The organism is Vibrio sp. 10N.261.46.A3 (assembly GCF_041472995.1).
GTDB classification, from domain to species: Bacteria; Pseudomonadota; Gammaproteobacteria; order Enterobacterales; family Vibrionaceae; genus Vibrio; species Vibrio coralliirubri.
The window spans coordinates 1-57,671 of sequence record NZ_JBFRRH010000025.1; the positions used below are offsets into that span (position 1 = coordinate 1).

Annotated in this window: 48 protein-coding genes, 1 tRNA gene, 1 other RNA gene and 2 pseudogenes (1 of these 52 running past the window's edge); 34 read left to right on the forward strand and 18 right to left on the reverse strand. The window is 43.3% G+C overall.

All coding sequences use genetic code 11. From position 1 onward, the window contains the following. Nucleotides 1-173: 173 nt before the first annotated feature. A tRNA-Tyr gene (locus AB4484_RS06215) sits at nucleotides 174-258 on the reverse strand. Nucleotides 259-647: 389 nt separating this feature from the next. Between AB4484_RS06215 and AB4484_RS06220 the strand changes: the two genes are divergently transcribed. The 3 genes from AB4484_RS06220 (at nucleotide 648) to AB4484_RS06230 (ending at nucleotide 5,299) form a co-directional block, all read left to right on the forward strand. Beyond that, a complete protein-coding gene (locus AB4484_RS06220; protein ID WP_372077055.1) occupies nucleotides 648-1,724 on the forward strand; it encodes an efflux RND transporter periplasmic adaptor subunit in 1,077 nt (358 codons plus the stop codon). Next, nucleotides 1,724-4,837: a vibriobactin export RND transporter permease subunit VexH gene (vexH, locus tag AB4484_RS06225; protein ID WP_372077057.1), complete on the forward strand. Its 3,114-nt coding sequence runs from the start codon at nucleotides 1,724-1,726 to the stop codon at nucleotides 4,835-4,837. Before AB4484_RS06220 ends, vexH begins: the two co-directional genes overlap by 1 nt. A 141-nt stretch (nucleotides 4,838-4,978) precedes the next feature. Beyond that, on the forward strand, nucleotides 4,979-5,299 hold the full coding sequence (locus AB4484_RS06230; protein ID WP_004736423.1) for a DUF1244 domain-containing protein: 321 nt from the start codon (nucleotides 4,979-4,981) through the stop codon (nucleotides 5,297-5,299). Between the two features lie 93 nt (nucleotides 5,300-5,392). Here AB4484_RS06230 and AB4484_RS06235 read toward each other — a convergent pair whose 3' ends face one another. After that, nucleotides 5,393-6,460: a PLP-dependent cysteine synthase family protein gene (locus AB4484_RS06235; RefSeq protein WP_017064069.1), complete on the reverse strand. Its 1,068-nt coding sequence runs from the start codon at nucleotides 6,458-6,460 to the stop codon at nucleotides 5,393-5,395. 129 nt (nucleotides 6,461-6,589) lie between these two features. On the opposite strand from AB4484_RS06235, the gene AB4484_RS06240 reads away from it, so the two are divergent. Then, nucleotides 6,590-7,063, forward strand: a complete 474-nt coding sequence (locus AB4484_RS06240) for an Lrp/AsnC family transcriptional regulator (protein WP_050634810.1) — start codon at nucleotides 6,590-6,592, stop codon at nucleotides 7,061-7,063. A gap of 89 nt (nucleotides 7,064-7,152) precedes the next feature. After that, on the forward strand, nucleotides 7,153-7,818 hold the full coding sequence (locus AB4484_RS06245) for a hypothetical protein (protein ID WP_372077060.1): 666 nt from the start codon (nucleotides 7,153-7,155) through the stop codon (nucleotides 7,816-7,818). Between the two features lie 133 nt (nucleotides 7,819-7,951). On the opposite strand, the gene tesB is transcribed toward AB4484_RS06245, so the two are convergent. Then, on the reverse strand, nucleotides 7,952-8,812 hold the full coding sequence (gene tesB, locus AB4484_RS06250) for an acyl-CoA thioesterase II (RefSeq protein ID WP_029224039.1): 861 nt from the start codon (nucleotides 8,810-8,812) through the stop codon (nucleotides 7,952-7,954). A gap of 168 nt (nucleotides 8,813-8,980) precedes the next feature. Here tesB and AB4484_RS06255 point away from each other — a divergent pair, with 168 nt between their 5' ends. Further along, nucleotides 8,981-9,421: a YbaY family lipoprotein gene (locus AB4484_RS06255; protein WP_048609270.1), complete on the forward strand. Its 441-nt coding sequence runs from the start codon at nucleotides 8,981-8,983 to the stop codon at nucleotides 9,419-9,421. A 75-nt stretch (nucleotides 9,422-9,496) separates the two neighbouring features. Here the strand turns inward: AB4484_RS06255 and AB4484_RS06260 are convergent, their stop codons facing one another. Then, nucleotides 9,497-9,799: an MGMT family protein gene (locus tag AB4484_RS06260; RefSeq protein WP_050622134.1), complete on the reverse strand. Its 303-nt coding sequence runs from the start codon at nucleotides 9,797-9,799 to the stop codon at nucleotides 9,497-9,499. A gap of 51 nt (nucleotides 9,800-9,850) precedes the next feature. Here AB4484_RS06260 and AB4484_RS06265 point away from each other — a divergent pair, with 51 nt between their 5' ends. The 5 genes from AB4484_RS06265 (at nucleotide 9,851) to AB4484_RS06285 (ending at nucleotide 14,558) form a co-directional block, all read left to right on the forward strand. Next, complete coding sequence (locus AB4484_RS06265; RefSeq protein WP_017058953.1) at nucleotides 9,851-10,594, forward strand: hypothetical protein; 744 nt, start codon at nucleotides 9,851-9,853, stop codon at nucleotides 10,592-10,594. Nucleotides 10,595-10,790: 196 nt separating this feature from the next. Next, an RNA gene (gene ffs, locus AB4484_RS06270) (signal recognition particle sRNA small type) lies at nucleotides 10,791-10,887 on the forward strand. 119 nt (nucleotides 10,888-11,006) lie between these two features. Next, nucleotides 11,007-11,630, forward strand: a complete 624-nt coding sequence (locus AB4484_RS06275; protein ID WP_372077064.1) for a Tn7 transposase TnsA N-terminal domain-containing protein — start codon at nucleotides 11,007-11,009, stop codon at nucleotides 11,628-11,630. 2 nt (nucleotides 11,631-11,632) lie between these two features. Next, entirely contained in the window at nucleotides 11,633-13,495 is a 1,863-nt protein-coding gene (locus AB4484_RS06280; RefSeq protein ID WP_372077199.1) for a Mu transposase C-terminal domain-containing protein, read from the forward strand. Then, on the forward strand, nucleotides 13,446-14,558 hold the full coding sequence (locus AB4484_RS06285; RefSeq protein WP_372077066.1) for a TniB family NTP-binding protein: 1,113 nt from the start codon (nucleotides 13,446-13,448) through the stop codon (nucleotides 14,556-14,558). The genes AB4484_RS06280 and AB4484_RS06285 overlap by 50 nt, the downstream gene beginning before the upstream one ends. A 3-nt stretch (nucleotides 14,559-14,561) precedes the next feature. On the opposite strand, the gene AB4484_RS06290 is transcribed toward AB4484_RS06285, so the two are convergent. Beyond that, nucleotides 14,562-14,870: a helix-turn-helix domain-containing protein gene (locus AB4484_RS06290; protein WP_050634805.1), complete on the reverse strand. Its 309-nt coding sequence runs from the start codon at nucleotides 14,868-14,870 to the stop codon at nucleotides 14,562-14,564. A 100-nt stretch (nucleotides 14,871-14,970) separates the two neighbouring features. On the opposite strand from AB4484_RS06290, the gene AB4484_RS06295 reads away from it, so the two are divergent. From AB4484_RS06295 to AB4484_RS06315, 5 genes and pseudogenes are all read left to right on the forward strand, one after another. After that, nucleotides 14,971-15,516 carry a hypothetical protein gene (locus AB4484_RS06295; RefSeq protein ID WP_372077068.1) on the forward strand — a complete coding sequence of 182 codons (546 nt, stop codon included), beginning with the start codon at nucleotides 14,971-14,973 and terminating at the stop codon, nucleotides 15,514-15,516. Then, the gene (locus AB4484_RS06300) at nucleotides 15,510-16,892 is read left to right on the forward strand and encodes a DEAD/DEAH box helicase (RefSeq protein WP_372077070.1); all 1,383 of its coding nucleotides are present in this window, start codon (nucleotides 15,510-15,512) and stop codon (nucleotides 16,890-16,892) included. Before AB4484_RS06295 ends, AB4484_RS06300 begins: the two co-directional genes overlap by 7 nt. Before the next feature lie 85 nt (nucleotides 16,893-16,977). Beyond that, nucleotides 16,978-19,425, forward strand: a complete 2,448-nt coding sequence (gene hsdR, locus AB4484_RS06305; protein ID WP_372077072.1) for an EcoAI/FtnUII family type I restriction enzme subunit R — start codon at nucleotides 16,978-16,980, stop codon at nucleotides 19,423-19,425. Between the two features lie 238 nt (nucleotides 19,426-19,663). Further along, complete coding sequence (locus AB4484_RS06310) at nucleotides 19,664-20,695, forward strand: Abi family protein (RefSeq protein ID WP_372077074.1); 1,032 nt, start codon at nucleotides 19,664-19,666, stop codon at nucleotides 20,693-20,695. Between the two features lie 94 nt (nucleotides 20,696-20,789). Beyond that, a pseudogene (locus tag AB4484_RS06315) lies at nucleotides 20,790-21,284 on the forward strand (type I restriction-modification system subunit M N-terminal domain-containing protein); the annotation flags it as partial. 75 nt (nucleotides 21,285-21,359) lie between these two features. On the opposite strand, the gene AB4484_RS06320 reads toward AB4484_RS06315, so the two are convergent. From AB4484_RS06320 to AB4484_RS06355, 8 genes are read right to left on the reverse strand one after another with little or no spacing between them, the layout of a single operon-like run. Then, the gene (locus tag AB4484_RS06320; protein ID WP_372077076.1) at nucleotides 21,360-22,019 is read right to left on the reverse strand and encodes a hypothetical protein; all 660 of its coding nucleotides are present in this window, start codon (nucleotides 22,017-22,019) and stop codon (nucleotides 21,360-21,362) included. Nucleotides 22,020-22,028: 9 nt separating this feature from the next. Beyond that, the gene (locus AB4484_RS06325; RefSeq protein ID WP_372077078.1) at nucleotides 22,029-22,202 is read right to left on the reverse strand and encodes a hypothetical protein; all 174 of its coding nucleotides are present in this window, start codon (nucleotides 22,200-22,202) and stop codon (nucleotides 22,029-22,031) included. Between the two features lie 11 nt (nucleotides 22,203-22,213). Further along, entirely contained in the window at nucleotides 22,214-22,990 is a 777-nt protein-coding gene (locus tag AB4484_RS06330) for a M48 family metallopeptidase (protein ID WP_372077080.1), read from the reverse strand. Then, nucleotides 22,990-26,271: a type I restriction endonuclease subunit R gene (locus tag AB4484_RS06335; RefSeq protein ID WP_372077082.1), complete on the reverse strand. Its 3,282-nt coding sequence runs from the start codon at nucleotides 26,269-26,271 to the stop codon at nucleotides 22,990-22,992. The genes AB4484_RS06330 and AB4484_RS06335 overlap by 1 nt, the downstream gene beginning before the upstream one ends. Continuing rightward, nucleotides 26,264-27,499: a DUF6161 domain-containing protein gene (locus tag AB4484_RS06340; RefSeq protein ID WP_372077084.1), complete on the reverse strand. Its 1,236-nt coding sequence runs from the start codon at nucleotides 27,497-27,499 to the stop codon at nucleotides 26,264-26,266. The genes AB4484_RS06335 and AB4484_RS06340 overlap by 8 nt, the downstream gene beginning before the upstream one ends. 6 nt (nucleotides 27,500-27,505) lie before the next feature. Then, complete coding sequence (locus AB4484_RS06345; protein WP_372077085.1) at nucleotides 27,506-28,678, reverse strand: restriction endonuclease subunit S; 1,173 nt, start codon at nucleotides 28,676-28,678, stop codon at nucleotides 27,506-27,508. After that, nucleotides 28,668-30,185, reverse strand: a complete 1,518-nt coding sequence (locus AB4484_RS06350) for a type I restriction-modification system subunit M (protein WP_372077087.1) — start codon at nucleotides 30,183-30,185, stop codon at nucleotides 28,668-28,670. Before AB4484_RS06350 ends, AB4484_RS06345 begins: the two co-directional genes overlap by 11 nt. A 12-nt stretch (nucleotides 30,186-30,197) precedes the next feature. Then, nucleotides 30,198-30,824 carry a restriction endonuclease subunit S gene (locus AB4484_RS06355; protein ID WP_372077089.1) on the reverse strand — a complete coding sequence of 209 codons (627 nt, stop codon included), beginning with the start codon at nucleotides 30,822-30,824 and terminating at the stop codon, nucleotides 30,198-30,200. Nucleotides 30,825-31,043: 219 nt separating this feature from the next. Here AB4484_RS06355 and AB4484_RS06360 point away from each other — a divergent pair, with 219 nt between their 5' ends. The 14 genes and pseudogenes from AB4484_RS06360 (at nucleotide 31,044) to cas6f (ending at nucleotide 49,927) form a co-directional block, all read left to right on the forward strand. Then, complete coding sequence (locus AB4484_RS06360; protein WP_372077090.1) at nucleotides 31,044-32,414, forward strand: tyrosine-type recombinase/integrase; 1,371 nt, start codon at nucleotides 31,044-31,046, stop codon at nucleotides 32,412-32,414. Then, a complete protein-coding gene (locus tag AB4484_RS06365) occupies nucleotides 32,407-34,344 on the forward strand; it encodes a hypothetical protein (RefSeq protein ID WP_372077092.1) in 1,938 nt (645 codons plus the stop codon). The genes AB4484_RS06360 and AB4484_RS06365 overlap by 8 nt, the downstream gene beginning before the upstream one ends. A 10-nt stretch (nucleotides 34,345-34,354) precedes the next feature. Beyond that, nucleotides 34,355-36,343 (forward strand): hypothetical protein, encoded by a 1,989-nt coding sequence (locus AB4484_RS06370; protein WP_372077094.1) that lies wholly within the window; start codon nucleotides 34,355-34,357, stop codon nucleotides 36,341-36,343. Then, entirely contained in the window at nucleotides 36,343-36,735 is a 393-nt protein-coding gene (locus tag AB4484_RS06375; protein ID WP_372077096.1) for a hypothetical protein, read from the forward strand. The genes AB4484_RS06370 and AB4484_RS06375 overlap by 1 nt, the downstream gene beginning before the upstream one ends. A gap of 21 nt (nucleotides 36,736-36,756) precedes the next feature. Next, nucleotides 36,757-37,344: a hypothetical protein gene (locus AB4484_RS06380; RefSeq protein WP_372077098.1), complete on the forward strand. Its 588-nt coding sequence runs from the start codon at nucleotides 36,757-36,759 to the stop codon at nucleotides 37,342-37,344. 213 nt (nucleotides 37,345-37,557) lie between these two features. After that, nucleotides 37,558-38,565, forward strand: a pseudogene (locus AB4484_RS06385) (N-6 DNA methylase); the annotation flags it as partial. Next, nucleotides 38,565-40,232 (forward strand): restriction endonuclease subunit S, encoded by a 1,668-nt coding sequence (locus AB4484_RS06390; protein WP_372077100.1) that lies wholly within the window; start codon nucleotides 38,565-38,567, stop codon nucleotides 40,230-40,232. The pseudogene AB4484_RS06385 and the gene AB4484_RS06390, both read left to right, overlap by 1 nt. Before the next feature lie 2 nt (nucleotides 40,233-40,234). Continuing rightward, the gene (locus tag AB4484_RS06395) at nucleotides 40,235-41,584 is read left to right on the forward strand and encodes a DUF262 domain-containing protein (protein WP_372077102.1); all 1,350 of its coding nucleotides are present in this window, start codon (nucleotides 40,235-40,237) and stop codon (nucleotides 41,582-41,584) included. Then, complete coding sequence (locus tag AB4484_RS06400) at nucleotides 41,577-43,496, forward strand: DUF262 domain-containing protein (protein ID WP_372077104.1); 1,920 nt, start codon at nucleotides 41,577-41,579, stop codon at nucleotides 43,494-43,496. The genes AB4484_RS06395 and AB4484_RS06400 overlap by 8 nt, the downstream gene beginning before the upstream one ends. A 49-nt stretch (nucleotides 43,497-43,545) precedes the next feature. Further along, the gene (locus tag AB4484_RS06405; protein ID WP_372077105.1) at nucleotides 43,546-44,862 is read left to right on the forward strand and encodes a cell envelope integrity protein TolA; all 1,317 of its coding nucleotides are present in this window, start codon (nucleotides 43,546-43,548) and stop codon (nucleotides 44,860-44,862) included. Between the two features lie 98 nt (nucleotides 44,863-44,960). Next, nucleotides 44,961-46,172, forward strand: a complete 1,212-nt coding sequence (locus AB4484_RS06410; RefSeq protein ID WP_372077107.1) for a TniQ family protein — start codon at nucleotides 44,961-44,963, stop codon at nucleotides 46,170-46,172. Nucleotides 46,173-46,174: 2 nt separating this feature from the next. Next, nucleotides 46,175-48,262 carry a type I-F CRISPR-associated protein Csy2 gene (locus AB4484_RS06415; RefSeq protein WP_372077109.1) on the forward strand — a complete coding sequence of 696 codons (2,088 nt, stop codon included), beginning with the start codon at nucleotides 46,175-46,177 and terminating at the stop codon, nucleotides 48,260-48,262. A 6-nt stretch (nucleotides 48,263-48,268) separates the two neighbouring features. After that, complete coding sequence (gene csy3, locus AB4484_RS06420; RefSeq protein ID WP_371977925.1) at nucleotides 48,269-49,300, forward strand: type I-F CRISPR-associated protein Csy3; 1,032 nt, start codon at nucleotides 48,269-48,271, stop codon at nucleotides 49,298-49,300. Between the two features lie 9 nt (nucleotides 49,301-49,309). Beyond that, nucleotides 49,310-49,927, forward strand: a complete 618-nt coding sequence (gene cas6f / locus AB4484_RS06425; RefSeq protein ID WP_372077111.1) for a type I-F CRISPR-associated endoribonuclease Cas6/Csy4 — start codon at nucleotides 49,310-49,312, stop codon at nucleotides 49,925-49,927. 293 nt (nucleotides 49,928-50,220) lie between these two features. Here the strand turns inward: cas6f and AB4484_RS06430 are convergent, their stop codons facing one another. Further along, nucleotides 50,221-50,853, reverse strand: coding sequence for a peptidase M15 (locus AB4484_RS06430; protein WP_372077114.1), 633 nt, complete (start codon nucleotides 50,851-50,853; stop codon nucleotides 50,221-50,223). Nucleotides 50,854-50,882: 29 nt separating this feature from the next. Further along, complete coding sequence (locus AB4484_RS06435) at nucleotides 50,883-51,326, reverse strand: hypothetical protein (RefSeq protein ID WP_372077115.1); 444 nt, start codon at nucleotides 51,324-51,326, stop codon at nucleotides 50,883-50,885. A 330-nt stretch (nucleotides 51,327-51,656) separates the two neighbouring features. Between AB4484_RS06435 and AB4484_RS06440 the strand changes: the two genes are divergently transcribed. Both AB4484_RS06440 and AB4484_RS06445 read left to right on the forward strand, forming a co-directional pair. Next, nucleotides 51,657-52,049, forward strand: a complete 393-nt coding sequence (locus tag AB4484_RS06440; RefSeq protein WP_060468118.1) for a hypothetical protein — start codon at nucleotides 51,657-51,659, stop codon at nucleotides 52,047-52,049. A 182-nt stretch (nucleotides 52,050-52,231) separates the two neighbouring features. Continuing rightward, nucleotides 52,232-52,438: an antitoxin Xre/MbcA/ParS toxin-binding domain-containing protein gene (locus AB4484_RS06445; protein WP_060468117.1), complete on the forward strand. Its 207-nt coding sequence runs from the start codon at nucleotides 52,232-52,234 to the stop codon at nucleotides 52,436-52,438. 381 nt (nucleotides 52,439-52,819) lie between these two features. On the opposite strand, the gene AB4484_RS06450 is transcribed toward AB4484_RS06445, so the two are convergent. The 3 genes from AB4484_RS06450 to AB4484_RS06460 all read right to left on the reverse strand — a co-directional run bounded on the left by AB4484_RS06450 (nucleotide 52,820) and on the right by AB4484_RS06460 (nucleotide 55,415). Then, nucleotides 52,820-53,254: a hypothetical protein gene (locus AB4484_RS06450; RefSeq protein WP_372077118.1), complete on the reverse strand. Its 435-nt coding sequence runs from the start codon at nucleotides 53,252-53,254 to the stop codon at nucleotides 52,820-52,822. A 27-nt stretch (nucleotides 53,255-53,281) separates the two neighbouring features. Continuing rightward, a complete protein-coding gene (locus AB4484_RS06455; protein WP_372077120.1) occupies nucleotides 53,282-53,752 on the reverse strand; it encodes a YHYH domain-containing protein in 471 nt (156 codons plus the stop codon). A gap of 901 nt (nucleotides 53,753-54,653) precedes the next feature. Then, nucleotides 54,654-55,415, reverse strand: coding sequence for a transporter substrate-binding domain-containing protein (locus AB4484_RS06460; RefSeq protein WP_372077121.1), 762 nt, complete (start codon nucleotides 55,413-55,415; stop codon nucleotides 54,654-54,656). Nucleotides 55,416-55,703: 288 nt separating this feature from the next. Here AB4484_RS06460 and AB4484_RS06465 point away from each other — a divergent pair, with 288 nt between their 5' ends. Together AB4484_RS06465 and AB4484_RS06470 are read left to right on the forward strand one after the other, a co-directional pair. After that, entirely contained in the window at nucleotides 55,704-56,753 is a 1,050-nt protein-coding gene (locus AB4484_RS06465; RefSeq protein ID WP_372077123.1) for an HlyD family secretion protein, read from the forward strand. A gap of 69 nt (nucleotides 56,754-56,822) precedes the next feature. Next, nucleotides 56,823-57,671: the 5' portion of a DUF2955 domain-containing protein gene (locus AB4484_RS06470; protein WP_372077125.1), read on the forward strand. Its footprint extends 168 nt past the window's final position; only the first 849 of its 1,017 coding nucleotides appear in the window; it begins with the start codon at nucleotides 56,823-56,825; its stop codon lies off the right edge, out of view.

Consider the following 57,671-nt stretch of genomic DNA (forward strand, 5'->3'; position numbering starts at 1 on the left):
GGATTCGAACCATCGAAGGCAGTGCCGGCAGATTTACAGTCTGCTCCCTTTGGCCACTCGGGAACCCCTCCAGGGTGTGTCTTACTCTTCACAAAGTAAGCCTAAATTGATGTTTTCCCATAAGCCCATCAATCAGGTTGTTCTCTTAACTCTTAAAAGAGGTAAGAAGAATATGGTGGAGGGAGACGGATTCGAACCATCGAAGGCAGTGCCGGCAGATTTACAGTCTGCTCCCTTTGGCCACTCGGGAACCCCTCCAGGGTGTTTTTTCCTAACTCATAATGGATAGGCTAAAGAGATGTTTTTCCCAACGCATCTCTCAAGTGCGGAGCGCATCATAGCAAACACGCTAAACGTGTAAAGGGTTTTTCTTATGGTTTTGTGTTAAATGCTGCCTTTTTGGGCAAAGATGGCGAAAAGTACGCATATTGCTCGTGAAGTGAACATCTGTACTAAGGTTTACGTACTGAGGGGTAACACCTTGAGGTGATTGGCTTTCTGTATTGTGTTCAATGTGTCTAAAGCGTGATGAAACGTAAATGGAATTTAATCTAGATTTACACTTCTTGACGTTACAGTATTCATTAGTTGATAGAATACGGTTAATTTCATTTATAGATAATAAATCTTACTTGCAGACCATTATTATGAAGCATAAATCTGTTTTAACCCTGCTTAGCTTGTCTATTCTTATGGCGTCTCCAGCCGTACTTGCTAAGCGTATGGGCCCTAGCACTGTCACTGTTGTTACTGAGCAGGTTGATACTCACCAAGTTAGCCAATCTCTTTCGTTGGTCGGTAAGTTAGAAGCCGAGCAATCAGTAATGATCACTTCTGAAGTGGCTGGCAGAGTGGACTCTATCAACATTAAAGCCAATCAAGATGTCACTAAAGGGCAGATGTTGGTTCAGCTTGATGACGACAAAGCGAAAGCGGCGGTTGCAGAAGCGCAAGCTTATCTAAAAGACGAGCAACGTAAGTTAGCGGAATTTCAACGCCTAGTGAAACGTAACGCGATCACGCAAACTGAAATTGACGCTCAGAAAACGAACGTAGAGATCGCCAATGCTCGTTTAGCTGCTGCAAATGCCAATCTGAAAGATCTTCACATCAGCGCGCCATTCTCGGGCACTGTTGGTTTTATCGACTTTAGCCGCGGTAAAATGGTTACAGCCGGTACTGAACTCGTGACCCTAGACGACCTATCGGTAATGCAATTAGATTTGCAGATCCCGGAGCGCTACCTTTCTAAACTGTCTAAAGGTATGAAAGTAACGGCTCGCACCAGCGCATGGGGCGACACTCAGTTCACTGGTACTGTAGTAGGCATTGATTCTCGTATTAACGCTGAAACCTTGAACCTTCGAGTTCGAATCCACTTCGATAACAATAATGATTATCTAAAGCCAGGCATGTTGGTGGCAGCGGATATGGACTTCCCACCAGTGGAAGCGCCAATCATTCCAGTTCAAGCGCTTGAGTATTCAGGTACGAAGCGTTTCGTTTATGTTATCGACGAAGATAATAAAGCAACTCGCACTGAAGTTTTCCTTGGGGCTCGTATTGATAACGAAGTCGTGATCGACAAAGGCATCGAAATTGGCCAGAAGATCGTGGTGCAAGGTATCGTGAACATGCGTGACGGCGTCTTGGTTCAAGAGCTTGCCGTTAATCGCCCAGCTGATGCAGCAAGTGATAAAAAAGCACAAGAAGGCGCTAACTAATGTTGTTATCTGATGTTTCTGTAAAGAGACCAGTAGCGGCCGTCGTATTGAGCCTACTATTGGTTGTGTTTGGTATTGTCTCTTTCAATAAGCTCGCGGTTCGTGAGATGCCAGATATTGAAAGCCCGGTAGTATCGATCAGTACTCGTTATGAGGGTGCGTCTGCCACCATCATTGAAAGCCAAATAACCTCCAATCTTGAAGACCAGTTATCCGGCATCAGTGGTATCGATGAGATCGAATCCACAACGCGTAACGGTATGTCGCGTATCACGATTACTTTTGAGCTCGGTTACGACCTCAATACCGGTGTGAGTGATGTTCGTGATGCGGTAGCTCGAGCGCAGCGTTCATTGCCAGATGAAGCCGACGACCCTATTGTTTACAAGAACAATGGTAGTGGTGAAGCTTCGGTTTACATCAACTTAAGTTCTACAGAGATGGACCGAACGCAGTTAACCGACTACACCGAACGTGTGTTGATTGACCGCTTTAGTTTGATTTCTGGCGTGAGCTCAGTGGATATCTCAGGTGGCTTGTACAAAGTAATGTACGTCAAGCTGAAACCTGCGCAGATGGCGGGTCGTGGCGTGACTACCTCGGACATCACATCTGCGTTGAACAGTGAGAACATTGAAAGCCCTGGTGGTGAAGTACGTAACGATGCGATTGTGATGTCGGTTCGTACTGCTCGTTCTTACACTGAAGCGGAAGACTTCGAATACCTAGTCGTTAAACGTGCCTCTGATAACACACCTATCTACTTGAAAGACGTAGCGGATGTTTACATTGGCGCAGAAAACGAGAACTCGACCTTTAAGAGTGACGGCGTTGTTAACGTAAGTATGGGTATTGTGCCTCAGTCAGATGCGAACCCACTTGAGGTGGCTGACTTAGTTCATAAAGAAGTCGAAGCAATTCAAAAGTTCTTGCCAGATGGTACTCGTTTAGCTGTCGATTATGACTCAACAGTCTTTATCGACCGCTCAATCTCAGAGGTATACAGCACACTCTTTATCACGGGTGGCTTGGTTATCCTTGTGCTTTACATCTTTATTGGTCAAGCACGTGCAACACTTATTCCAGCGGTAACCGTACCTGTATCTCTGATCTCGTCGTTTATTGCCGCGTACTACTTCGGTTTCTCTATTAACCTGATTACCTTGATGGCACTTATCCTGTCGATTGGTTTGGTGGTCGATGATGCGATCGTGGTGGTTGAGAACATTTTCCACCATATTGAACGTGGTGAGTCACCGCTGCTTGCTGCCTATAAAGGTACTCGTGAAGTAGGCTTCGCGGTAATCGCAACAACGCTTGTATTGGTAATGGTATTCCTGCCAATCTCGTTCATGGACGGCATGGTTGGTCTGTTGTTTACCGAGTTCTCTGTATTGCTTGCTATGTCGGTGATCTTCTCGTCGTTAGTCGCATTAACGTTAACGCCAGTGTTAAGCAGTAAAATCCTAAAAGCGAACGTTAAACCAAACCGTTTCAATTTGTTTGTCGAGCGCGTATTTGGCAAACTTGAATCTGGATACCGATCGGTATTGCGCCGTGCTCTAAACTGGCGTTGGGCGGCTCCAATCATCATTATCGCGTGTATGGGCGGTAGTTATGGCTTGATGCAACAAGTGCCGTCGCAACTGACGCCACAAGAAGACCGTGGTGTTATCTTTGCGTTTGTTCGTGGTGCCGATGCAACCAGTTACAACCGTATGTCTGCCAACATGGACATCGTTGAAGAGCGCTTAATGCCCTTGCTTGGTCAAGGCTTCTTGAAGTCATTCAGTATTCAATCACCAGCGTTTGGTGGTAATGCGGGCGACCAAACGGGCTTCGTAATCATGATCCTAGAAGATTGGGATGAGCGTGACGTTACCGCACAAGAAGCGTTGAACGAAGTTCGTAAATCGTTGAACGGCATTCCAGATGTGCGTGTATTCCCGTTCATGCCGGGCTTCAAAGGTGGTTCAAGTGAGCCTGTTCAATTCGTACTTGGCGGTTCTGATTACTCTGAACTGCAGAAGTGGGCAGAGATCTTAAAGCAAGCCGCTGAAGACTCTCCAATGATGGAAGGCGCGGACATCGATTACTCTGAGAAGACACCAGAGCTATTGGTAACCGTAGATAAGCAGCGTGCAGCAGAGCTAGGTGTTAGCGTTTCAGACATCTCAGATACGTTAGAAATCATGCTTGGCGGTCGCAGTGAAACGACCTTCGTTGACCGTGGTGAAGAGTACGACGTGTACCTGCGTGGTGATGAAAACAGCTTCAACAACGCGAACGACCTAAGCCAAATCTACATGCGAACCCAGTCTGGTGAGCTGGTTACACTCGATACGCTGACGCACATTGAAGAAGTGGCTTCATCGATTCGTTTGTCGCACTACAACAAGCAGAAATCGGTGACCATCAAGGCGAACCTAATGGAAGGTTACACGCTAGGTGACGCGCTCGATTTCCTTGATGAACAAGCGATTGAACAGCTACCCGGTGATATTTCAGTGAGCTACTCTGGCGAGTCAAAAGACTTCAAAGAGAACCAATCAAGTATCCTAGTGGTATTTGCGCTAGCGATGCTGGTCGCATACTTGGTACTGGCCGCGCAGTTTGAAAGCTTCATTAACCCGCTGGTGGTGATGTTCACCGTACCTATGGGTATCTTTGGTGGCTTCTTAGGCTTGGTGCTGATGAGTCAAGGGCTCAACGTCTACAGCCAGATTGGTATGATCATGTTGATCGGTATGGTAACCAAAAACGGTATCTTGATCGTTGAGTTTGCTAACCAACTTCGTGACCGTGGTATCGAGTTTGAAAAGGCGATCATTGATGCTTCGGCTCGACGCTTACGTCCAATCATGATGACGGCATTCACGACACTAGCCGGTGCAATCCCATTGATTACTTCAACGGGCGCAGGCTATGAAAGCCGAGTGGCTGTGGGTACGGTTATCTTCTTCGGTATGGGCTTTGCGACACTGGTCACTCTGTTCGTTATCCCTGCGATGTACCGACTGATTTCTGGCTCAACACGCTCTCCGGGTCACGTGGAAGCGGAGCTTAATAAAGAGCTTAGCCATGACAACGTGGGAAGAACCAGTCACGGTTAATGAACACGCACGATTAATGAACACGGAATAGTGTAACAATATTGAAAAGCCTGCGTTTGCTCCTAGCGAATTGCAGGCTTTTTTTGTATAACAAACAGAGCTCAACGAATTAATACAATAAATCGAATAAAGGAAAGTAAAGTGGCTGAATTTAAATACAAAGATCTTTCTCAAGAAGAACAAGATAAGCTGGATGCAGCAACCTTTCGTCGCCTGTTAGCACACCTAGATAACAATAAAGATGTGCAGAACATCGACCTTATGATCTTGGCGGGCTTCTGCCGTAACTGTTTCAGCAAGTGGTATAAAGCGGAAGCCGAGCAACAAGGCCTAGACTTGGATATCGATGACGCTCGTGAGCGTGTATACGGCATGACTTACGATGAGTGGAAACAAAACCATCAACCAAAAGCGACGCCTGAACAACTCGCGGCATTTGAAGCGAAGCAGAAGCCAGAGTAATTTGTTCTCGTTAGTGGCTGATTAATAGAATGAATAAACAAAAAGAGCCCATCAAGGGCTCTTTTTTATTTCTAACTACCGGCTTATATGAACTTAAGCCAACTCACCCGTTTGCGAGAAAGCTTCTAGCTTGGCTGCATAAGGTTGTAGGTCACCAATATTCAGATTTACCCACTCGTCATTGAAGTAAGTGTCTAGGTAACGCTCACCGCTGTCACACAGTAAAGTCACGATAGAACCTTTTTCTCCACGTGCTTTCATTTCACTGGCTAGCTGAAGCACACCGTACATGTTAGTACCGGTTGATGCGCCAACCTTACGGCCAAGAATGTCAGATAACCAATGTGTCGTTGCGATACTTGCTGCATCTGGAATTTTACGCATTTCGTCAACCACCCCAGGAATGAAGCTTGGTTCTGCTCGTGGGCGACCAATGCCTTCAATCTTGCTGAATGTACTGCCTTTCACGTTCGCATTGCCGGTTTGGAAGTATTCGTGGAATACGGAGTTCTCTGGGTCGACAACACAAAGCTTGGTTTCATGCTGTTGGTAGCGAATGAAACGGCCAATCGTCGCTGAAGTACCGCCAGTACCTGGACTCATTACTACCCAAGCCGGAACTGGGTGATCTTCCATCTGCATTTGATTGAAAATCGAGTTCGCGATGTTGTTGTTACCACGCCAGTCGGTTGCGCGCTCAGCGTAAGTAAACTGATCCATGTAGTGACCATTCAATTCTTCTGCTAAACGGCGAGACTCATCGTAAATTTCATCTGAGCGGTCAACAAGATGCGCTTGGCCGCCGTAGAATTCAATTTGCTCAATCTTCTTCTTCGCTGTGCATTTTGGCATTACCGCAATAAACGGTAGGCCAAGTAGGCGAGCAAAGTACGCTTCAGATACCGCAGTGCTACCCGATGAAGATTCAATGATTGTTGTTTCTGGACCAACCCAACCGTTACAGATAGCGTATAAGAAGAGAGAACGCGCTAAACGGTGCTTTAAAGAGCCTGTAGGGTGTGTGCTTTCATCTTTAAGGTAAACATCAATGCCTTCGATACTTGGTAGATCGAGCTTGATAAGGTGCGTATCCGCTGAGCGTTGGTAGTCCGCTTCAATTTTACGAATCGCGTTGTTAATCCATTGATGGTCAGTGCACATAAGCGTTCTCCTGATCGAGTGTAGGAATTCTTTGTAATTGGTATGGTTCTAATTTATCTATAATCCGAGAGAAAAACTTTGCCATATTTGCTTTGTTTTGCTTAAATTGTAGAAAATTATTCTCTTTAAATGCGATTTGGTGAAAGTGTGATAGATGCCGTAGATAAAAAAATATTAGGGTTACTGCAAGAAGACAGCACCCTGTCATTGAACGATATTTCTGAAGCGGTCAATCTCACCACAACGCCTTGTTGGAAAAGGCTTAAGCGCCTCGAAGAGAACGGCATTATTGAGAAAAGAGTCGCACTGTTGAACCCAGAAAAACTGGATCTTTCCTTTACTGCGTTCGTTTTAGTGAAAACCAGTAATCATTCTCATGAGTGGTATGGTCGTTTTGTGAATACTGTGTCGGAATTTCCAGAAGTGATGGAGTTCTATCGTATGGCTGGCGAATATGATTATATGATGAAGGTTCAGGTTAAAGACATGAAGTGCTTTGATGATTTCTATAAGCGCTTGGTGAATAGCATTGATGGTATCTCTAATGTGACCTCGACGTTTGCGATGGAACCATTGAAGTACACGACAGCATTGCCGCTTTAAGCTGCGCCTAGTAATAGATTAACTATCGCTTTAGTTTAGATATCTTCTCAGTTTAGATCTCGCCTCTGCGACAAAGAAAAGGATTATTCATGTTTGCAAAAGTATCTACCGCTATCCAGCTGGTATTGGCGGTCGCCATTTTTTACTTGGGTTACACCATCTACTCATTGACTAATAAAGTCGGTGAAATCGTTGATACTTATCCGCAAGTTATCGAAGACATATCGGGCCTCACGAAAGGGCTCAAAGTAGAAGAGCTATTAGCGCTTGCAGAACATGTCAGCGATCTTGCTCCTCAGGTGTTAAACACTGTCGAAGAAGTTAGAAAGACGATCGATGACGTGAATCAAACCATAGCCTCGGTCGACAACAAAATCCCTGCGATTTTAGATGAAGTCAAAAATGTTCGAACGGAAGTCGAGCAGGTAAGAACCGATGTTATTCCTCCAACATTAACGGAATTAAAGAGATACCGCGTAGACGTAATGCCACCAATGCTCGCTGAAAGTAAGTCTTACCGCGAACAGACTATTCCTGTCATCGTCACTGAATCTGAAATGCTACGAGCGGAAGTTCCAGGTATTTTGGCACAAGCTAACTTGTTAGCGGATAAGAGTAAAGAGCTCGCTCAGGGAGCCGCAGAGGGCGCGGTGAAAGGCGTAGTGTTATCGCCATTTAACCTACTGCGTGACGCAGGTGATGGCATTAAAACACGAGTTCAGAGCGAGTTTGAGCCAACATTAGAAGTTGAGTAGGTTTTATTGATTTTTATGTGACGGGTTGTCTTAAGCGTCATTAAAGAAAGAGGCTAGGTATTGAACCTAGCCTCTTTTTGTTTGTGCGTATTTGGGACTTGTAAGAAGCGTTTATTCGCTATTTATTTGAGCGCTACTTAGTAAAACGCATCACACCTTCTTGTACTGCTGTCGCTACCAGCTCACCTTTCTGGTTGAAGATCTCGCCGCGCACTAGGCCGCGAGTGTTCGCCGCCGTTGGGCTTTCAATCGCATAAAGCAGCCATTCATCCATCTTGAATGGGCGGTGGAACCAGATTGAATGGTCAATCGTCGCCACTTGAAAATTTGGCGTCATGATAGAGACTTCATGAGGGTGAAGCGCAGTCACTAAGAATCCCCAATCCGATGCGTAGGCAAGCAGGTATTGGTGGATCAATTGGTTGTCTGGCATCGCACCATTCGCTCTTACCCAGAGATACTGTTTCGCTTCCGTCTTCTTAGGTTTCAGTGGGTTTACCACCGTTACCGGACGCATTTCAATCGGCTTTTCGCCACAGAAGGTTTTGCGCAGTTTCTCTGGTAAGAATTCCGCGATGTGGCTCGCTAATTCAGTTTCTGAGGCAAAGTTCTCTGGTCCAGGAATATCAGGCATTGAAATCTGGTGTTCAAACCCTGGCGCATCGCCATGATAAGAAGCCGTGAGATAGAAAATAGGGCGGCCATTTTGAATCGCTTTCACACGGCGCGTGCTAAAGCTGCGTCCATCTCTTAGGTTCTCAACATCGTAAATGATTGGCTTTTCAGGATCGCCGGGAAACAGAAAATAACTGTGGAACGAGTGAACACTACGGTCGTCTTGAACGGTATAACGAGCGGCGGAAAGCGCTTGTCCCAATACCTGACCGCCGTATACCTGTGGTAGGCCTAGGTTCTCACTTTGCCCACGGAATAAACCTTCTTCCAGTTTTTCTAGCTGAAGTAAACTTAGTAATTCTTGTAAAGGTTGACTCATCGCCAGCATTCCTCTTCGTAAAATGGGTGTCAGATTATGGTGTTAATCATTTAGCTTAGTCAGATATCTGTCAATAAATCATAGGGTTTCAAGACAGAATATGAAAGCTCTCTTATAATTGGTCAGTAGATTTGCCGAGTCCGGCAAACATGTTGAGAGAAATTGAATATGAAAAAGGCTCTAATTCTTATTACGTCTTTAGTATCGTTTGGCCTACTTGTTGGTTGCCAAGCAACATCAGAAACGAACGCTTCTCAAGAAGTGGTTGCAGAGAACACTCAAGTGATTTCAGGAACAGTAAGCTACCGTGAAAGAATTGCATTGCCAGAGAATGCAGTAGTTACCGTTACGCTAGAAGATATCTCACTGGCTGACGCACCATCGACGGTTATCGCAACTCAAGAGTTCACCACAGACGGTAAGCAAGTACCGTTCGCATTCGAGCTAAGCTACGACAACGACAAAATTAAAGCTAACCACCGTTACAACATGCGCGCATCGATTCATGTTGACGGCAAACTGCGTTTCACTACTGATACGATTAAGTCAGTAATTACTGATGTAGAAAATACACAGCAAGCAGACCTGCGTTTGGTTGGTGTTCGTTAATCAGAAATCGATGCCACTGTTAAGGCATATTGATAGGCTTAACTTAGCCAGTTGAATTTACGATTAGTGGCAGCTCTAGGGCTGCCATTTGTATATTCTGAGTTTAACTTTTCCTGCATCACTCACCTCAATCCCTTCTTTAACCAAATGCTGCTTTTGTCGGTCGAACGAATCACCCTTTAAAGATATTTCACCCTTGCTGTTTATCACTCGATACCAAGGCAGTTTGCTACCTTCTGGCAGGTTACCCAGCGCTTTACCAACATGGCGCGCATAGCCCGGAAATCCTGAAAAACGTGCTATGTCTCCATAAGTTGTTACTTTCCCATATGGAATTTGGTGAATCACAGCAAAGATTTGGCTCAAAAATTGGTCCATACTAAATGTTCCTAGTTCATTAATACCACGGATCGGTAGAAGGAGAGGGCTATGGTATTTACAACGTTTCAGTTCTTGATCACCACATTATTAGCGGTTGTTTGCGCGAGAGCAATCAGTTTAAGTGAGGGAGATATCCCGGTGCTTGCAATGGTCATTCCTGCCTTATGGATTTTACCGCAGGGGGGCATAGCAGGATTAGCTTTGCTTGTTTCCATGACCACTTATGGTCTAACCCTTCCTTTGCAGCCCATCACGCTGTCTGTCAGTGCGTGGGTACTATTCCCGCTATTGATGGTGGTCTTCTCAAGACGCAGTAGTTTGTCGGTCGTGATTATTTCCGGCTTGATTGTGACTACTTTGCAGGTCGGGATCATGGTCACGCAATCAGCAGGCAAGCTTGAAGGCGTCCCGTGGGTTACCACACTTCAGACCTTATCTATCATCGTGATTTGGTGGGCGGCAAATCATCTTAAGCCAGCCAGCCGACACAGCTGGTGGTCATTAGGCTTAATACTTCCATTATGGATAGCCGATTTACCTTATGCTGCTTTGGTGGCCTTGTGTATAACGGGCATCATGGCATCGATGGAAACGCTGACGCGCTTGAAAACCTTCCGCTGGAATAAACTACTGTGTTGGACACTGCCAACGGTCGGTTTTGCGGCTCTGGTGATTACTCCAAGCATCGAAGTACCGAGCCCTGTCTTTGTGGTGTGGTTGTGTCTATTAGGTACCGCGTGGATGACAGACTACATCATTCGCACAGAAGATAACGAAGACATCGATATCTAGCACTCCAGCAATCCAAATCTTCCAAATGCGGGTAAATGGTGAATTTACCTGCGATTTTCTAATGGTTTGAATAAAGGATAAGCACTTAGACCGCAATTGTTCAAAAATAGGGTGGAAGGGCTTGCAATGGTTGCTGTGATGCTTAATAATCCAATCACTCTTTGAGGCAAGCCTCTTAGAAAACGAATCTATGGGGGCCTGGTCCTCCCGCAACAATAGCTCGTGAACTCGGTCAGGCCTGGAAGGGAGCAGCCGCAGCGAGTGACTTGTGTGCCGGGATGTGGCTGGGTTCCCACCCCTTATGAAGCCTGCAATATATGTTCGCATAAATTGCAGGCTTTCTTCATATTTGCACCATAAGTCTTCATAGTCTATTTTTTTGTTGTAGGTTTACAACAAAAGTGATTTTGCTATGTTCGACCAAACCAAGAAATCATCTCACGTACACAACATCTGTAAGTTCATGAGCTTGAAGAGTGATGCGGTTGTTCGCACTCTCTCCATTCTGGAGTTCGATTTCTGCTTTCACCTCGAATATAACGCAAACATTAAAAGTTTTACCTCTCAACCTTTCGGCTTCCACTATCAATTCAATAATCGTAAGTGCCGATATACCCCAGACTTTTTAGTAACAGATCACAACGAGCAGTCAACCCTCTTCGAAGTAAAGCACTCTAGTCAGATTCTCAAACCTGATTTCAGGAATAGATTTGAAGAGAAACAAAGAGTTGCGTTGAATGAGTTCAACAGACGCTTAGTTTTGGTTACTGAAAAGCAAATTAGAATGGGAGCAACTTTAGATAACTTTAAGCTGTTACATCGTTACTCCGGATTGCGAACCGTGACTGAGTTTCAAAAGTTAGTGTTGGCGTTTATTCAACGTAAACAAATGGTGAAGTTACAAGAGGTGTCTTTGTATTTCGGTTTATCGGAGCAGGACACACTTATTTCTACTCTACCTTGGATCTCTTCGGGGCAAGTTAAAACAGACCTAAACGGCATTGGCTTTGGTCTCGAAACTTACGTTTGGTGTTAACTATGCCATCGGACTCTAATAACATTTTTGGGTTCTTTGATGAATTTGAAGCTTCAGAAGGAGAACCTCAGCAACTTCCAATAGAGCTAATTCAAGAACCTATTGAAATTTCTTCGACTATTGATTCTCAATCACCGAAGGTACAGCAAGAAGTTATCCGTCGTATCAAAATCATCGCGTTCGTAGAGAAGCGTTTAAAAGGCGGATGGACCGAGAAAAACTTGAACCCTCTCTTAAGTCTCGTGGAATCAGAATTACAGCTCACTCCCCCGAGTTGGAGAACTTTAGCAACTTGGAAAAAATCCTACTTTGAAGCGGGTAGAGAACCATGGGCACTCATACCCAAGCATACGTATAAGGGTAACAGCCGAGGAGAAATGGATTCACAAGCCTTGATTAATGAGGCGATTAAGAACGTATACCTGACTCGCGAACGGCTAAGTGTCGCAGAAGCATACCGATACTATAAGAGTCGAGTGATTCAAATAAATCGAGAGATTGTCGAAGGGAAAATCAAGCCAATTGCCGAACGCTCTTTTTATAATCGAATACATACCCTACCTCCTTATGAAGTCGCGATTGCAAGGTTTGGTAAACGATTTGCAAATCGAAAGTTTCGAGCAGTTGGCCAACAAGTAGCTGCGACAAAACCAATGGAATATGTCGAAATTGACCATACCCCAGTACCAGTTATTCTGATTGATGATGAGTTAGATATTCCTTTGGGACGACCCTATTTGACGATGCTTTATGACCGCTTCAGTAAATGTATCGTTGGGTGCAGTATCAACTTTAGAGAGCCTAGTTTTGACTCTGTCAGGAAGGCGTTATTGAACTCGCTACTAGATAAGAGTTGGGTAAAGCAAAGATATCCATCTATTGATAATGAATGGCCTTGCCACGGTAAGATTGATTGTTTAGTTGTCGACAATGGTGCCGAGTTTTGGAGCCAAAGCTTAGAAGATTCTTTACGACCTCTAGTGTCTGATATCCAATACAGCCAAGCTGCTAAACCTTGGCGAAAGTCAGGGATCGAAAAGCTGTTTGATCAGATGAACAAAGGGTTAGTGAACGCACTGCCTGGAAAAACGTTCACCAATCCTACTCAGCTACAAGATTACAACCCAAAGAAGGATGCGGTGGTTAGAGTTTCCGTGTTTCTTGAGTTGTTTCATAAGTGGATTGTCGACTATTACCATATGGCACCTGATTCAAGAGAGCGTGACATTCCATACCACAAGTGGAATCAATCGGAATGGATTCCCTCATACTACAGTGGTACTGAGAAGGAGCAGTTGAAAGTTGAACTAGGTTTGCTTAGACACCGAACCATTGGAGTGGCAGGGATCAGGCTTCATAACCTACGCTATCAGTCCTCAGAACTTATTGAATACCGTAAATATTGGGCGTCCAACAATGGCAAAAAGCTGTTTGTTAGGACCAAAACAGACCCATCTGATATCAGCTATATCCATGTTTATCTAGAATCGGAAAAGAGGTACATAAAAGTTCCAGCTGTAGACAACAGCGGATATACAAAAGGGCTGTCGCTTTTTGAACACGAGCGCATACAAAAAGTACGCAGGCTTAACACTAAGCAGCTTGCTGATGATGAGGCGCTTGCGGATACATTTCTGTATATGAAAAAACGTATTCAGGAAGAAACCGATAGGTTCCGCAGTGCCAAAAGTAATAAGGCTAGCTTGCCTAAAACGGGCAATACTTCGAAATTAGCAAAGTTTAATGATGTGGGCTCAGACGGACCAGGCTCAATCAATACGACTCCAGTAAAACAAGAAACCACGGTAGTGTTCGATGTCTCAGAGCAATTATCTGATGATTTTGAAGATATTGAGGGGTATTAATTTGAACTTAACGTCTAGTCAGTTTGAGCAGCTAAGATCCTTTGAAACCAGTTTTATCGAGTACCCTGCAATAACTGAAATCTACTCCATTTTCGATCAACTTCGTTTTAATCACTCCCTTGGCGGTGAACCGGAGTCTTTCTTGTTAACTGGTGAGGCCGGAAGTGGAAAGACGGCTTTGATTAACAACTATCTATCACGCTTCCCGCCTAGTTCAACTTGGAGTAAACAACCTGTTCTTAGCACCAGAGTTCCAAGCCGCATAAATGAACAGAACACGCTTACGCAGTTTTTAGTCGATTTAGATGGAAAGTCAGGTGGAAGAGGTACCCGACGACGTAATGAAATTGCTCTTGGTGAGGCTGTTGTAAAGCAACTTAAACGTAAATCTGTTGAGCTAATTATCGTCAATGAAATTCAAGAGCTTGTGGAGTTTTCTACAGCAGAAGAAAGGCAAGCTATTGCTAATACGTTCAAATATATAAGTGAAGAAGCAAAAGTCTCGTTTGTGCTGGTTGGTATGCCATATGCTGATGTAATAGCGACAGAGCCGCAATGGAACTCACGATTAAGTTGGAGACGAAAGATTAACTATTTCAAGCTGTTGAAAGCTAACAGCCATTCGAGTGGAACGGCATCTTATAGTTTTGACTTGGAGCAAAAAAAGCACTTTGCTAAATTTGTCGCTGGTTTGAGTGCGAGAATGGGCTTTGATGAACCGCCGGTGCTTACAAAAAATGAAGTGTTATATCCTTTGTTTATTATGTGTAGAGGGGAGTGCCGAGCGTTAAAGCACTTCTTGAAAGACGCACTACTTATGAGTTTCAGTGAGAACGTTGATACGATAGATAAAGCGATATTGTCACGTACCTTTTCATTTAAGTTCCCCTACTTGGACAACCCTTTTAATTGTTCTATCGAGGAGCTTCGTCTTCATCAAATTGACTCTGGATCGTCTTACAACCTGAATGCCATTGCCGTAGAAGATAAGATACTTGCTCCGCGATTTACGGATGCAATTCCATTGAATATGTTATTGAGCAAAAATGGACTTAAAGCTTAAGTATTACTTTTCGCTCTTTAGGTTCTCCAGTAACACCGCCTTCTCTTCATCACTCATCTTATCAATGGCGCACGCTAACTCAGCGCTCAATTCGCTCCTACAGAAAAAGTAGTTTAGCGGCACATCTAACTCTTCAGCCATACGTTCAAGCGTACCAATATCGGGTACATGTCTGCCTTTCTCGTAATGATTCATACGACCGCTCGCAGAACTTTGCTCCATACCAATTTTCACCCCTAAATCTTTTTGGGTGATCTTGGCTTTTTTACGCGCAGCTTTGAGCCTCGCTGGGATGGGGTTGTCTTTTTGCACTTACACATTTCTTTTCAACCTTTAGATAACTTAGATTGTCTAAGTTTTACTGATTTTTGTATACTTAGCAATCCTAAGTTTTGTTGCCTGTAAGAGTCACATGAAGAAAGTAACCAGAATTAACCCTCACATGTTTAACCTATTGATTGAAAAAGGGATGGACCATTTCTCCGTCACAGAAGCTAGAGATGCTTTGCTAAACAGTACTTCAGCCTTCCCGAAAAAGGACGATGCGCGGAAGTATGTTTATAAGCAAATTCTATCATTTGAGGAGAAAGGCTGGCTTTCTGTTATTGGGACTCGTAGAGACAAGCGCTACCATCAAACTAACGAATTCAAGGCGCTCACAATTGAGCCTAGAGTGGCTAGAAATAGGAAAGCTAAAGTCGATTCAATAGCTGTTCAGACTCCAAAGTGCTCTCTAAATGCATTAGCGCAAGAGAAGATGCAACATGAAGGGGAGTTGGCGATTACTCTAGGCGAGATTGAGGAGTACCAATCATTATTGACGCGTTTCCCAAATAACAAGCAAGATCTGCAACCGCTATTTAATGCAGCAAGAGAACGCTCAGCCAAGCTATTAGGCAGAATTAATGCACTAACCAACTGGATGCAAGTCGCACAAAGCAAGGCCCCTCAATGTTAAGAGCATGGCAAGCCGAGTGTGCAGCTCAAGCTATCGAGAAATTCACGTTAAACAAGCATTCACACTTCTTCTGCCAAGCGACCCCTGGAGCGGGTAAAACCGTTATGGCCGCCGAGGTCGCGAGTCGGTTATTTGAACAAGGCATGATTGACTTAGTGCTGTGTTTCTCTCCTTCACTGACTGTTGCAGAAGGGATGCAAAAGACCTTTTCATGGAAACTGGAATGTCCCTTTAATGGAGGCTTGGGTTCTCTTGGGGGTTCTTATACCTATCAATCCATCCGTTTTTTAGATCAAAACTTCTGGAGCACCGTCAGTAAGTATCGAGTACTAGTGGTATTTGATGAGATCCACCATTGTTCGTTTGATGACGAGGGGCGGTCAAACTCATGGGGGCTAGAAATTGTCTCGAAGATCCAAGGCTTTGCTCATTATACTTTGGCGCTGTCAGGCACTCCTTGGCGCTCTGACCGACTACCGATTGTTATGGCTGAGTATTCCGATCCTGAGGGCAAGGTTGTTTGCGATTACCAATACGGCTTGCAACAGGCCGTTGAAGATAAGGTATGCCGCCGTCCTAAAATCGTTTTAATCGATAATGAACACCTGAGTGTTAAGGCTGGCAGTGAAAATCAACACTTCGCTTCTATTATTGATTGCCTTAAACAATCCGATGTCTCTTATCAAAGCGTCATTCACAACGAAGATGCTATGAACTTCATATTAAATAGTGGGTGCCAAAAGCTAGCGCAGATAAGGCAAGAGTCCCCAAATGCTGGAGGCTTAGTGGTTGCATCTTCTATTAAGCACGCTAAAGACATTCAAAAGCGACTTGTTGAGCACTTTAATCAATCAGCATGCATAGTGACTTATCACCATGATGACCCGTTAAATGAAATTGAGTCTTTTCGTCACTCAAAGGTTCAGTGGATAGTCAGTGTTGGGATGATAAGTGAAGGAACGGATATTCCAAGGCTGCAGGTTTGCTGCCATATGAGTTCGGTAAAAACGGAACTTTACTTTAGGCAAGTGCTCGGGCGAATTTTGAGAGTCAATGACTCACCCAATCAAGAGGCGTGGTTGTATACCTTTGCCGAAGAAAGTTTGATTGGGTTTGCTGAAAGAATTGAGCAGGATATTCCAGAGTCGTGTCTATTTATTAAATCGAATGAACAGACTGATGAATCAGATAAGGCGCAGAGTGTTACCCCTACAGATTTTTCGTACGATAAGATTATGGTATCTGGGGAGTCCTCAACTCAACTAAATTGGTCAAAAATCGATGGGGTTCAAAACGCTTTTTACTCTGATTTCGAAGGTTATGATGAGTTACGTTTAGGTGATTTTAAACAAAGAGTTATCGCAACATTCACTTAATCACACCGTGAATAATGCGCACTCGGATTTATATTGGCTTTACGATATACTGATTAGCTATTGAGTCTCTCTACGAGTAATCCGAATGGTCAGCAGTATTAATAAAGCTAAGTTATCTGAAACCGACATCATTACCAAATTCATACTTCCTGCGATTAAAGAGGCAGGGTGGGATGATATGACTCAGATTCGCCAAGAGGTGAAACTGCGCGATGGTAAGGTGATCGTTCGTGGCCAAGCTGCTGCTCGTCAAAAAGTAAAATCAGCTGATATCGTTCTTTATCATAAGCCTAGTATGCCGCTTGCAGTGATTGAGGCAAAAGCCAATAAGCATGAAGTTGGTAAAGGCATGCAACAAGGCATGGTATACGCTGGCCTGCTAGAGGTGCCATTCGTTTTTGCATCGAATGGTGATGGTTTTATTTTCCGAGACTTAACCAACCCAACTCAACTTGAAACGGAAATTCGCTTAGAGGATTTCCCAACACCTCAGCAGTTGTGGGAAAAGTATTGTGCTTGGAAAGGGTATAAAGAAGAACATCTGCCAATTATCACCCAAGATTACCATGATGATGGCAGCGGTAAATCACCGCGTTACTACCAGCTTCAAGCTATCAACAAAACAGTAGAGGCCGTTGCTGCTGGCCAAGACAGAGCCTTACTAGTCATGGCGACGGGTACAGGTAAAACCTACACCGCATTTCAAATTATCTGGCGACTTTGGAAAGCTAAAGCCAAGAAGCGAATTCTGTTCCTAGCGGATAGAAATATTCTTGTCGATCAAACTAAAACGAATGATTTTCAGCCGTTTGGCACGGCAATGACAAAAATTACAGGTCGCAAAGTCGACCCTGCCTTTGAGGTTCATCTAGCGCTTTATCAAGCGCTTACGGGGCCAGAAGAAGAACAAAAAGCCTACAAGCAAGTCGACCCTAACTTCTTTGACTTAATCATCATTGACGAGTGCCACCGTGGTAGTGCTTCAGAAGACAGCGCTTGGCGTGAAATTCTTGAATACTTTAGCAGTGCGACTCAAGTCGGTTTAACGGCAACACCAAAAGAGACCGATGAAGTATCTAACATCGAGTACTTTGGCGATCCAATTTATACCTACTCTCTTAAAGAAGGTATTGAGGATGGCTTCTTAGCCCCTTATAAGGTCGTTCGTGTCGATATTGATGTGGATGTCCAAGGTTGGCGACCAACCAAAGGGCAAACCGATAAAAATGGCGAAGTGATAGAAGACCGAATCTACAACCAAAAAGATTTTGATCGCACTATGGTTATTGATGAGCGTACAGAGCTTGTTGCACAAACCATTACCAACTATCTGAAACGTACCGACCCAATGGCCAAAACCATCGTGTTCTGTAACGACATCGATCATGCTGATCGCATGCGCCGTGCGTTAGTAAACCTGAATCTAGAACAGGTTAAGAAGAACGATAAATACGTAATGAAAATTACGGGCGATGATGACATTGGCAAAGATCAGCTAGACAATTTTATCAATCCTAAGAAAAAGTATCCTGTTATTGCCACGACTTCAGAGCTAATGACGACGGGAGTTGATGCAAAAACCTGTAAGCTAGTAGTGCTTGATCAAGGTATTCAATCGATGACCAAGTTTAAGCAAATCATTGGTCGTGGTACTCGTATTGATGACCGTTATGGCAAGCTTTGGTTCACTATCTTGGATTTCAAAAAAGCGACAGAATTGTTTGCTGATGAACGCTTCGACGGAACTCCAGAACGCGTGAAGGTCACGACTCCAGAGCAGTTCGAAGATGAAGAAGGTTTAGATGACATTATCGACGGCGTTGATGATGTCGATGCTGAGAACCCATTTGGTGATGAAGACATTGACCTTGGCTCAATTCAAGAGCCAGAGGCTACCTATGGTGAAGGTTTTGGAAACTCCCCTGAAAGTACAGGCGGTGCAGACGATTGGGATGATGATAATCGAGTTCGCAAATTCCATGTGAATGGAGTTCCAGTAAAAGCGCTTGCTGAACGTGTTCAATATTACGATTCAGACGGTAAGCTTGTGACCGAGTCATTTAAAGACTACACCCGTAAAACCATGGTGAAACAGTTCTCTTCTTTAGATGAGTTCACCAAGCGTTGGAACGAGTCTGACCGCAAGCAAGCTATTATCGATGAGCTAGCCGAAGCCGGTATTCTATGGGAAGCGCTAGAAGACGAAGTGGGTAAAGACATGGACCCATTCGATATGATTTGCCATGTCGTTTACGATCAACCCGCTTTAACTCGTAAAGAGCGCGCCGATAACGTGAAAAAGCGTAACTACTTCACTAAATATGGCGATACAGCGCAGCAGGTTCTGAACAACCTTCTTGATAAGTATGCCGATGAAGGTGTGCAAGAGATCGAAAACATTCATGTTCTTAAAGTGAAACCTTTCGATGAAATGGGCAGACCGTTAGAAATCATTAAGAAAGGCTTTGGTGGCAAACCTCAATACCTTGAGGCTGTACACGATTTAGAAATGGCTATTTACCAATTAGCGTAATATACGTCACAATTATTTAAATACCTAAAATACACAATATGTAGCGCCTGAATTTTTATCTATGCAGATATGTGGTGTTTTGTGGGGTGTATTTCTATTTTGATTTTGTTTTCCTGTCATCACTTTTGTTGACTAGGTCGCGATTATCAATAATACTTCATCGCAATAGTGCCCAGTCCCCTGTTTTTGAAGTTATCTTAAGAGATAACTTTGAAATCAAGGCTGGGCGTTCTCGTTTTTGGAAGCTAAGAAGTTAAAGCCCAAGGAACTAAGGATTGTAATGGCTCTCATCCCACCTAAAGAATTTAAACATTATGAAGAACTCGTTGATACATTATCCCAACGAGGGATGATTATCGGTGATGATGAGCGAGCTAAGCGTAAGTTGGCTCAAGTTGGTTACTATCGTTTGAGTGGTTTTTGGTATCCAGCAAGAGAGATAGAGCGAAATGAGCAAGGTACTGTGATTGAATGTCCTCATCTAAAGCGCCCTAAACGTCTTAATGAATTTTTACCAGAGACGAGTTTTGATGATGTATTTAGCCTCTATTTGTTAGATAAAAAACTCCGTATCGCTATGCTCGATGGATTAGAGCGCATTGAAGTTTTTGTACGTAGTGTTATTGCCCATGAGCTTGGCCGTGGCAAGCGCAAAGAGGCAGGAACTGGACTCGACATTCCAGAACCGTTAGCGTGGAAAGACCCTGAATATATCAATGGTAAGTTCTTAAAAAAGCGTGGCCATAAACCAAGTTTGTGGGAAGAGTGGCAAAGTAAGCACAGTAAATTAATAGAACGAAGCCGTGAAGATTGTATTGTGTGGCACAAGCGTAATAATAAAGAAATGCCATTTTGGGTTGTGATTGAAGCATGGGATTTTGGAACCATGTCAAAGTACTACGGTATGTTAAATGATAAATACCGCCAAAGAATCTGTGCTCGTTTAGGGATCTCTGATAAAAGAGAAACGGGTGTATTACAAGCATGGCTAATGGAAATGAACATCCTTCGTAATCGATGTGCCCACCATACTCGAATTTGGAATCAGCAATCGTCAAAAGTGCTCGCTTTACCTTCACATGAAAAATTTGATGATATTCGAGGCAATCACAATACACTGACTCGCTTATATGGGGTTATTCGTGCCATGTGGTTTCTAATTGAGCAGATAGGTCCAAGTTCATGTTGGATGAAAGAAGTTGAATCTCTAATTAACGCCTTACCCACAGTCCCTGGCTGCCATCAATCTTCAATTGGGCTCCCTTCTTAATCCATTCCATTAAATAGACATGATTACCCTGAATATCACGGCGGATTTAAGCTATAATTCGCCACAAATTTCAGTTGTTTAAAAGTAGAAAAACATGTCTATCAGTTCAGTTATCAAATCCATTCAAGACATCATGCGTAAAGATGCGGGTGTCGACGGTGATGCACAGCGCCTTGGTCAAATGTCTTGGTTACTCTTCCTTAAAGTATTTGATGCTCAAGAAGAAGAGTTAGAATTAGAACTGGACGACTACAAATCACCAATCCCAGAACAATATCTATGGCGTAATTGGGCGCAAGATGCCGAAGGCATTACCGGTGAAGCACTGCTTGAGTTCGTAAACGATGACTTGTTCTACAAACTGAAAAACCTAACCGCACCGGTTGACCTCAACCCCCGTGGCTTTGTTGTTAAAGAAGCATTTAGCGATGCGTTTAACTACATGAAAAACGGTACGTTACTGCGCCAAGTGATCAACAAGCTGAATGAAATTGATTTTACTGACTCTTCAGAGCGCCACCTATTTGGTGATATCTACGAGCAAATCTTAAAAGATCTACAAAGCGCAGGTAACGCGGGTGAGTTCTATATAATGCCATCTACAAATTTACGGTCTAAATGCCACCATCATATAGCTGCGTAGAGTGTTACTATTTTTAAAGTTTCACGCTAACTTCTCATTAAGTGCTTGGCCCAAATCAATAATATTGTTCCTCGCTGTAACTCCATCTTCTAACGCTTCTAAAAACCATTTCTCTGGATAAACATTCCCTCTGTATTTAAAGTCTCGTATTAAGACACCAACGTTACCCTCTTGAACTTTTAACATTCGCTGCGTCTTTAACAGGTTTCTATGTTTAATCGTGTTAATAAATGATTCCACGTAAGTATTGCTTTCATTTGAGCATACTTGCTCAGTAAGCACTGTAAGTGGGTCATTTGGTATGTCTGTTTTTAGCCTTTTAACCACACGTGCAATACTACAATCGTGGACTTGGATTTTCGGCTCTAGAATTAGCTCATTAATTAATTGCGCATAGATTTCATACATAGAGCGCACATTGTAAAAAGCTGACTGTAGGTGGGCTTGAAGGATCAGAGTGGAATCATTTAGTGCGGCTCTTTCTTCACCACGAGACAGTATAAATGATATTGCTTCTCTTTGATTTTTTGGTTCGATCTCTTTGAAAAGAGCGTATGCTTCACATTTGTGATAATCAAAGATGTCAATAGACCTATCGAGAGACTCAAGGTAATCAAAGACACTGTGATTACCTTGATAGTTTTGAGATATCGTTTCTTTCAGCGTTTTAATGTCCCACATTGTTACGTCCTAACCATCCACAACTTCAATCGTTACGTGCTGCGCACCAAGGTATGTGCCTTCATCTACTTCATAACGCAGGGTTTCATCGCAATACGGACAATCAAAGGCTTCGTTTGGCTCGATGCACTCATCCTCTAGCCAGTCCCAGCCAATATGCTTTTCACAAGTTGGGCATCTCATTTCAGCAATCCTTATTCATTCAAATACAACTCTGCCATTCCATCTAAACGGGCTTTTACTTCTTTCCAATTAGGCATCACGCTAGTTAGTAAACGCCAAAACTTGTCACTGTGGTTATGCTCGGCGATGTGGCAAAGCTCATGTAGAATCACGTAATCAATACACTCTTTAGGCGCTTTAATCAGGTGAGGGTTGAGCATCAGGTTCCCTTTGGCTGAACAGCTTCCCCATTGCTTTGTCATGGGCAGTACACGAAAACTTGGAATGCCTTTTACCCATGTTGCTTGAGGTAATAACTCAGATAGGCGCTCATGGAAAATACGTTCAGCACGAACCTTGTACCAGTTGCGCACCAAAGCTTTAACCATGGCAGTTTTGTCATCATTGAACCTCGTCAAGGTGACAAGTAACTTACCGCGAGTCATTTTTACTGATGGCAAGGCATCTGAATCTTCTACTACCTTCAGCACATAACGACGACCGAGGTAGAATTGCATCTCACCGCTGACGTAATGTTTAGGCTGGACATACTCCAAATGACCTCGAAACTCTTTCAGGGCATCATAAATCCACTTGGCACGCTTCATTACCGCTTGGTGAATGTCCTCAAGCTCAGCGTCTTCTGGGGTACTAACCGTGACATCACAGTTGGGTTGCACCTTGATGGTAATGCTTCGCTTCTTTCCTTGTTTGATGGGCTTACGCAGCACCTCATAGCTCACAGCCTCATCTCCATAGATGAAGCTGTATTCCTCTTTGTTGCGTTCGTCAGATACTGTTGACGCCATCAATGGTGACCTGCTAAACCTAAGCGAGTGATTTGCACCACTTCTTCGGCAATGACTTGCGCTTTATCGACGCCTAAATCGGCAAACAGTAACGGAAGCACCTCTAGAGTGATCTGGTTTTCAATCTCTGATGGATTGATTGAAAACTCTGCTACCGCTTTGCGCACTTTCTCGTCAATCTCTACTGCATAGTTGAAGCATTGATCTTCAGTAAGACCTTGACCTTCAGCGCCATGTTTTAAGAACAATCCAAAGTAAGCTTGTACATGACGCTTAATTTTGGGGTCTAGCTCTGCGAAGCGATCGGTTGGCATTCCTTCGACTTTGCGCTCCTTCACTTGCTCTTCAAAATCAGCAAATAGGAGATATTGCTTAACAGGCGCATCAAACATCTCTTTTGCTTGCTGAATCGCTTGTTTAAGTAGCTTCGAGAAATACTCTTGAGCGTAAGGGTCGTCGGCAAGGTCTTGCTCAATCATCTTAGTGACACGCCCTGTGATCGCATCTTTCTTATTGCGAGCCTCATCGTCACTTAGCTCTTCTGGTTTTATATCCTTACCCATATTGCCAACCAGATAAGCGCCTTTAGACTCTTGGATCTCAACGCCGCCGATATGCTTATCTAACATAGTGCGAATACTCTCAGCGTACTCGTCGTAATCAATGGTCTCTTCTGCTTGCTCACGGACAACTTTACGCAGCGATGTCATGCTTTTTAGCGTGTCTTTATAAATCTGGCGCTTATCATCAAAGCTCTTGTCTTCAAAGTAGGTGGCTGATTGCAGAGCGACTTTTAAACAATTAGCAAACGCAGTGAGCGTGCTATAAAAATCTTGACGTTTCTTTAGGTTTAAGTCTGTTGGCTGACCATCTACATATTCTATGTTCGGCGCAAATACCCGTGCCATTGCGTGCGGATCTTGGGTGTTTTTTACATCAATAAAGAATGCCCACAGCTCACTGTATAGGCCAGGCAGTTTCTTATATTCGGTGTCCATGCGGCTGTATAAGCCTTTGAGATCGTCAATATCAAAGCCACCTTGGGTTCGCTCTGCCAAGTCTTGGTAGTCAGCGATGGTGGCATCTAGCTCTTTTAAGATGCCTCGGTAGTCGATGAGGTAACCAAACTCTTTCTTTTGGTGCAGACGGTTAACGCGAGCAATGGCTTGGATAAGGTTGTGCTGCTTGAGCGGCTTATCGATGTACAACACGGTATTCTTCGGTTCATCAAAGCCCGTTAAAAGCTTATCGACCACGATCATTAAATCAGGGCCGTCATCTTTACCAAACTCTTCAATGATATGCTTGGTGTAGGCTTTCTCATCTTGACCAAAGTCAGAGTCCAACACGTTCTCTTTCCACCAATTCTGTACCACATCCTTACTTTCACCGTCGACCGTATCGTGCCCCTCACGGGTGTCTGGTGGTGACATGGCAACTACCGAGGTCACTTTGCCTATTTGGTCGAGAAGCTTCTTATATTGGATGGCAGAGGCTTTTGAGTCACAGGCTAGCTGTCCTTTTAAGCCTTGGCGTTTGAAATTTTGGAAATGGTCAGAAATGTCATGAGCAATTAAATGGATGCGACCTTCGGTTTGATAGATTTGACCTTTTTGAGCAAACTTCTTCTTCAAGTCTGTGCGTTGCTTTTCGGTGAGCTTATCAGTGATGCGGTCAAACCAAGCATCAAGCGCTTTGTCGTTGGTGCTTAACTCTGGCACACGCTCTTCATACAGCAAAGGAGTTACCGTTTTGTCTTCCACCGCTTGTTGCATGGTATACGAGTGGATGATTTTACCGAACTTGTTTTCTGTCTTATCGTCTTGCAGCAGCGGTGTCCCCGTAAAGCCAATGTAAGCGGCCTTTGGCAGGGCTTGCTGCATACGAATGTTGTTTTCACCGTTTTGGCTGCGATGACCTTCATCAACTAGCACAATCATATCAGGGCTGTCGTTGTAACACTCATCAAGCTCTATTGCAGTGCCAAACTTGTTGATGATGGAGAAGATAATACGCTCGTTGCCTTTACCAATTTGTTCAGCAAGGCGTTTACCTGTCGTTGCCATCGCAGTTTTACGATCTTTCTCAGACAGCGCACCGCCAGAGGCAAACGTTCGTGCTAGCTGATCTTCCAAATCAACACGGTCAGTAACGACAACAACACGGCATTTGGCGAGTTCTTTTATCCAAATGAGAGCCTTGGACAAAAACACCATGGTGAACGACTTACCCGAGCCTGTTGTATGCCAGATAACGCCGCCGTTACGTGCGCCTTTCTCATCGAAAGAAGTAACGCGTTCAATCAGGGCTTTAATGCCAAACACCTGCTGATAACGCGCCACGATTTTGCCCGCTTTTTTATCAAATAAAGTGAAAAGCTGGGTCATTTCCAGAAGACGGTCATGACGAAGTAGCGATACCAACAAACGGTCTTGGTCTGTCACCATTAAGTCACCGCGTGCAATCAGTGATAGATATTCATCACGAACTTTGGCTGAGCGGTGAGCAAATAGCTTATCGAGCTGCGCTGGAGATAGCGGCGTGTTTTTAAAACGTGCGAATGTAGCTTCGGTGATCTCTTCTTCTTTCCACTTCGCCCAGAATTTATCTTTAGTACCGCAAGTCGCATATAAGCCATCTAGCCCGTTCACAGACATTAGCAATTGGCTGTAGGCAAACAGGTGTGGAATCTGATCGACTTTTTGGTTGCGAATGTTTTGCGAGATACCTTCAGCTACCGTCGGCTTGCCTTCATGAGAAGAGTCTGGGCGTTTGGCTTCAATCACTACCCAAGGTAGGCCGTTCACAAAGCAGACAATGTCGGGAATGCGATGACCCGTTCCATGCGCATTTTCTACTTCTAGCTCTTCGGTAAAGTGGAACTGGTTGTTCTCAGGGGTTTCCCAATCAATGACATTGATCGTTGGGCTGGCTTTCTTGCCATTAACAAACTCGGTCACGCCAATGCCATAGGTCAGAGCGTTATACAATTTTTCATTCGCCGCTTTCAGCCCTTCGTTCATGGCAGGGTTGGCAAGCTCATGGACAATTTTATCGATGGCCGCTTGCGATAGGTGATGATCTTTGCCCATAAACGAGTAAGTCTTGTGGTTGAGTACATCGCGCAGTACGTCAGGCAAAATAACGGTGGAGAGGTTGCCACGTTTCACCACGCATTCGCTTGGAGGAATGAATTGATAGCCAAGATTAGTCAGCAAAGTGAGAGCGGGAATTTTAGCGCTTTGCTCTTCTCGGAAATTGGGTAAACTGTGATTATCCATTCTTGTTCCCTTTCGTAGCCATACTCATCATCTCGGCCATCGGCATTTTAGGCCCTTGTTCTTGGCTTAAAAGTCCAGTCTCGGAGCGACTAAATAGTGCTTGTAAAACAATGTCGCGAGATTCTTTATCTATTTCTGATTCATGAGTTAAGGATAGGTATAAGTAGGTTAACTGTTCTCGTTCTTCAGCATCTCTCATTAAGTGAAAAGAGCTAAACGTTATTTTGGCTAAGACCCGAACTACAAAAGTAAATACTGCGGCAATAGAACCAAAGAGAATCGCACCTTGCAGTGTATTCAGTTTGAGTTGTAACTCTTGTGCTGACAACCAACCTTGGAAAAAGTCAATACCGACTTTTAATGCAACGAAGCAAATTATTGCTAACATAATGGCAGCGAAAATACCTTGAGTGCGATATTTTATTGCCGCAGTTTTCCAATACTCTGCTGGTTTTTTTAGACGTAACTTCTCTTCATAAGTCTTCTCCAATTCAGATATAGTTGAAGCCCAAGTATGTAGATGGTCATCAAACGATTTGTTTTGCTTGCGAATTGTTCTAGCATTCAACTTTTTGTTGACTCGATGTAGTTTAGTTGACCTTTCTTTTGTTTCAGACACCCACTCTTGAAAGTTAACTTTTTGCTCTGATACTTCTGAGAACAACTCGTCTTTTGAGTCAGCAAAAGCATTGCGCAGATGTCCAAGTGAGACTTTTTCACCATTTCTTCTTCTGGTTATATCCGAGGCTTGATTTAAGAACTCATAGCCTAGTAAAGCACCGTTAAACGCATCAATGTTGTTTTGGTTCATCGTGACTTTGTTTCTAATAACAAGGTCAAGAAAGGCTTTAGCAACATTAGGGTTATGCTCAAGGAAGCACTGAATGTAAGGTTGGACGGTTGGACTACCACTCCATAGCCAGTGCTGCTGGAGTGGGATATATACATTTTGTCGAAGTTGGTTTAACTTTTGCTGAAGAGCGTTGTCATCCAATTGGTCAAGCTCATTTAACCAGTTTTCTATATTTGTGGTTAGGGTATTCAAGTAACTGAACGAATTAACAGTCGCATCACTAACGTTGTGTTTCGCTTTAATCGTTTCCGACTGCTCTTTCCACAAATCTCGTTCTTTTTGAGCGAAGTCATAAAGGGATCGTAGGTTAGTAAACTCTTTACGGAAGCCTGAGATGTCGGTAAGAGTAATCTTAATATCTCTATCTGGGATCATACGACATTACTCCACATGGACGCGACGTTTACCCGTCAACAACTGCTGCATCAATCCCTTTTTCTCTTGCTTAAAGTGTGAAAGCTTGGTCTCAAGTACCTCGATTTCTTTATCGGCAGCGGTTAGGGCTGATGCTATTTTTTGTTGTTCAGAATAACTACCCAACTTAACTTTGAAGTTTTGCAGCATTCCTACTTTGATATATGGCATTGCTCCATGTTGCTTCTCTCGGTCTACATCTCTCTTCAGGTAAAAGTGGATCCAATGGTGCAAATAAGCCACGAATACAGCTCTAAACTCACTAAGAATGTAAGTTCGTTGGTAAGCTTCAAATTTGCCCTTGTAATAGTGAGTTGTACCTATGACGCCATTGCCAGCTATTAATAGTGCTTCAAAATCATAGGAATAAGAAGAACTTAAAATTGGTCGTTTTGCACAAGTGAAAAAAGGATATTTACCGCTTGAAGATCCATCATTTGCATCTTTCTTACCTGTTCCAATTTTGCACAATTCTGTTAACTTAACCTCTTCCCACTCACCCTCAAACGCCTTACCCGTTTCAGGATTAACCAAACGCTTCTTACCCGTCAAAAGCTGTTGCATCAGAGCTTTTTTCTGCTGCTTGCTGGTTTCAATCAGCTTTTTTGTGGTGCTAATCGCTTTGTCCCACGTTGAGAGGATTGTGGCGATCTTGCGTTGCTCTGCTATTGAAGGAAGTGGTACGACAACATCATTTAGAATCTGCTGACTCAGGTTTGAAATATTAGTACCACCGCCATTTTTCGAGAATTGTTGTTTTACTATCTCTGATCTCGAAAGCAATGCTAAATAGTTAGGTAAGATGGTCTCACTCGTTACCCTTCCGCGTATCGTAAACCCAGAAAATGACAGCTTTTCAGTTACTTCTGGAAAAAAAAGACACCTTCCAATTAAATCTTTGTTACCGTTCGAACGAACATAAAGTACATCACCACTTTTGATAAGATCGTTTTCTTTTACCACGTTGCTGACATTTATAATTCCGAGGCTATCAAGATGGCTCAGGGATGTATGGTCTTTGAAGTCTGCCACTCCAACTATTTTAATTGCTTCCCCTTGGTCTGCTTTCGTAAAATTAAGGCCATTACGAAATTCTGCAAGTTGACCAAAACTAGTCCTTTCCCAACCATTAGGCACCATAGCCAAGCTCCTCTAGGTAACCAGCCATCTCAGCTTCAAGATCTGATAGTTCATTTTGCAGAGCTAAACGTTCAGTGCGCACTGCGACTAAGTCAATTTCTTCTTCTTCCTCAAAGGTATCCACATAACGAGGAATGTTGAGGTTGTAGTCGTTCTCGGCAATTTCTTCTAGCGTAGCTAGGTATGAGTATTTATCGGTGGTTTCACGTGCTTTGTAGGTATCGACAATTTTCTGAATGTTCTCAGGGTTTAGCTGGTTTTGGTTCTTACCAGACTTGAACTCACGAGAGGCATCAATAAACAGCACCTTGTTATCGTCTTTTTTCTTTTTGAAGATAAGAATTGCCGCAGGAATGCCCGTACCGAAGAACAATTTTTCAGGAAGGCCAATCACGGTATCTAGCAGGTTCTCTTCAATCAGTTGCTTACGGATTTTACCTTCACTTGAAGCGCGGAATAGCACGCCGTGAGGCACAACTACGCCCATACGACCGCTTTCTGGCTTAAGCGTCTCAATCATGTGTGAGATAAACGCGTAATCACCTTTGGTCTTTGGCGGGATACCACGGCGGAAGCGACCAAAGTGGTCATTGCCTGCATCTTCAAAGCCCCACTTATCGAGCGAGAATGGTGGGTTGGCTGTTACTACATCAAAGTGCAGCAGACCCCCCTCTTTATCTTGAAGCTTAGGGTTGCGAATGGTATCGCCCCATTCAATACGGTGGTTATCTTCACCGTGCAGGAACATGTTCATCTTCGCCAGTGACCATGTTGAGCCAATCGCTTCCTGACCAAACAACGCGTACTGCTTAGAGCCTGCAAAGTTGTTTTGTACTTGCTTACCACACTTCATCAATAGTGAGCCTGAACCACAGGCAGGGTCACAGATGCTGTCGCCTTGTTGTGGCTCTAGGATGATAGAGAGTAGATCAGATACCTCTGGTGGGGTATAGAACTCACCCGCCGATTTACCGCTGCCAGCAGCGAAGTGTTTGATAAGGTACTCGTAAGCGTTACCAATCACGTCCAGTGAACCAACGCGGCTTGGACGCAGATTTAGCGTGTCTTTACCAAAGTCTTCCAGCAGGTGGCGTAGGATGTCGTTCTTCTGCTTTTCATCACCGAGCTTGTCTGTGTTAAAGCTGATGTCTTGGAATACGTTCTTTAGCTTAGTGCCATTGGCTTCTTCAATCGCGTGTAGCGCTTGGTCGATGCGAGAGCCGTTACCTGCTTCATGGCGAGATTCGTATAAGTCCCAGAAAGTAGAACTCGTTGGGATTTTGAAAGACTGTTTCGACATCATCGCAGTGATCATCTGCTCGTTACCATTGAACTGCTTTGATAGCTCATCAAACTTGTCTTGGTGTACGTCAGAGATGTACTTCAAGAACAGCATGGTTAGGATGAAGTCTTTGTAGATTGAGGGATCTACCGTGCCTCGGAAAGTGTCACAGGCAGCCCATACGGCTTTGTTGATTTCATCTTGATTGATTGGTGTGTGTACCATTTTCCCTAGCCTTTAATTAGTTTGCTTTAATTCATTAGAATTTTGGATTAAGTCTGAAGCAATAGCATTAAGCTGCTGCTGACGGTTGTTTATAAGCTTATGAAGGAGCGCATTTTCTTTAATGCTGGCTTCATAGAGCTTGGCAATCGTGTTTTGAGTTTCAATGTCGGGCAGTGCGATGGGCGTTGCTGCAAGCACAGGTTTTCTGATGCTTATCTGAAAGCTGCCTTCGGCACTGCGCTTAAAATAGGTTTGCACAGGTGATTGGTTAAGCTGCCAAGTTAAAAACTGTGGATTAACCTTTTGTTGCCATTGCGGTTTTACCCTAAGCAGAAACAAACTTGGCGCACAGGTGGTGCGCTTTAGTTGCTTATTCACATAGCTCGCCAGATGTTTCGAGCCTTTGGCGCTAAATAACACATCACCTTGCTTGAGCCAGTCGGCTTCACGCTTTCCTGTCAGGTCGGTGGTGATCAAATCACCCGTTATCAACTCGCCTAAAGGAGAGATGTCTTTAGCTTGTACGGCTTTGACGCTGCCACTAGGGATGGCTCTGATCGCCCCTCTAAATGGGTAACCCGCTTGAATCGTGACACAGTCGTTGAGTGTTACTGATGTAACGGTTTTCTGAACACTCATCTCAGAACGCCGCCTTTGGGAGTGTTCAAGATTGCTTGCTCATTACTTTCAAGCATTTGGCTGAGCCTCTTAGTTATTTCATGTTTGATATTGTGGCATCAACCTCATACCTAGCCAATGATTTTTTACAGTAATTGTATGATGCAAATAAAACTTTGACATTAAAACCTATCTCACCTATCTTTTTATTGCAGTAAATGGATGGTGCAAGAGTGGGTGATGGTAAGTGTTGTTAAAAATGAGGTGAATCTGGGTGATTTGCCGTACTTCAATCAGGAGTCACGTTGTGGGCAGCCATTACGCGAGGTGTCGTATCATTGTGAGCGTGAGATCAGTAAGTTTCCTCGTTTACGTTCATTGACTCGTATTCACGATGTATTGGAAATGAATTTGTTTCTAGAGCATCGCTATAAAGGGCAGTTTATGCCTCCGAAACGTGCCAATCAAACAAACAACCTTGGCGGGGTAAGTGTGTTGACGCTTAGCTCAACGGCCTATTCATTGAGCATTTTCCTGTCATGGCTTGAAGAAAACAATGTAGCGTGGCAAGAAGTGATTGCTATTGCCCCTTCAGAAAAAGCCAAATATTGGCTCCCTGTGTACCGTTTTCGCAAACACTTAATTGATCGAGTCGCCGCCAAAGAGATCGATCGTGACTCTGCCAATCTTTATATGAACCATATTCGCCAATTTTACGAGTGGGCACTCAAGCAGCGCCGCATCGATAAAATTCCTTTCGAATACAAAACTCAAGTTATTAAGAAAAAGCGTAAAGATGGGGATATTGATTTCCTATTTAGTGGTCAGTTTGCTCAAGAGCGTGGTATCACCGTAACAACCACCGACTTGCTCATACCTAAGAAGTACAAGCAAAAGTCCTTTAATCAGAGTGAATTAGCGCCTTATAACCGTGAAGAGTTGGAACTGCTTTACGCAAGCAAGGAACTAACCAAGCCAGCATCAAGGTTGTGGGTAGAATTGGCGCACCAATGTGGGTTAAGAGCCGATGAGGTAGCTACATTTCCAGTTTCGGCAGTCAAAGACCCAGTGCTTATCACGGACAAAATCTTTTACGTTGAAATCACAGGCAAGCTGAGTAAGACCAGAAAGGTCATGGTCTCGAGTGCGCTTATGGCGAGTTTATGGGGCTATGTAAACTCGACTGAACGGCAGCGTCGATTAGGTAAATGGCAACTAGAGCATGGTGACAGTCATGCGGCACCGCTGTTTATTAATCGCTCAGGCAGGCCAATCGTCTCCAAATCAGTCAGCAATGTGATTTCTAAAGTCCGAGCAGAGTTAACAGATAAGCCACTAGAACGAGACTTTCACGATCTACGCTCTACCTTTGCCACGAACCTTGCCAAATTCATGCTTAAGCAAAACCTGCCGATTGGCTTTATTCAATACAAGCTAATGCAACTGCTTGGCCACAGTGATTTTGCAACCACGCAAAAGTACATCAACTTTGCGCGTTCAGAAACCTTTGATAAGCAGATGTCGAGTTGGGTCGATAAGCTGTTTGGTGAACATTTACCGAGCCTACACAGTGATTTACTAGCAATACAGCAAGGTGGTGAGCATGAGTAAGGTTACGCTTGAACTGCCTGTTGGTAATACCAACATCACGGACTTAATCGAATTTTCACCTGCTTTAGTGGAGGACTTGAAGCAAATCTTAGCCAGTGAGCGATATCAAGGTGGGAAAGGCCATAATTTACGCTCAATGTCTGCGAGATTTCGTGTGGTATTAACAGCTTGTCGATTTATTATTGCTAATGACGCCGATGCAGAATTACTTAAGCAAGGGTTTAATGGCTTTGTTGGGGAGCGCTATGCGTTTTTGAAATCAATCTATCGCAGTGATATCCGCAAAGAATTGCGTAATGAACTGGTGTTTGCCATTGGTATTTTCATGGGAAGACCTTTGTTAAAGCATCATTATCTTTCGGATTTGTGGACATTTTACTTTAAAGAACAAGATGCTTGGCGACACATTGATAGCGTAGATCTAAAAGCGGCTTTGCCAAAGATTCATGCTGAGATGACTTCCTTGCTAAATAGCGAAACTGAGCTGTTGCCGCAAAAAAGCTACAGTATGGAAACGCTCCATACTCGCTTTTCAAAAGCCAAGCGATTGTTACTAGAGCGCTTAGCCCCGCAGTTTAAAGACGAATTGGAGGTGCATGGCCTACAAGCGTTAAGTATCGATAACAATCGCATCCAAAAGTCACTGTTTCAAGCCATTCAAAGTGATGTTCAGCAAAAGAGTATCTCACTCCGAACGGGTACAGGTTACTTTGAAGTCATACGCTGGTTAATGGAAGTGACAGGACAAGAGGTTGTTGATGCCTATCGAATATCGATGCAACGCTACCAAACTCATGCCAAGCGAGAATCACTAGAAAAGACCTACAGTGATGAAGAGTTAACAGAGTTGGTCTTCCACGTAGAGAAAGCCATTGAACAAGCAAAAGAAAGTAAGCCGCTAATCGCTCTATACTTTGCCAAAATCCAGTTAAAAACTTGCTGGAACACTGCGCCAATGTGTGCAATTGAACTCTCTGATATCAAAGAGATTGAGTTACCTACGTCGAAAAATACGATGGTGATCATGCTACAAAAAGCGCGTAAAGGGTACGACATTGATACTTTTCAGCTTGATGGTCGCACGGTAAACAGCGTGATGCAGGACTTGTTGCAAGTAAAAGTGCTCACTGAACAATACCGAGAGGCTCACTCGCCATTTCAATCACTCCTGTTTGTTTATGACGAATACGGAGAGATCGGCTGCGTTAAAGGCACTAATGCCACATCTTACATAAACAACCTTCTGGAACAGCAAGGTTGTCGTGTGCGGTACAACTCTCAGCGTATTCGTAAATCAGGTGCTAACCACATCTACCGTGAAGTGGCGAAAGATTTGCGTAAATACAAGCAGCGGATGCGCCATTCCTATTCGACATTTATTCAGCACTACAAGCAAGTGGAAGAAGCCGATACTCAAACCAATCTCGGCGATGCAGTGCAAACCATGCAGAGCTACTTTACGGGGCGTGAGATCAGCTCTGACATCATTATTATCGATAAAGATGATACTGAGCTACAGCAAACGCCAACGGGTTTATGTGCCTCTAAGGGCAATGACACAGAAGCGCAGCAATATCACAAAGAGCATCGACTGTTACATAAAGACAATGGCCGTGAGGCGACATGGTGCAGTGACTATCTAGCTTGTATTTGGTGCAAGTATTTTCGAACTGTCGCCGACCCAGAGCATGTTTGGCAGCTTCTTAGTTATCGAGACTATGTTCTAGCGGATATGAGGGCGAGTGTGTCCAATCTAGAGGGCAATGAACAACAAACGGAAGCAATGGAAGTATTGAAAGAGCGAGTGAATGATATTTTGCGTCAGCTTGCGAGCAGAGATCATAAAGCAGTCGAACAAGCTGATGAGATGCAGCGAAATCAAGGCATGCACCCATTCTGGTCATTTGCTATTTCAACAGTCGCGGTATAGGGGAAAGTTCATGATACATGACGTGGTAGACACAGTTTTGAATGTTGATGGTGCCATTCGATTGCGCCCTTTTTCTACGGAAAAATACCAACGATTAGCCTCCACGGTTTTATGGCAAGCAAACAGAAACACGGGAACGATGATAAGCCGTTTCAGTGATGATTCTTGGCTAAGAAATGGTGAGAAGTCATCCATCACATTTCATCAGGCGAATACGGAGTTGGGGTATGAACTGAGAGCGATAACGTTAGGGATGCTTGCGCATGGTGCGGGTGAAGGAATGCAGCCTGTCAAATGGGGAACAACCAAGCGAATTATTCGTTGCAGTAAACGATTTGGTCTTTGGTTGCAGGAGCAAAACATTCGATCTTTACACCAGTTAGATGTATTGCCCTTGTTGAGATTAAGGCATCTTATTAGCAAGTTTTTGACGGACAATAACGCGTCAAAGCATGTTCACATCGCACAAGAGGTATCTAGTGCGCTGTATTGGTGGCAACAATACGGCATTATTAAGTCTGCCGAACGTGTGGATTTATTTAATGAATTACTTAGTCCGCTGATTGCCCTTAAATCCTCTCTACGTCAGAAGCATGCGGTGATCCCAACTCGCATAATGAAATTGATGCTAAAGGAGTGCGAAGAGAAACTTGAGCTTGCGGAGAGGCATTTCGAGCAGTGGCAAGCCATCCAACTGGCCTTGAATAATCGTATTGCAGGGCTTAATCCTGGCCACTTTAATCGTGACACCTTTATCGATGCTTTAAGTGAAACTGAAGCAGAAGAGCTAAATCATTTACATACGTACTTTGAACGTATCAGGCGCTATGTTTTTGTACTTGTCATGGCCTATTCAGGGATGAGGCACAGTGAAGCCATGGCGCTGGACGATGATGCTGCATTTAGCCGTGATGGAATTTATTACTTACGTTCAGAATTATCAAAAACAACAGATGGCAGCCAAGCGCTAGAATGGGTAGTCAGTGAACAAGCGTATAGAGGGGTTAAGATACTTGGCAAGATGAACGTGATTTATCGTGAACGAGCCAAGCAACTCATCGAACATTATTCAAATACACTTCCTGAAAAGCGTTTGCTTGATCTTCAATTTGGTTCTGCGGACAACAAACTATTTAGAGTGAAGCACACCAAGCAATCGGCATGGTTTAGTAATCAATCCAAGGCAACGAAGAACGGTTTCAATAACGTGAATACCTTGTTCAGCATCCCTGTGACACAAGAGGATATTGAGCAGTTGGAAACGTTGGGGTGTAATGTTCAATCTGTCTCGGCAACGAGTAAAAACTTCCGCTTACCTTACCAAGTCGGCATCCCGTTTAACTTTACGTCTCACCAATTTCGACATACGTTCGCTTGGTTTATTGTGGCTAATCGTTTGGGTGATCTTGATGACATCAAGTACCAATACAAGCACTTAGAAAGCAGTATGACGCTGGTTTATAGTCATCGCGGTTACGACTCTATGGCTGAGCTGGTACGCCTGACCGAAAGCTTTGAAGCCTATTTAACCGAGCAAGCCATGACTGATATGGTTAGCGCAGCCGAGCAAGGTCACTTGGCTGGTCGAGGCGGACAGAAGTTTGTCGAGAGACTAAAACAGGTGCTTGGTGATGACTTTGAAAATGGATCGTCACCGCACTTCGCCAATATGCAAGAGCTACTAATCTATACCGCCAAGCACTCTTCCAATTTCAGAGGGCTATCTCATGGATACTGTACCAAAGGCACTGGCTGCAAAGTTCGTAATGCGGCTGACCCAAGCCATTGCATCAACTGTGACTCTTATATCGCAACACCGAAACATCTACCTCATTGGTTAGTGATAAAGCAGCGCTGTGAGCAGCAATTAACAGCGTTTGAGCAATTTCCTGAAGAGATACAGCCAAGGTTTGCATCGTTTAAGGGCGCACTAACCGATAACTTACATGCGGCTAATCGAATCATTGAACAACTGCAAATCAACATTAAGGAAGCCTAATGGAAACTGAAACAAGAAAGCAACTTGAAGCCATTGTGACCGAGATGATTGCAACAGGCGAAAAGATAAACGTGAGCCGAGTAGCAGCAAAGGCAGGTGTTTCTAATGCTCTGATTTATAATCGTTATCCTGAGTTAAAGGTGCGTATTCAGGCAGCCAAAGAGACACAGCAAAGCCGAAAGGAACAGATTGAAGCTACTACTGAGGTTGAGAGGCTGAAGTCTAAGCTCGATAAGGCAAAGCAAAAGCAAAAAGAAGCGGAGTTAATGGCTTGCTCGTACCAAAAGCAAAATGAGCAATTGTGGGAGCACATCCAGCAGGTTTACTCGATGTATGACCAAGTGCTAGCAGAGCGGAATGACTTTGCTGAGCGTTTGAAGTTTGTGGGTTAATCATCAGAAGTTGAGGTAATTATGGAAGTATTCGGCTCACTAGCCACCATCATAGGGCTAATTTATAACTTTAAATCAGGTAGAGACGCTAAATCTGACAGGGAGTATCATGATTTCCTCAACTGGTTAGAGGAAAATCGCTATAAGAACATAATCAAACAGATCGAAGACAATGATGAACTTGTAAATGGTGTTGAGAGCCTTCTTAGGGAAAGTCATGACACGGTAATCGACAAACTAAATTTCATCGAAGATTCTGTATCTGGGTTAGTCTCAGGTATATCAGGGTTAAACACTATTGCTCATGCTGTTCGCCCAAACGCCGAATTGTCAGAACAAGCGCAGCATATGCTTAAAAATTTTGTTGAATCACAAGGTAGTTTTATATTGGAGCTAAAAACAAAAGATGGTGATAGTTATATGATCGCTGACGGCGATGGACGTCAACTGGGGATAAATGAACCTCGATTTGTGGAAGATGATTTTAATTCTTTGTGCTCATTAGGGTTACTTACCCCTGATGTAAATAGCAAGGGTAGCCAAATGTACCGTATAACGCGAAGGGCTGTGAGGTATGTTTCACAACTTGATCTACCATCTGCGAAGTAATCCAGTAACTTTGCTTTTCCAATAATTGTCCAACAGCCTGTTGGACAATTAAAATCAGCGCTTCTCGCTTGAGTGCAACGGTAACACTTCTTTGATTTCTCATAGCAATATTGAGTAAATTGGTGCCATAATGTGGACATTACTGTTACTTACACTAGGTTGTTGATTTTGTTAGATGTAACAATTTCACAGGACGATCAAAATTCCATTATCTATACGCCTCGTGCTGTTACACGCTTCATCGTAAACCGCTTAGACCCGAAGTTAGGCGAAGCGATTATGGACCCAGCAACGGGTACTGGCGGCTTCCTAGCGTGTTCGTTTGACCATGTGAAAGACAATTACGTGAAGACTGCAGCGGATCACCAAACACTGCAAAAGCAGATCCACGGTGTCGAAAAGAAACAACTGCCACACCTACTGTGTATCACCAACATGATGCTGCACGGCATTGAAGTACCTGTGCAAATCAAACACGGCAATACGCTCAACAAGCCGCTTTCAAGCTGGGACAGCAACATCAATGTGATTGCGACCAACCCGCCGTTTGGTGGTACCGAAGAAGATGGCATTGAGAAAAACTTCCCGGCAGAAATGCAGACGCGTGAAACTGCCGATCTGTTCTTACAGCTTATTATTGAAGTGCTTGATGAAAACAACGGTCGAGCAGGCGTAGTACTGCCAGATGGCACATTGTTTGGTGAAGGCGTTAAAACCAAAATCAAAAAAATGCTGACCGAAGAATGTAACCTGCACACCATCGTGCGTTTACCTAATGGGGTATTTAACCCATACACAGGTATCAAAACCAACATTCTGTTCTTCACCAAAGGCAAGCCAACTAAAGACGTATGGTTCTACGAGCACCCATACCCAGAAGGCGTGAAGAACTACAGCAAAACCAAACCAATGAAGTTTGAAGAGTTCCAACAAGAGATTGATTGGTGGGGCAATGAAGAAGACGGTTTTGCAAGCCGTGTAGAAAATAATCACGCATGGAAGGTGCCAATCGCCGATATCATTGAGCGCAACTTCAACCTAGATATTAAAAACCCATATCAAGGTGAAGTGATAAGTCACGATCCAAACGAGCTACTAGAGAACTACCAACAACAACAGCAAGAGATCTCACAGCTTCGTAATCAGCTGAAAGACATTCTAGGCGATGCGCTGAAATCATCTGTAGATTCAACGCCAGCGACGACAGGTGAGAGTAAATAATGAGTGTAGAACAAACTTCTATGAACCAGTTGATTACAGACAATATCGATATTTGGACTTCAACCGTTAAAACCAAATCCGCCTCTGGTCGTGGTAGCAGCAAAAAGTGCGAGCTTTATGGCGTGAAGAAACTGCGTGAGCTGATCTTGGAATTGGCAGTGCGCGGTAAGTTAGTGCCCCAAGACCCAATGGATGAACCTGCATCGGTACTGCTTGAGCGAATTGCGGAAGAAAAAGCGCAGTTGGTGAAAGATAAAAAGATATCCAAGACAAAAAAACTTCCATCACTGACTGAAGCAGAAAAATCAATCGACTTACCAAGCGGGTGGGCTTTGTGCCGTTTTGGAGACCTTTATCATTTAGAGTACGGAGATAATTTACCAAAGGCAAAACGCTCTGGCTCTGGTGAATATCCAGTATATGGCTCTAACGGTGTCGTGGGAACTCACAATAACTTTTCTGTTGATGAAGCTTGTGTCGTGATAGGTAGGAAAGGTTCCGCTGGTGCATTAAATATGAGTGCTACTCCATGTTGGGTAACTGATGTTGCTTACAGTGTCATTCCTCCAACAGGAATAGAATTAAATTATTGTTTCTTACACTTGAACACATTTGGTTTAGATTTTTTGGGTAAAGGCATCAAGCCTGGCTTAAATAGGAATGAAGCAAATGTATTAATTGCTTGTATACCACCGACAGAAGAACAACACCGCATTGTCGCTAAAGTCGATGAACTAATGACACTTTGCGACCAACTAGAACAACAAACCGAAGTCAGCATTACAGCACATCAGGTATTGGTTACAACGCTGTTAGACACGCTAACCAATTCTGCTGATGCCGACGAGCTAATGCAAAACTGGGCACGAATCAGTGAGCACTTCGATACCCTGTTCACCACCGAAGCAAGTATCGACCAACTAAAACAAACCATCCTGCAACTGGCGGTAATGGGTAAACTTGTCCCACAAGACCCAAATGATGAACCCGCTGCAAAGCTGCTTGAGCGTATTGCAGAAGAAAAAGCGCAGTTAATCAAAGATAAGAAAGCAAAAGACTCTGGAAAAATGCACCCTAAAGCACCACATGGTTTTCAAGTTGTAATTCCTTCAAGCTGGGAGTGGTGTCGTTTTCGAGATGTTGCTTGGTGTTTCAGGGGACATAATCCTCCTAAAGCAAAATTTATTGAAACTCCGAAAGAAGGGTATGTTCGTTTTGTTCAAATAACTGATTTTAAAACAGAACTTAGTGCTGTCTACGTGCCGGAATCATCAAAAAACAAAATGGTTTATAAAGGCGAAATAATTATGGCTGCATATAGGCATATAGGTAAACTTTCGAGAACTATGGAAGGAGCATTTAATGTTGCTCTTTGTAAGGTTAATGACTATCCCTCTATGTCTCGAGATTATTTAGAACTACTTATTGGTACTGGCTTTGTTAAAGGAGAGTTATTGAATGCATCAGAACGAGGTCATATTCCATCAATGCATTCTGATCATTTACTATCATTATTGATACCATTACCCCCTTTAGCAGAACAAGAAAGAATATTAGTGAAATATAATCAGCTAATCGATCTATGCAATATGCTTCGTAAAGGTTTAACTCAAAATCAATCTGTTCAAATTGACTTAACGAATACTATTATCGAACAGGTAGTGTAATCATGGCAATAGTCTTCAATCAGCCTCAAACCATTTTACAGTTGTTGGAGCAACAGCTCACGATTCCAGAGTACCAACGCCCTTACAAATGGCAACCTAAACACGTTAATCAGCTGATTGATGACATTTTTAACCATCGTACTAAGCCATGCTATCGGCTTGGTACGGTGGTACTGCATCAAGATAAAGCTTCAGAAAGTAGCGAAGAAAATCAGGCTCTAAACATCGTAGATGGTCAGCAGCGCCTTCTTACTCTAACGCTGCTTTGTACCATTTTAGATGGGGAAGAGAAAGCCATCTCATCAACTCTTCTTGAGCACAAATTTGAATCCACGATAAGTATCGAAAACCTTAAGAACAATGCGCAAGTCATCTCTGAGCGAGTAGCAAGCCTACCAGCCACAGAAAAGCAGGAGCTACTCGATTTCGTCCTTAACAAGTGTGAACTTATCCAAGTAACGCTCGATGATTTAAGTGAAGCTTTCCAGTTCTTCGACTCTCAAAATGCTCGTGGTAAAGCGCTTGCCCCTCATGATCTGCTCAAGGCTTACCATCTACGTGAAATGATGGACTCGACAGAGCAAACCGAGCGCCTCCACCATGTTAGCTTGTGGGAGCAGGGCGTAAACCCAGATGATGACTCTGCGAATTTGCATACCATTATGGGTGAGTTCTTATTCCGTATGCGCCGTTGGGTTGATGGTGACTACGGCATACAGTTCAGTCGTCATAATATCGATGTATTTAAAGGTATTAACCTAGAAAACACTCAGTACGCCTATGTGGACTCGATGCTTGCGCTCGATTATGCGATTGAAACCTTTAATGCCGATCCTGCTCGAAAGTGGGATAAGCAAACAAAGGGTTATCCGTTTCAAGTGGATCAGGTGATGATCAACGGTAAGCGCTTCTTTGAGTATATTCAGTATTACATGGCGATTCACTCGACTCTGTTCGTTGGTGATGATGCAAGGCTATCTTCATTCGTATATGAGCATGCTGTTAAGTACACAGGCAGTAACCGTAAAGGAGATAGCTATGTACGAAACCTATTTTTGTGTGCAGTGATGTATTACTACGACAAGTTCGGTGATGTGGAGTTAGAGAAAGCGGCACAGGTTTGTTATCGCTGGAGTTATTTCCTTCGCCTTGAGCTACAACGTATCGGTATGGAGTCGGTAGATAACCACGCTAAGGATCGTAGTGGGCTGTTTAGAGCAATCAGCAAAGCTGTTCACCCTCAACAGGTGTTGAACTTTCAGCCTCCTTACATTCAAGAGCCTAAGTTCAAGAACGCGAAGGACGTGCAGGCATCTATTGAAGCAATGAAATCGGGAAGTGTAAATGAGTGATTCGAACCAAGTAGAGCAGTTATCCGTTAGAGCACTTTTCGACAGAAAAACCCAATATGTGATTCCTATCTATCAGCGTAACTACGCCTGGGGTGCGACAGAAATTGAGCAGCTTATCCAAGATATCAGTGATGCTGCAGGGCTTATAACTCAATCTGATGAAATCGCTACTGCCAAACAAGTAAAATATTATCTAGGTAGCCTTGTGGTTTATCAGCGCACAACGCATTCACACCAATCTAATGTGGTATACGAAACCATTGATGGACAGCAAAGGCATACCACGCTCTCTATCTTGTTGGCGTACCTCAAACATTGTGATGTGCTCGAAGAGAGTGAGCTAGAAAGACTAGACATTAATCTCACCTTTGATAGTCGTCCAAAATCCTCCAGAGCATTAGATGACATCTATACAGGCAGAACCAATGGCGAGTCAGAAGAGCCTAACATTCATGCTGCCTTCAACATCATCAAGCGTTACTTCAAAACCAAAGGATTAGATACACAGGCGAAAACTAAGCAGTTCTTTGAGTATCTATTAGAAAACGTCACCATTCTTAGAGTCGTCGTTCCACCTCAAACCGATCTTAACCACTACTTTGAGATCATGAATAACCGTGGTGAGCAGCTAGAAAAGCATGAAGTATTGAAAGCGAAGTTTATGGCTACGCTCGATAATGATGAGGAAAGAGGCTGTTTTTCCACTGTTTGGGATGCTTGTGCGAACATGACGCGCTATACCCAAATGGGCTTCCAATCGGACTTACGAAAAGAGGTATTTGGCTCAGATTGGCAGACAATGCCAATAAGCTTTGAAGCTATTCACGAAAAGCACACGAGCAAGCAGCAAAAAGAAGATGCAATGACTCTGCGAGAAATCATCGGTAACAAGGCATCTAGCTCAAATACTGACGATGACGAGCGTGAGAAGGAAGAACGCTTTGGTTCGGTTATCGATTTCTCAAACTTCTTACTTCATGTCTTAAAACTTATGAAGACGGAAGAGAACGTTTCGCTTGATGATAAGAAGCTGATTGATGCATTTATCTCTAAAGACGATGGTCTGAAGGTTGGCGCTAAAGCTTTTGTCTATGAATTGCTTAAATGTCGAATTCTGTTTGATAGTTACGTAATCAAGCCTGACCAGCACGATGAAAAGCGTAAGTGGAGCTTGTTAAGACTTAATGCGTACAAATACGGCAATAGTCTAAGCCCTGAATATCCAAATGCGTTTAGTAGTGATCAGAACGAAAAGATACGAATGGTCTTGGCAATGTTCCATGTGTCGAACCCTGCTTTAGTATATAAGCGTTGGTTGAATGACGCTTTACGGGTATTGAACGATCTCGCTACAGAAGACCGATTGGAAGTTGATGGTAGTTCGTACTTAGCTGCACTTGAAAAGCAGAGTGACAAGTATTTTGATAAGATCTGTGGTGCCTCTCAACTTGAGTTTACAGAAAATAATGTCGGTGTATTACATCAAGGTACAGGTGTTCAGAACTTCGTATTTAACCGTTTGGATTACCTACTTTGGCGCAATCTATCAGACGGGAAGCCAGTTGGCGACATTATTAAAGAGACTCTAGGAGCCCACTTCACAAGCTTTCAGTTTGCGTTCAGGACCTCTGTTGAGCACTACTTCCCACAAACCGACCCATCTGGTGCAAGTAAGATGCAGGACGTGGATCGTTTTGGAAACCTTTGCCTTATTTCGCCAAGTAGTAACTCAAGGCTTAGTAATTATTCTCCGCAAGATAAGAAGAAGTTCTATCAAGAAAACAATCGTGCAGAGAGTTTAAAGCAAGCCATCATGATGAGTTATGACGATTGGGGACCTGATGGTGTGGCTCGTGAAAATATTCAGAATCATGAAACAGTGATGATTAAGGTTCTGCGAGATCAAATTTGAGAAGCAATAAAGTAGTTTGGGCAATGTCATTAATTAGAGCTTTATAGAAATGATGAAGTTAATCGAAGATTTTTGTTCCTCCATAGCAGGAACGGCAAAAACAAGAGTGAGTGACCCATTTATAGGAACATTCATATTTTCTTGGTTTGTATGTAATTGGAACTATGTTGCTCTTCTTTTTTGGGGAGAAGGTAATGCTACTGAGAGAGTTGGTGCTTTTTACATCTACCTTTCAAGGACATCGATCTTAGGGTGGAATAGCCTTTTTGTATTTCCTTTTTTAGTGACCTTATTTTACTTGTTTGCTTTCCCTTGGTTGTCACTGTGCGTGAAAAGGATACAAAAATCGGTTAATGATAAGCTACATCAACAAGCGGTCGAGATTGAAGAAGATAAAGTTGATCAACAAGAAAGTTTGAGTAAAGCCAGACTTAGGGCTGACCCAGATAAACAATTTCTGGAACAACTTGTTCAGCAAGATATCGATAAAAGAAATGAAATACTCGATCATATAAAACAACGAACGGTACGTTTTGAAGCCAAAGCTAATGAAGCATTGAGCCAAGAAAAAGAACAAGAGGCTAAAACCAAAGAAGCTCAAAGTAATGCTAAAGCGATGGGGTTGGAACTAGATAAAAAGACTAAACAAGCAGAATTAGAACGAGTAAGGTTTGAAAGTAACAGTGCTAAAGCAAGAGCTACACTAGCATCACATCGCTTCCCATCGGCTTATTTTCTTATGCTAAAAATAGAGGAAAGCCTTGGACAAGATAATGTTCAACTTTCTTTGAAAGCGTCAGGCGAAATTGTTGCAGCGTTGTTCGGATATGAGAATTTTGAAGAAGTCTTGGCAGATGAAAAGTTTAATAATGATTCGTTAGAAAGAGTTAATTATGTTTATTACGATGATGGGCTTGCGAAAAGACTGGAATTAATTGTTATAGATGAAGACTCAGAAAATGAAGACTTATCAGCTGACCTAATTTTTGATCACCTACAGAACCTCTTCGAAGATGAGCCCTTTGAGCTAGTTACTAGTGAACGACTGGAAGAATATAGTAGAGAGGTAATAGAGAATAACCCTTATGGTCTCTTGAATGATGAAGGAACTTCAGGTGCTATTGCTGAATCCGATACGATCTTTGAAGATATAGACGACATACATGTTGATAGTTCCACCTTTGATGAGGGTTTTTCTGCAAAGATTATCGCTTCAGCTAGTGGAGAGCATCGAATAGAAAGTGGGATACCTGGAAGAACGATGACGATCTCCATAGAAATGAAGTGTGATGTTATTGTCGGTAAGTATGGATTAGGAGCGGTAGAAGAAGGCCAAGTGGTTGGTTCTTTGGATGATTTTGACTAAAGTTCGCAACCACTTAACAAATTCACATAACCAGATTTGCTTTTCAGGGAATTGGGCTCACACTAAAGCTTAGATATTCTAAGTTTTAGTGGTGACATGTGAACACGGACATTCAACTTTACCCTGACGAATCGCTCGAAAGCTTCTTGTTGCGTTTATCGCAAGAGCAAGGTTACGAGCGATTCTCTCATTTCGCCGAAGATATTTGGTTCGACACCATGGATCAGCATGAAGCGATGGCTGGTGCTTTCCCCTTAGAGCTCAACCGAGTTAATATCTACCACGCTCAAACCACAAGCCAAATGCGGGTGCGGGTTCTTATTCATCTTGAGAACCAACTAAAGCTCAATAACTTTGGTGTACTGCGCTTAGCGCTATCGCATTCAAAAGCTCAATTCTCTCCGCGATACAAAGCTGTTCATAGATTTGGTGTTGACTACCCTTATGCTTTTCTTCGCAAACGCTTCACGCCTATTTGCCCTCTGTGTATTGACGAAGCCCCCTACATTCGCCAGCAGTGGCAATTTATCTCTCACCAAGCTTGTGAACATCATAGCTGTAAGCTGATTCATCACTGCCCTGAGTGTAAGTCGAGACTTGAATATCAAAGTACCGAGAGTATTAGCCAATGTGTATGTGGTTTTGAACTCCGAAACTCGCCAGTCGAAGATGCGCCAGAGGTTGAGGTATTAGTTGCTCAATGGTTGTCAGGGAATGATTCAAAACCCTTGGGATTACTAAAGGGAGAAATGACGTTATCTGAGCGCTATGGTTTTTTACTTTGGTATGTAAATCGTTATGGCGATATCGATAACCTCAGTTTTGAGTCATTCATCGAATACTGCGGCTCTTGGCCAACCTCATTGTGGCAAGACTTCGATGCTTTGAAAGAGAAGGCAGAACTCGTTCGAGTAAAAGATTGGAAGAAGGTATTTTTCAATGAAGCCTTTGGTGCTCTGCTTAAAGATTGCCGTCAGTTACCCAGTCGGCAGCTGAGTCACAATATCGTACTTACTCAGGTGTTAGCTTACTTTACAAAGCTAGTGGCAACAGTGCCTTCAAGCGCTAAAGGAAATATCGGTGATGTACTGCTCAGCCCCTTAGAAGCTTCCACATTGCTCTCTTGTACAACGGATGAAGTGTATCGGCTGTATGAGTTTGGTGAGATTAAAGCCGCGATCAGGCCGCGAATGCATACAAAGATAGCGAGTCATGAATCGGCGTTTACTTTAAGAAGTGTCATCGAAACAAAGTTGACTCGAATGAGCTCTGAAAGTGATGGTTTAAGTGTGTATCTACCTGAGTGGTAATTATGACGAAATTAAGTGACTTATTAACAATTGAAGACGAAGCAGTAAAGCAGTCTGCTTTAAAGAAGATGTTCATGCCCTATACGGAAGATGTCTGTGTTGATGGGTGTGAAAAAGAAGCGCTAACGATCTTGCTCAATCTCAGTTCAAGCCATCAATCAGATAGATGCTTGGATTGGTTGGATGTTGCCCGCGCTAAAAGGCATTTAAAAGCGGCTGAGAACCTAGAGGCGTCCCTTGGTGAAATCAAATGGTTCCATACTCATAATCTCAAGTTTCCAGACTGCCGAGTTAAAGATCAGCGGATAATTGCACAGCCTCTTGCTACAACCGAGGCGTTTATCTCAAGCTCAGTATTAGAGCAACGTTTGGGGTGGGCGCATAACTCTGCGGTGTATCGTCACACATTGTGGTTATTGAATCCTTTTAGTTGGCAATCACAGTCCGTATGTATTCTTTCACTTGTTCAGCAAGAAACCCCCGTTTGGGTTGAGCTGCTCAAAGAATTTGGTTTAGGTGCTAATTCACTTGCTCGCTTAAAACATACAATTGAAGAACAACTTCCTGAAAATAGTTTTCCTGACAGTGTCAGCACTTACAGCAAGCAACTACGGTTTCCATGGGGAGATGATTATGTTTCGGTGACCCCAGTGGTCAGTCATGCCATCCAAAGTGAGTTAGAAGTGAGATCGAGAAGTCGAGAAAGTAAGCTCAGCTTTGTGTCTTCATCGCTGCCAAACTCGGCAAGTATCGGGAGCCTGTGTGGCAGTTTAGCTGGGCATATGAAAGTCCTAAACTACCCGCTAGACGTCAAACCAGTGCGGGGTGGGACGTTAACTGAAAGTCGCAAAAAGAGTGGTCACTACTTTGATGACTATCAGGTAACTAACGCTAGAATTTGTCAGGTGTTAAACCACTTAATTGGGTCAGAACCATCAAAAACACAGAAGCAAAGGGAGAGCGCTCGTAAGGTTAGAAGTAAGATATTGCGAAAGCAGATAGCCTTGTGGATGCTGCCATTAATTGAGTTAAGAGATATCGTTGATGCTGACTCCAATCAACAGCAATTGGAACATGATGACACTTTAGCTCAAGCATTTTTGGCGCTACCAGAATCGAACCTAGGCTTCTTAGCTAGTGAGTTTAACCGTCGCTTGCATCTCACGTTTCAGAATAACAAGTATGCCGCGAAGTTTGCCTATCATCCTAAGCTAATGCAGGTCGCCAAAGCCCAAATCGTATGGGTACTTGAACAACTTAGTAAGCCAAATGGCAATGAAGATAAGGTAACGGGTGAGCAGTATCTCTATTTGTCATCAATGAGAGTGCAAGATGCGGTCGCAATGAGTAGCCCATATCTATGCGGTGCTCCTTCTTTGACGGCTATTTGGGGGTTCATGCACCATTATCAAAGAGAGTTTAATAAGCTAGTTAATTGTGATTCCCCATTTGAGTTTTCGAGTTTTTCTTTTTATGTTCGAAGCGAGAAGGTTCAACCGACAGCGAAGCTTACCGAACCCAATTCAGTCGCTAAAGCGCGAACGGTTTCTAACGCGAAGCGACCAACTATTCGTAGTGAACGATTGGCAGACCTAGAAATAGACTTAGTTATCAGAGTGCATAGTGATAGTCGCATTTCAGATTTTAAGTCAGCGCTTAAAACGGCACTTCCTGTCGCTTTCGCCGGAGGGGCATTATACCAACCACAGCTATCGACGCAGGTTGAGTGGCTCAAGACGTTTACCAGCAGGAGTGAGCTTTTCCATGTCATAAAAGGGTTACCAGCATACGGGAGATGGTTATATCCAAGTGAAAACCAGCCAAGTGATTTTGATGAGCTAGAACGTTTAATCACTAAAGACGCTGATAATTTGCCAATTTCCATCGGCTACCATTTGTTAGAGCGTCCAACTAAACGGGGCAACTCAATCACCAGTTGTCACGCTTATGCAGAGAATACGATAGGGTTTGCTAAGAAAATTAATCCGATAGAAGTACGTTTTAGTGGAAGAGATCACTTTTTAAATCATGCCTTTTGGTCGATAGAATGCAGTAGCGAAACTATTCTTATAAAAAACTATACGGATTAATCGTTTATGGAACTTTGCACTCAGCTGAACTACGTTCGATCACTCTCTGCTGGCAAAGCATATTTCTACTATCTATCTAAAAGTGGTGAGATGTGTCCCCTTGAAATAGATAGAACTAGGTTGCGCGCACCAAAAGGGGGTTATGCAGAAGCATATAAAGGTGGCAAGTTTGTAAAAAAGAATGTTGCTCCACAAGATTTAGCTTACTCCAATCCTCAGTTCATCGAAGAGTGTTACATAAAGCCGGGTGTAGATGATATCTACTGCGCATTCCCCCTTCGAATTCGAGCAAATTCTCTAACCCCAGATATCTGTAGTGACAATGAAGTGCGCAGTAAACTTTCGTTACTGGCTAATACTTATAAAGAGCTAAATGGGTATCAAGAGCTCGCTCATCGATACGCGAAGAATATACTACTTGGCAGTTGGCTTTGGAGAAATAGAGAGTGTCGACAATTGTCGATAGAAGTGACCACCAGTGATTCGCAAACCTTGATTATAGAAAACGCAACAAGGCTTTCTTGGTATGGTCATTGGGATGAGACTTCAGCAGAATGCCTAGAAAAGCTCACAGCCTATTTGATGCGAGCCCTTTCCGATCCGACCGAATATTTCTATATGGATGTCAAAGCTAAAATTGGAGTTGGTTGGGGAGATGAGGTTTACCCAAGCCAAAAGTTTTTAGATAGCCGAGAAGATGGTGTTCCTACTAAGCAGTTAGCTACTGTCGAACTATTAAACGGAAAGGAAACAGTTGTTTTTCATGGTCAAAAAGTTGGTGCAGCGTTGCAATCGATTGACGATTGGTGGCATGAAGATGCAGATAAGCCATTAAGAGTGAATGAATACGGGGCAGACCGAGAATACGTTATAGCAAGGCGTCATGTTTCCCATGGAAATGACTTTTACCAATTAGTCAGAAATACAGAGAATTGGATTGAGACAATGACCGCTTCTCAGACCATCCCAAATGACGTGCATTTTATTATGTCTGTCTTGATTAAAGGTGGCCTATTCAATTGTTCCAAAGCGAAGTAAGGGATAGATATGACTAAGCGTTACTATTTCTTAATACGTTACATACCTGCACAAGCCGACTATGAGCTGTTAGCAGGGCGTTGTATCTCCCAAATGCACTTGTTTATGGTCAATAACCGACAAGCAATGAATAGGGTTGGCGTGAGTTTTCCGGACTGGAACGAATCTACAGTTGGTCAAACCATAGCTTTTGTTGCCGAAGATAAAGAGATGATGGTTGGACTCTCTTTTCAGCCCTATTTTTCGTTGATGGTAAATGAAGGTTTATTTGAGATTTCTAGTGTTTGTGAGGTGCCAGACACTGGGGCTGAGGTTAGGTTTGTGCGTAACCAAACGATCGGGAAAAACTTTTTGGGTTCCAAGAAGCGACGAATAAAACGTAGCATGGCGAGGGCCGAGCTATCTGGTGTTGAACCATCGTTACCAGCCACTAATGAAGATCGTGTCATCGATAGTTTTCATCGAATACCAATCTCCAGCGGTTCATCAGAGGAAGATTATATTTTGTTTGTACAAAAGGAGCTTGTCGGTGATCGCGTTGCAGCAAACTTTAATAGTTATGGTTTAGCCACCAATCAAGAAAGAAAAGGGACGGTACCTGAGTTACGTTTTAGACCCTTTTTTTAAAGCTGTTTTTTAGAGAAATAAAAACAAGTACTTACAGGATTAGGAAGAAAAAGGGTATTTTGATGAATTGTGACTTTAAGCACGCAGAATCAGATGGTTAGAGGCTATATTCTACAGTGTCCTGCCGTATAGGCAGCTAAGAAATAACGGTATACACTGTCGCATGTAATGACGCGTGTCCTGCCGAATAGGCAGCTAAGAATAGGCCAGGAAGAAAGCAACCTTCCTGCTGAACAAGCAGTTAATAATCAAAACCATCAAGTTTAGGCTTGATGGTTTTTTGTCTTGTGGGGTTAGTTTGGCACAAGGCTGTGAATGAATGCTGCGTATTCCTGATGGTGGGAGCCGTGGTGATTGTCATAAGAAGGCTTTGTTAGAACCCCTTTGCCTTCAGGAATATAGCTGCGTATTACTTTGCGTGGTTCGGATTCGCGCCAGGTGATATTGAATGCGGCAAAAGTAGGAAAAAAACAGATGTCAGAGTAATCAGGAATATTGTCATGAATCCACCACGCCAGTGCTTGCCAGTGGCCTGTTTCGTCATAATAAGGAATAAAAGAATTCACTACGATACAAGCTGTAGCCCCTAATAGGCCATCTTTATCCTTGTAATCCCAAATATGACCACCATAGTTTTTATCATTTGATGCGCAATTATACTTCTTTTCATTTCCTATGTTATTAACTAGTGGTGAACGATAGCCAGATCGAATACTGATCCTGCCAAATTTATTGCTTATTGGTTCTAGTATCTTCTGGCAAAGGTTTCTACCCGATTCTATAGCTATGTCAGGGTAATCCGGAACATTGGTTAGCTGCTCAATTTGTGCTATTTCAGAGTGAAGAAAGTCCCTCATAAAAAAGGAAGGAGATAGGCGCACGCGCCCGAGTTTTTCTAGGTTGGCTACCGTAGTCGGAGTTTTCATACTTGAACCTTTTTAACCTGTCCTGTTTTCTAGTGAAAGATCTTGTTTTCATACTCTCGTACATGAACTTCAACAACACTCCAAATGCGCACAATTTCACCCCTAACATCAAATACTTTCGCATGATTGTGTGGGGCGATACTTTTCATTTGATTGAAGTTGGGTAGGAAAGTTTTCATGTCTAGAAGTTGGTTCTGAAGCATCGTGATAGTTATAGGAGAGTGGCCTTTACGCTCTAGGGTTAAATAAGCATTAAGGATACGACTATTGATTTGGTCTTGATGCAAAGCCCAGCGTTCCAGTCGGTGTCTCACTTTATCTTTTTCATCGAGATATTCTTCGGACAATGTTTTAGGTGCCTGAGCATGCAGGGTTTCAATATTAGTTTTGATTGGCTGTATCGCAGGCTCTTTTGGATGGGGAGTAGCTTTTGTAATCCACTTCCTAATCAAAGTAATGAGTGTTTTTAACATGGTTGGAATCCCAACTTTCTGACTGTTATAAAGATAGTTGGGATCTTTTAACTTGTCTGTCTAATGACGCTTTTTCACCAGCATTAGAATTGACGAAATTCTGAACTTTGTTTATCTTTATATGAACACGACTGATTCACTCACGATACGTGAACGCTAGTATTAATAGTCAAGGTAACCAAACGGTAGAAGACTAGGGGCAGCTCCCATTGCTAGTTGATGAGACCTCAATAGAGCCATCGTGAATCCTAATTGAAGCTCTCCCCAAAGGGAGGCTTCGCTGGCTGTCTTGTGCTAAAAAGACACTCAGCATGTAATTAGGATATTACTATGCCTGTAAAAACACTCCATACTTCCTCTGAAGCAAAGAAACACTACAAAAGTATCTCCTACGAAACATTATTGGCTAGTTGGCTATTACAAGACGGTTGGGAAGTCTTTATGCCGATGATCGATCATGGAATGAAGACTGATGTACTGGTTTCTGATGGGAATAAGTTCTATCGAATTCAAGTGAAATCGGTAGAGTGCTTTGATGAAAACACCGTTGTTACTGACCAATGGCAGAATACACAGATTGATTATGTAATATATTTCTCAAGATGTTCAAATTGGGGATATATTGCGCCGCCTTTTAAGGGAAAGAGGAAGGTTAATCACCCCGAGCATATAAGATTTCACCAACACTCCAAGAACTTCTTAAAAGCTTTCGGGCGAGCTTAGTAAACTCTATTCAGGGTGAAAACCGTGAAGAGCTTTGTTGGCACTATTGTGCTGACTCGTCTCTGCCCCATTTTTGTTGAGCTAATTACTATCTATAAGTTAGCTAATCATTATTTGACCAACTTTTCCTAATTTAGGTATGGTGTATAAGACTTATCACATAAATTTAGGTGGAGTTTAAGGTGAATAAAGAAGCCAAAAAGAATTTTGATAAAGTATTTCAGGCTACGTTAGCACTGTTTGGGAGTGACGCAGCTGCTAATCACTGGCTTAAGCACCCAGCTCGAGGGCTTGGCAACAAACGACCAATTGATATGCTTTCGACAGCCGAAGACACCAAGGCTGTACTCAATTTGATCGGCCGTTTAGAGCATGGAGTGTTTTCGTGACCTTTATTACTACAAGCTTTTGCCCCATTTCGTGCTGGCTACTAGGAAGAAATCCTTCTCAGTTGCTTTCCAACTCATAAGAACTCCTCGCAGTTGAATTGTTGTCAAATTTGCAATATTTGACTGAGCGATGAAAAAGTTCAGTTGTTGCTGATTCTGCAAAAGCTCCCACCTGCTCCAATTGTGCAACAGCTTGTTGCACAATTATCCTAAAATACTTCTGCCCTTTATCGTTTAATGGACTGTGTCTCTAACGCAAGGACGAGACGAGTTTGGATTACATTTTCTAATTCTTGAGTGTGTATCTAGTAACGACTTACACAGGAGTGACAAAACTTCCATGGTATGGATACCCCTTCAGGACGACATTGTTGTTTTTCATTATTTAGCAGCCGCTCTAAGTTCCGCAAGTTCTTTCTCAAGCCTTGCTTTTGTTTCGGCCATATCCTTTTCAACGTCCATGTTTGCATCATAGGTCGGCAAACTTGCGGCGTAGTCCATACACTGACCGAGTGTGTAGGCTTGAGCACCAGCCTCAATATCATCAAACGCCTGAAACATTGCTTTGTTGAAAACCTCACGCTCGGTTGAGCTATATTTGAACTTGCGCTTAAACTGCTGCTGTGAGTCGTTCATTGCGATGACTTCTTTCCAATAGGCTTTAACTAGTTTTTGATTTCCGACCCTTTCTAGACTGATTAGCTGTGCACAATATCCCTGCGTGTAACCGGCCAGTTCAATTTCTGAAAAGCTGGTTGCGGAAGCGGTGAGAGATATCGTTGTCATTAGTGCCGTTACTAGTTGTGGTTTTTTCATGGTTATTCAACCTATGTAAGTAGATAATTACTTTGAACGTAAACTAAAAAGTTTTTCCGCACGGTTTAGAGCGTCGCTTGAACCAGTTAGGTCAACGTCAACATCATGGCAAGTGAAACCTGACAAATCCCTAACCTCGATAAGTGATGTATTACAACGTTTGTCATCAGTCACCCAAACATAACCTTCCCAACTTGTGCGGTAGAGTCTTATTTCAACACCAATCTTGCGAATCACCAGCAAGTTGCTTGCGACATCAGCGTTGACAGTCCAGCCATGATAATCCTGTTCTGTAAGAAACATTTCATTAACCATGTTGTATTCTTCAACACTCAAACCGCCGCCAGAAGATGAACCTCCGTAATTACGTTCGCCGCTGTGACAATGGTATCCGCCCGTCGCATACTCATTGTGACAACCGTCAGCGTTAAGAGCTCCACCGTGTGCAAACGTTAATCCTGAAAATGTAAGTGCTAGTAGTGCGATTAACTTCTTCATTGTCTGTGATCCTTAACATCGTTGTGATGTTTCTAATGTTTGGTCATTTCTTCCAGGCGATTTCGACTTTGGTACCGTTTGTAAGGGTCAACAACGGAGTTAATTATCTACATAGGGGTTAACCACGCTTACCATTTTGCGCCACCGTATACATAAGAGTGATGGGAAAATCCGGTAATCAATGGCTTAAATAATGGGAATGAAATAAATATCTAATGGGAGGTGTACTTAACATCAATTCTCACACGTGGGGATGAGAATGGTACAGCTCTGGTTTTGATTCAACTACGAGGAAGATACCAAAAACAGTATTGACACCAAGGGTAAAAACCACAAGTTGACTACTCGTTGTTACAGAGTAAATCCTGAGATCATTGACGCCTTTGATTATCCATGTATTTTGGCTCGAAAGACCAGATAGTAGATTGCGGGTACCTACAAAGGAGACCTCTATTTCAACGAATTGATAGGGGTATTTTCATTAAATTGACTCAGCGAGCTTTATCCGTTTTGATATGTTAGGCTCGATCAGTCATTAAGGTCTTATGATACATTTTCTAATCTGTAAGTTCTGTTCTAGAGCAATCAATCTAACAAGATTCTGTCCAAAAGTTTGTTACACGCATGCTCACTATGCCTCTCGGAGGGCTCATTATGGTGTGGTAATTTTACTACGTTGAATTTTAGTCGTTGTTCAAATTTGCAGACTTTCGATGCAATGTTATGCGAACTTATGCTGCAAATATCATCTTAAGTAATTGATTGTCTGTTTGAGCTATGCAGAGTTATGTTGCAAGCATCACCTTAAAAAAGCCGCTCTTTATGAGCGGCTTTTTGCTATCTGAAGCTTTTTAAAGTGAACAACAGTTCGCAATTAGTTTAGTCCACACTGCATACCAAACTATTCGTAAATGCTGTATGAAAAATACTTACTTGCGATTTTTTGATGCTGACCATTGTCGATCAAGCGCTGGATACCGTCATCAATAAGATCTTTGAGTTCATTATCTTGTTTTCGTACCGCGACACCAATACCGCGCCCAAACCATTTTTCTTCTGTAAATTTAGGACCCGTAAAGTGGTAGTCCTTACCTTGCTCCGTTTCAAGAAAGCCCGCATTGAGTCCCATAGAACCACCAAACACGCTATCTAGGCGCCCGTTGAGTAAATCGGTAAAGGCTTCGTCGAATGATCCATAACGCTTGATATCTACATTTGGGTAGATCTCGGAAAGGTATTTGTCACCAATGGTAGCGCGCTGAACCCCAATTGTTAGTTCATTTAAGCTGCCGTCATCCATATTGATTTCACGCCCTTTTGCCATGACAAAACGAGTGGGAACTTTAGCGTAAGGCATCGTGAAGTTAACTTTCTTTTCTCGCTCTTCAGTGATAGTCATCGCAGCAATGATTGCGTCGTTTTTTCTGCTTAAAAGCGAAGGGATAATCCCGTCCCAGTCAGTTTTTGAGATAACGCATTTTACTTGTAGCTCAATACATAGAGCATTAGCCAAGTCGACTTCAAATCCTTCTAATTGGCCGTCTTGTGTCGTCCAGCTGAATGGTGGGTATGCTCCTTCCACCGTAAATCGGATTTGCTTCCAATCTTTTGCGTAAGTAAATACTGAGAAAACACTGACGAATACAACAAATATCCACTTCATTTTTATTTCCTTATAGTTTTAATGGATAAGTATGGTTAATCAAATGTTAAAAAATATCAATGTTAATGCATATCATTGTGAGCAAAGGCATTAGATAACTTCTGGAGCTCTTGCTTCCCAAACTAATTACACGACTTTTTCTTATCTAAATTTATATTTATATCTTTCATAAACAGTAGCTTGCTGTACTTCTCGCAAGATCTTTAAGATCCTCACCTTTGATTTATGTTGTATCTGAAACAAAAAATCAATACAATGAGCGCATTATTTTGTTGCAGGTGAAACATTGTGGCTAATAAAGCGTATCAATGGATGCTCTATCTAACACTTGGCACCAGTGCCTTGTTTGCTCTTTTCTTGGTGGCAAGTGACAACCTTGCGCCGTTCACAACTCAAGCTCAATTGCACATTCCAACCAGCCGTATTGCTGCAGAAGTGTCGGCGCCAGTGGTGGAGTTGGCTGTTAAGAATGGTCAGGATGTAAAAAAAGGGGACGTGCTAGTTCGCTTAGATCCAACTCGTTTTGAATTGGCGTTAACTCAGGCTGAAGCGGCTTTGGTTGAAGCAGAGCAAAGCTATGAAGCAAACAAGCAGCACTTGCATGGTGCAGAAGCGACGTTACGTCAGCGCCAACACGAAGCTGTGAATGCCGAGAGAAAATTGAAGCGTAACCAGCAATTGATTTCGAGAAAGCTTGTTAGCCAAGAAACGCTAGACGATAGCCGAGCGGACACGATTGTAAGACAGCAAGCCGTCGAAGCTGCGCAAGCCGATATTGAGCAGATAAAAGCTGAGCTTGCGAAAAGCAGCGACAACGGTGCTTTGGCCGTTGCTCGAACTCGCGTTGAACTGGCGCAATTGGATTTGGACAAAACGAAAATCGTCGCGCCTGTTGATGGCGTAATCAGCAATCTCAACCTTAACTCAGGAACCTATGTTGGCGCTGGCAGCCCCGTTTTGTTTTTGGTTGATCGCCAGCATGCTTGGATTAACGCAGACTTCAACGAAAAGGGCAGTGCAAATCTGACTGCGGGAACAACCGTTCGTTTGGTGTTTGATGCAATGCCTGGTGAGGTGTTTGAGGGAAATATTCAAGGTCGTGAACTGGCTATCTATGATGCGAGCAGCGACAACAGCGGCCTCGCGAAAGTCGTGAACGATGATCGTTGGATTCGAGACCAACAAAAAGTGCGTACACAAGTAACGCTGCCGTCACTTGATCACTCATTGTTCTCAGGCTCTAAAGTGAGCGTGATGGTGGTGCCTGAAGCGACGTTTTGGGATGTGATCGGAAGTGCATGGATGGAAGTGCTAGCTCGCATTCGTTACCTAGTTTAACTGTGCTCTTCAATCATCGACTAACTGACTACCCACTAACGAAATAACGATTTACGACCTAAGAGGCAGATGATGAATAACGAAGTTCGAGGCCCGATTAACTGGTCTGAAGTAGCTTGGATCAGCGCTATCGTGTCTTTGGGTATGTTGGCTCAACTTTGGCTACAGCTAGGTGTTGCGGCGTACCTCGCTCTTTATCCGGTAATGGCGGCGACCAAGATTAACGACTACTCAGTGAGAGGTATGCTCAAAGCGTTTCTCCCTATCTTGGGTGTCGCTTGTGTGGCTCTGCTTGTCGATCAGTTATTTGCTTCACACCCGACAGTGGTTTGGGGGATCAGTTTATGGGTATTTGATTTAGCAAGAAGGTGGGCCGACACGCCTGCCAAACTTGGGAAAATCTACATCCCATTGCTCAATTGGTTTTTGGTGATTGTGTTTGCACAACATGGCCCAATGCCGATGACGGACTGGGTTCGCGATATAGCAGTGAGCATGGTGACGACCATGGTTGTGGTGAGATTTGTGATGCTGTTCTTAAAGCCGCCCAAAGCGATGCCGCCGCTGCCAATGCAAAGTGTTCCTGTAACGTACCAGCAGCGAGTGATATATGTGGTCATGCTTGGCGTTGGTTTAGCATTTTTGATGATGGTCGATTTGATTGCCGCGACGTTCTGCATGATGCCTGTGATTATTGCGGCTGCGCAAAGTGAACGCATGAACTATCAAATGGTGGTGAAAAACTGTTTACAAGCCCACGTTGGTGGTTGTGCATTGGCGTTGGTCTTCGTCACCTTGTTAGCGGGGCAACACTCCTATAATTGGGTGTATATCATTGGACTCACAAGCTTGGTGACCATGATAGCAATTTGGATCAGCGGCAGTCGTGGTGGCGTGCGAGGTATGCATACTGAAGCG

Excerpts from the sequence above, each read along its gene's own strand:
- hsdR (WP_372077072.1), top strand. The coding sequence starts at position 16,978 with ATGGTCAGCAGTATTAATAAAGCTAAGTTATCTGAAACCGACATCATT.
- AB4484_RS06350 (WP_372077087.1), bottom strand. The coding sequence starts at position 30,185 with ATGGTACACACACCAATCAATCAAGATGAAATCAACAAAGCCGTATGG.
- tesB (WP_029224039.1), bottom strand. The coding sequence starts at position 8,812 with ATGAGTCAACCTTTACAAGAATTACTAAGTTTACTTCAGCTAGAAAAA.
- AB4484_RS06330 (WP_372077080.1), bottom strand. The coding sequence starts at position 22,990 with ATGGCGTCAACAGTATCTGACGAACGCAACAAAGAGGAATACAGCTTC.
- AB4484_RS06460 (WP_372077121.1), bottom strand. The coding sequence starts at position 55,415 with ATGAAGTGGATATTTGTTGTATTCGTCAGTGTTTTCTCAGTATTTACT.
- AB4484_RS06370 (WP_372077094.1), top strand. The coding sequence starts at position 34,355 with ATGATACATGACGTGGTAGACACAGTTTTGAATGTTGATGGTGCCATT.
- AB4484_RS06320 (WP_372077076.1), bottom strand. The coding sequence starts at position 22,019 with ATGTGGGACATTAAAACGCTGAAAGAAACGATATCTCAAAACTATCAA.
- AB4484_RS06325 (WP_372077078.1), bottom strand. The coding sequence starts at position 22,202 with ATGAGATGCCCAACTTGTGAAAAGCATATTGGCTGGGACTGGCTAGAG.
- AB4484_RS06340 (WP_372077084.1), bottom strand. The coding sequence starts at position 27,499 with ATGATCCCAGATAGAGATATTAAGATTACTCTTACCGACATCTCAGGC.
- AB4484_RS06335 (WP_372077082.1), bottom strand. The coding sequence starts at position 26,271 with ATGGATAATCACAGTTTACCCAATTTCCGAGAAGAGCAAAGCGCTAAA.
- cas6f (WP_372077111.1), top strand. The coding sequence starts at position 49,310 with ATGACTAAGCGTTACTATTTCTTAATACGTTACATACCTGCACAAGCC.
- AB4484_RS06355 (WP_372077089.1), bottom strand. The coding sequence starts at position 30,824 with ATGAGTGTTCAGAAAACCGTTACATCAGTAACACTCAACGACTGTGTC.
- AB4484_RS06360 (WP_372077090.1), top strand. The coding sequence starts at position 31,044 with ATGGTAAGTGTTGTTAAAAATGAGGTGAATCTGGGTGATTTGCCGTAC.
- AB4484_RS06455 (WP_372077120.1), bottom strand. The coding sequence starts at position 53,752 with ATGAAGAAGTTAATCGCACTACTAGCACTTACATTTTCAGGATTAACG.
- AB4484_RS06395 (WP_372077102.1), top strand. The coding sequence starts at position 40,235 with ATGGCAATAGTCTTCAATCAGCCTCAAACCATTTTACAGTTGTTGGAG.
- AB4484_RS06235 (WP_017064069.1), bottom strand. The coding sequence starts at position 6,460 with ATGTGCACTGACCATCAATGGATTAACAACGCGATTCGTAAAATTGAA.
- AB4484_RS06435 (WP_372077115.1), bottom strand. The coding sequence starts at position 51,326 with ATGTTAAAAACACTCATTACTTTGATTAGGAAGTGGATTACAAAAGCT.
- AB4484_RS06240 (WP_050634810.1), top strand. The coding sequence starts at position 6,590 with ATGCGATTTGGTGAAAGTGTGATAGATGCCGTAGATAAAAAAATATTA.
- AB4484_RS06265 (WP_017058953.1), top strand. The coding sequence starts at position 9,851 with ATGGTATTTACAACGTTTCAGTTCTTGATCACCACATTATTAGCGGTT.
- AB4484_RS06405 (WP_372077105.1), top strand. The coding sequence starts at position 43,546 with ATGATGAAGTTAATCGAAGATTTTTGTTCCTCCATAGCAGGAACGGCA.
- AB4484_RS06255 (WP_048609270.1), top strand. The coding sequence starts at position 8,981 with ATGAAAAAGGCTCTAATTCTTATTACGTCTTTAGTATCGTTTGGCCTA.
- AB4484_RS06380 (WP_372077098.1), top strand. The coding sequence starts at position 36,757 with ATGGAAGTATTCGGCTCACTAGCCACCATCATAGGGCTAATTTATAAC.
- AB4484_RS06245 (WP_372077060.1), top strand. The coding sequence starts at position 7,153 with ATGTTTGCAAAAGTATCTACCGCTATCCAGCTGGTATTGGCGGTCGCC.
- vexH (WP_372077057.1), top strand. The coding sequence starts at position 1,724 with ATGTTGTTATCTGATGTTTCTGTAAAGAGACCAGTAGCGGCCGTCGTA.
- AB4484_RS06275 (WP_372077064.1), top strand. The coding sequence starts at position 11,007 with ATGTTCGACCAAACCAAGAAATCATCTCACGTACACAACATCTGTAAG.
- AB4484_RS06345 (WP_372077085.1), bottom strand. The coding sequence starts at position 28,678 with ATGGTGCCTAATGGTTGGGAAAGGACTAGTTTTGGTCAACTTGCAGAA.
- AB4484_RS06260 (WP_050622134.1), bottom strand. The coding sequence starts at position 9,799 with ATGGACCAATTTTTGAGCCAAATCTTTGCTGTGATTCACCAAATTCCA.
- AB4484_RS06280 (WP_372077199.1), top strand. The coding sequence starts at position 11,633 with ATGCCATCGGACTCTAATAACATTTTTGGGTTCTTTGATGAATTTGAA.
- AB4484_RS06220 (WP_372077055.1), top strand. The coding sequence starts at position 648 with ATGAAGCATAAATCTGTTTTAACCCTGCTTAGCTTGTCTATTCTTATG.
- csy3 (WP_371977925.1), top strand. The coding sequence starts at position 48,269 with ATGGAACTTTGCACTCAGCTGAACTACGTTCGATCACTCTCTGCTGGC.
- AB4484_RS06295 (WP_372077068.1), top strand. The coding sequence starts at position 14,971 with ATGAAGAAAGTAACCAGAATTAACCCTCACATGTTTAACCTATTGATT.
- AB4484_RS06415 (WP_372077109.1), top strand. The coding sequence starts at position 46,175 with ATGACGAAATTAAGTGACTTATTAACAATTGAAGACGAAGCAGTAAAG.
- AB4484_RS06390 (WP_372077100.1), top strand. The coding sequence starts at position 38,565 with ATGAGTGTAGAACAAACTTCTATGAACCAGTTGATTACAGACAATATC.
- AB4484_RS06430 (WP_372077114.1), bottom strand. The coding sequence starts at position 50,853 with ATGAAAACTCCGACTACGGTAGCCAACCTAGAAAAACTCGGGCGCGTG.
- AB4484_RS06440 (WP_060468118.1), top strand. The coding sequence starts at position 51,657 with ATGCCTGTAAAAACACTCCATACTTCCTCTGAAGCAAAGAAACACTAC.
- AB4484_RS06365 (WP_372077092.1), top strand. The coding sequence starts at position 32,407 with ATGAGTAAGGTTACGCTTGAACTGCCTGTTGGTAATACCAACATCACG.
- AB4484_RS06400 (WP_372077104.1), top strand. The coding sequence starts at position 41,577 with ATGAGTGATTCGAACCAAGTAGAGCAGTTATCCGTTAGAGCACTTTTC.
- AB4484_RS06450 (WP_372077118.1), bottom strand. The coding sequence starts at position 53,254 with ATGAAAAAACCACAACTAGTAACGGCACTAATGACAACGATATCTCTC.
- AB4484_RS06300 (WP_372077070.1), top strand. The coding sequence starts at position 15,510 with ATGTTAAGAGCATGGCAAGCCGAGTGTGCAGCTCAAGCTATCGAGAAA.
- AB4484_RS06375 (WP_372077096.1), top strand. The coding sequence starts at position 36,343 with ATGGAAACTGAAACAAGAAAGCAACTTGAAGCCATTGTGACCGAGATG.
- AB4484_RS06285 (WP_372077066.1), top strand. The coding sequence starts at position 13,446 with ATGTCTCAGAGCAATTATCTGATGATTTTGAAGATATTGAGGGGTATT.